The sequence below is a fragment of the Candidatus Hydrogenedentota bacterium genome (assembly GCA_013359265.1).
In the GTDB taxonomy this organism is placed as follows: domain Bacteria; phylum Hydrogenedentota; class Hydrogenedentia; order Hydrogenedentales; family SLHB01; genus JABWCD01.
The window spans coordinates 1-56,130 of sequence record JABWCD010000032.1 but is presented as its reverse complement, the minus strand read 5'-3'; the positions used below and the strand labels follow the sequence as shown (position 1 = coordinate 56,130).

52 protein-coding genes are annotated in these 56,130 nt (G+C 59.8%); 35 read left to right on the top strand and 17 right to left on the bottom strand.

Annotated elements, in window-relative coordinates:
- From pyrH to HUU46_22520, 8 genes are all read left to right on the top strand, one after another.
- Nucleotides 1-536 (top strand): UMP kinase (gene pyrH, locus HUU46_22555; GenBank protein ID NUM56429.1); only part of this gene is annotated, 536 nt, incomplete at its 5' end.
- A gap of 4 nt (nucleotides 537-540) precedes the next feature.
- Entirely contained in the window at nucleotides 541-1,101 is a 561-nt protein-coding gene (frr, locus tag HUU46_22550; GenBank protein ID NUM56428.1) for a ribosome recycling factor, read from the top strand.
- A gap of 272 nt (nucleotides 1,102-1,373) precedes the next feature.
- Complete coding sequence (locus tag HUU46_22545; protein ID NUM56427.1) at nucleotides 1,374-2,114, top strand: isoprenyl transferase; 741 nt, start codon at nucleotides 1,374-1,376, stop codon at nucleotides 2,112-2,114.
- Nucleotides 2,111-2,953 carry a phosphatidate cytidylyltransferase gene (locus HUU46_22540; GenBank protein NUM56426.1) on the top strand — a complete coding sequence of 281 codons (843 nt, stop codon included), beginning with the start codon at nucleotides 2,111-2,113 and terminating at the stop codon, nucleotides 2,951-2,953. The genes HUU46_22545 and HUU46_22540 overlap by 4 nt, the downstream gene beginning before the upstream one ends.
- A 66-nt stretch (nucleotides 2,954-3,019) precedes the next feature.
- The gene (locus HUU46_22535; GenBank protein NUM56425.1) at nucleotides 3,020-4,132 is read left to right on the top strand and encodes a peptide chain release factor 2; all 1,113 of its coding nucleotides are present in this window, start codon (nucleotides 3,020-3,022) and stop codon (nucleotides 4,130-4,132) included.
- A gap of 5 nt (nucleotides 4,133-4,137) precedes the next feature.
- On the top strand, nucleotides 4,138-5,640 hold the full coding sequence (gene lysS, locus HUU46_22530; GenBank protein NUM56424.1) for a lysine--tRNA ligase: 1,503 nt from the start codon (nucleotides 4,138-4,140) through the stop codon (nucleotides 5,638-5,640).
- A 107-nt stretch (nucleotides 5,641-5,747) separates the two neighbouring features.
- A complete protein-coding gene (locus tag HUU46_22525; GenBank protein NUM56423.1) occupies nucleotides 5,748-7,007 on the top strand; it encodes an ABC transporter permease in 1,260 nt (419 codons plus the stop codon).
- A complete protein-coding gene (locus HUU46_22520) occupies nucleotides 7,000-7,689 on the top strand; it encodes an ABC transporter ATP-binding protein (protein NUM56422.1) in 690 nt (229 codons plus the stop codon). The genes HUU46_22525 and HUU46_22520 overlap by 8 nt, the downstream gene beginning before the upstream one ends.
- 267 nt (nucleotides 7,690-7,956) lie before the next feature.
- Here HUU46_22520 and HUU46_22515 read toward each other — a convergent pair whose 3' ends face one another.
- The 3 genes from HUU46_22515 to HUU46_22505 form a co-directional block, all read right to left on the bottom strand.
- Nucleotides 7,957-8,613, bottom strand: a complete 657-nt coding sequence (locus HUU46_22515; protein NUM56421.1) for a response regulator transcription factor — start codon at nucleotides 8,611-8,613, stop codon at nucleotides 7,957-7,959.
- Entirely contained in the window at nucleotides 8,613-10,589 is a 1,977-nt protein-coding gene (locus HUU46_22510) for a PAS domain S-box protein (protein ID NUM56420.1), read from the bottom strand. The genes HUU46_22515 and HUU46_22510 overlap by 1 nt, the downstream gene beginning before the upstream one ends.
- 112 nt (nucleotides 10,590-10,701) lie before the next feature.
- Nucleotides 10,702-11,445 (bottom strand): DUF1295 domain-containing protein, encoded by a 744-nt coding sequence (locus tag HUU46_22505; GenBank protein NUM56419.1) that lies wholly within the window; start codon nucleotides 11,443-11,445, stop codon nucleotides 10,702-10,704.
- A gap of 388 nt (nucleotides 11,446-11,833) precedes the next feature.
- Between HUU46_22505 and HUU46_22500 the strand changes: the two genes are divergently transcribed.
- The 7 genes from HUU46_22500 to HUU46_22470 all read left to right on the top strand — a co-directional run bounded on the left by HUU46_22500 (nucleotide 11,834) and on the right by HUU46_22470 (nucleotide 17,812).
- On the top strand, nucleotides 11,834-12,391 hold the full coding sequence (locus tag HUU46_22500; GenBank protein ID NUM56418.1) for a hypothetical protein: 558 nt from the start codon (nucleotides 11,834-11,836) through the stop codon (nucleotides 12,389-12,391).
- A 173-nt stretch (nucleotides 12,392-12,564) separates the two neighbouring features.
- Nucleotides 12,565-13,932 carry an MBL fold metallo-hydrolase gene (locus HUU46_22495; protein ID NUM56417.1) on the top strand — a complete coding sequence of 456 codons (1,368 nt, stop codon included), beginning with the start codon at nucleotides 12,565-12,567 and terminating at the stop codon, nucleotides 13,930-13,932.
- A 3-nt stretch (nucleotides 13,933-13,935) separates the two neighbouring features.
- The gene (locus HUU46_22490; protein NUM56416.1) at nucleotides 13,936-14,871 is read left to right on the top strand and encodes a lysophospholipid acyltransferase family protein; all 936 of its coding nucleotides are present in this window, start codon (nucleotides 13,936-13,938) and stop codon (nucleotides 14,869-14,871) included.
- A gap of 338 nt (nucleotides 14,872-15,209) precedes the next feature.
- Complete coding sequence (locus HUU46_22485) at nucleotides 15,210-15,611, top strand: hypothetical protein (GenBank protein NUM56415.1); 402 nt, start codon at nucleotides 15,210-15,212, stop codon at nucleotides 15,609-15,611.
- A 259-nt stretch (nucleotides 15,612-15,870) separates the two neighbouring features.
- A complete protein-coding gene (locus HUU46_22480; protein NUM56414.1) occupies nucleotides 15,871-16,449 on the top strand; it encodes a sigma-70 family RNA polymerase sigma factor in 579 nt (192 codons plus the stop codon).
- On the top strand, nucleotides 16,446-17,129 hold the full coding sequence (locus tag HUU46_22475) for a hypothetical protein (GenBank protein ID NUM56413.1): 684 nt from the start codon (nucleotides 16,446-16,448) through the stop codon (nucleotides 17,127-17,129). Before HUU46_22480 ends, HUU46_22475 begins: the two co-directional genes overlap by 4 nt.
- Nucleotides 17,126-17,812, top strand: a complete 687-nt coding sequence (locus HUU46_22470) for a hypothetical protein (protein NUM56412.1) — start codon at nucleotides 17,126-17,128, stop codon at nucleotides 17,810-17,812. Before HUU46_22475 ends, HUU46_22470 begins: the two co-directional genes overlap by 4 nt.
- 4 nt (nucleotides 17,813-17,816) lie before the next feature.
- Here HUU46_22470 and HUU46_22465 read toward each other — a convergent pair whose 3' ends face one another.
- From HUU46_22465 to mfd, 3 genes are all read right to left on the bottom strand, one after another.
- Nucleotides 17,817-18,878: a hypothetical protein gene (locus HUU46_22465; protein NUM56411.1), complete on the bottom strand. Its 1,062-nt coding sequence runs from the start codon at nucleotides 18,876-18,878 to the stop codon at nucleotides 17,817-17,819.
- A 142-nt stretch (nucleotides 18,879-19,020) separates the two neighbouring features.
- The gene (locus HUU46_22460) at nucleotides 19,021-20,793 is read right to left on the bottom strand and encodes an SEL1-like repeat protein (GenBank protein ID NUM56410.1); all 1,773 of its coding nucleotides are present in this window, start codon (nucleotides 20,791-20,793) and stop codon (nucleotides 19,021-19,023) included.
- A 163-nt stretch (nucleotides 20,794-20,956) separates the two neighbouring features.
- Nucleotides 20,957-24,214 (bottom strand): transcription-repair coupling factor, encoded by a 3,258-nt coding sequence (mfd, locus tag HUU46_22455; GenBank protein NUM56409.1) that lies wholly within the window; start codon nucleotides 24,212-24,214, stop codon nucleotides 20,957-20,959.
- Between the two features lie 382 nt (nucleotides 24,215-24,596).
- Here mfd and HUU46_22450 point away from each other — a divergent pair, with 382 nt between their 5' ends.
- Together HUU46_22450 and HUU46_22445 are read left to right on the top strand one after the other, a co-directional pair.
- Entirely contained in the window at nucleotides 24,597-24,797 is a 201-nt protein-coding gene (locus HUU46_22450) for a hypothetical protein (GenBank protein ID NUM56408.1), read from the top strand.
- Between the two features lie 397 nt (nucleotides 24,798-25,194).
- A complete protein-coding gene (locus HUU46_22445) occupies nucleotides 25,195-26,166 on the top strand; it encodes a GDP-mannose 4,6-dehydratase (protein ID NUM56407.1) in 972 nt (323 codons plus the stop codon).
- Between the two features lie 12 nt (nucleotides 26,167-26,178).
- On the opposite strand, the gene HUU46_22440 is transcribed toward HUU46_22445, so the two are convergent.
- The gene (locus HUU46_22440) at nucleotides 26,179-28,035 is read right to left on the bottom strand and encodes a CehA/McbA family metallohydrolase (protein NUM56406.1); all 1,857 of its coding nucleotides are present in this window, start codon (nucleotides 28,033-28,035) and stop codon (nucleotides 26,179-26,181) included.
- 203 nt (nucleotides 28,036-28,238) lie between these two features.
- Here HUU46_22440 and HUU46_22435 point away from each other — a divergent pair, with 203 nt between their 5' ends.
- The 4 genes from HUU46_22435 to HUU46_22420 all read left to right on the top strand — a co-directional run bounded on the left by HUU46_22435 (nucleotide 28,239) and on the right by HUU46_22420 (nucleotide 31,630).
- Complete coding sequence (locus HUU46_22435; protein NUM56405.1) at nucleotides 28,239-28,685, top strand: GntR family transcriptional regulator; 447 nt, start codon at nucleotides 28,239-28,241, stop codon at nucleotides 28,683-28,685.
- A 426-nt stretch (nucleotides 28,686-29,111) separates the two neighbouring features.
- Nucleotides 29,112-29,585: a recombinase family protein gene (locus HUU46_22430; protein NUM56404.1), complete on the top strand. Its 474-nt coding sequence runs from the start codon at nucleotides 29,112-29,114 to the stop codon at nucleotides 29,583-29,585.
- 145 nt (nucleotides 29,586-29,730) lie between these two features.
- Nucleotides 29,731-30,270, top strand: coding sequence for a hydrolase (locus tag HUU46_22425; GenBank protein NUM56403.1), 540 nt, complete (start codon nucleotides 29,731-29,733; stop codon nucleotides 30,268-30,270).
- Nucleotides 30,271-30,406: 136 nt separating this feature from the next.
- Nucleotides 30,407-31,630 (top strand): hypothetical protein, encoded by a 1,224-nt coding sequence (locus HUU46_22420; protein NUM56402.1) that lies wholly within the window; start codon nucleotides 30,407-30,409, stop codon nucleotides 31,628-31,630.
- 62 nt (nucleotides 31,631-31,692) lie between these two features.
- On the opposite strand, the gene HUU46_22415 is transcribed toward HUU46_22420, so the two are convergent.
- The 8 genes from HUU46_22415 to hisI form a co-directional block, all read right to left on the bottom strand.
- Nucleotides 31,693-32,193, bottom strand: a complete 501-nt coding sequence (locus HUU46_22415; GenBank protein ID NUM56401.1) for a twin-arginine translocase TatA/TatE family subunit — start codon at nucleotides 32,191-32,193, stop codon at nucleotides 31,693-31,695.
- 15 nt (nucleotides 32,194-32,208) lie between these two features.
- Entirely contained in the window at nucleotides 32,209-32,958 is a 750-nt protein-coding gene (tatC, locus tag HUU46_22410) for a twin-arginine translocase subunit TatC (GenBank protein NUM56400.1), read from the bottom strand.
- Between the two features lie 160 nt (nucleotides 32,959-33,118).
- Nucleotides 33,119-33,469 (bottom strand): integration host factor subunit beta, encoded by a 351-nt coding sequence (locus HUU46_22405; GenBank protein NUM56399.1) that lies wholly within the window; start codon nucleotides 33,467-33,469, stop codon nucleotides 33,119-33,121.
- 45 nt (nucleotides 33,470-33,514) lie between these two features.
- Nucleotides 33,515-34,093 carry a hypothetical protein gene (locus HUU46_22400; protein NUM56398.1) on the bottom strand — a complete coding sequence of 193 codons (579 nt, stop codon included), beginning with the start codon at nucleotides 34,091-34,093 and terminating at the stop codon, nucleotides 33,515-33,517.
- Nucleotides 34,094-34,280: 187 nt separating this feature from the next.
- Complete coding sequence (locus HUU46_22395; GenBank protein ID NUM56397.1) at nucleotides 34,281-34,850, bottom strand: aminodeoxychorismate/anthranilate synthase component II; 570 nt, start codon at nucleotides 34,848-34,850, stop codon at nucleotides 34,281-34,283.
- The gene (trpE, locus tag HUU46_22390) at nucleotides 34,847-36,325 is read right to left on the bottom strand and encodes an anthranilate synthase component I (GenBank protein ID NUM56396.1); all 1,479 of its coding nucleotides are present in this window, start codon (nucleotides 36,323-36,325) and stop codon (nucleotides 34,847-34,849) included. Before trpE ends, HUU46_22395 begins: the two co-directional genes overlap by 4 nt.
- A 66-nt stretch (nucleotides 36,326-36,391) precedes the next feature.
- Nucleotides 36,392-36,778: a four helix bundle protein gene (locus HUU46_22385; protein ID NUM56395.1), complete on the bottom strand. Its 387-nt coding sequence runs from the start codon at nucleotides 36,776-36,778 to the stop codon at nucleotides 36,392-36,394.
- A gap of 56 nt (nucleotides 36,779-36,834) precedes the next feature.
- Complete coding sequence (gene hisI / locus HUU46_22380) at nucleotides 36,835-37,275, bottom strand: phosphoribosyl-AMP cyclohydrolase (protein NUM56394.1); 441 nt, start codon at nucleotides 37,273-37,275, stop codon at nucleotides 36,835-36,837.
- Nucleotides 37,276-37,719: 444 nt separating this feature from the next.
- Between hisI and HUU46_22375 the strand changes: the two genes are divergently transcribed.
- The 6 genes from HUU46_22375 (at nucleotide 37,720) to HUU46_22350 (ending at nucleotide 42,753) form a co-directional block, all read left to right on the top strand.
- Nucleotides 37,720-39,090: a sigma-54-dependent Fis family transcriptional regulator gene (locus tag HUU46_22375; GenBank protein ID NUM56393.1), complete on the top strand. Its 1,371-nt coding sequence runs from the start codon at nucleotides 37,720-37,722 to the stop codon at nucleotides 39,088-39,090.
- 124 nt (nucleotides 39,091-39,214) lie between these two features.
- Entirely contained in the window at nucleotides 39,215-39,439 is a 225-nt protein-coding gene (locus HUU46_22370; GenBank protein NUM56392.1) for a hypothetical protein, read from the top strand.
- A gap of 123 nt (nucleotides 39,440-39,562) precedes the next feature.
- Nucleotides 39,563-39,748, top strand: coding sequence for a hypothetical protein (locus tag HUU46_22365; protein NUM56391.1), 186 nt, complete (start codon nucleotides 39,563-39,565; stop codon nucleotides 39,746-39,748).
- A gap of 487 nt (nucleotides 39,749-40,235) precedes the next feature.
- A complete protein-coding gene (locus tag HUU46_22360) occupies nucleotides 40,236-41,873 on the top strand; it encodes a hypothetical protein (GenBank protein ID NUM56390.1) in 1,638 nt (545 codons plus the stop codon).
- A gap of 27 nt (nucleotides 41,874-41,900) precedes the next feature.
- Nucleotides 41,901-42,395, top strand: a complete 495-nt coding sequence (locus HUU46_22355; GenBank protein NUM56389.1) for a hypothetical protein — start codon at nucleotides 41,901-41,903, stop codon at nucleotides 42,393-42,395.
- Complete coding sequence (locus tag HUU46_22350; GenBank protein ID NUM56388.1) at nucleotides 42,385-42,753, top strand: hypothetical protein; 369 nt, start codon at nucleotides 42,385-42,387, stop codon at nucleotides 42,751-42,753. Before HUU46_22355 ends, HUU46_22350 begins: the two co-directional genes overlap by 11 nt.
- Nucleotides 42,754-43,505: 752 nt before the next feature.
- On the opposite strand, the gene HUU46_22345 is transcribed toward HUU46_22350, so the two are convergent.
- The gene (locus tag HUU46_22345; protein NUM56387.1) at nucleotides 43,506-44,072 is read right to left on the bottom strand and encodes a hypothetical protein; all 567 of its coding nucleotides are present in this window, start codon (nucleotides 44,070-44,072) and stop codon (nucleotides 43,506-43,508) included.
- A 135-nt stretch (nucleotides 44,073-44,207) separates the two neighbouring features.
- On the opposite strand from HUU46_22345, the gene HUU46_22340 reads away from it, so the two are divergent.
- From HUU46_22340 to HUU46_22320, 5 genes are all read left to right on the top strand, one after another.
- Nucleotides 44,208-45,686, top strand: a complete 1,479-nt coding sequence (locus HUU46_22340) for a glycosyltransferase (protein ID NUM56386.1) — start codon at nucleotides 44,208-44,210, stop codon at nucleotides 45,684-45,686.
- A 271-nt stretch (nucleotides 45,687-45,957) separates the two neighbouring features.
- Complete coding sequence (gene murB / locus HUU46_22335; GenBank protein NUM56385.1) at nucleotides 45,958-46,833, top strand: UDP-N-acetylmuramate dehydrogenase; 876 nt, start codon at nucleotides 45,958-45,960, stop codon at nucleotides 46,831-46,833.
- 129 nt (nucleotides 46,834-46,962) lie between these two features.
- Nucleotides 46,963-48,006 (top strand): type IV pilus twitching motility protein PilT, encoded by a 1,044-nt coding sequence (locus tag HUU46_22330; protein ID NUM56384.1) that lies wholly within the window; start codon nucleotides 46,963-46,965, stop codon nucleotides 48,004-48,006.
- 370 nt (nucleotides 48,007-48,376) lie between these two features.
- Nucleotides 48,377-49,096 (top strand): sigma-70 family RNA polymerase sigma factor, encoded by a 720-nt coding sequence (locus HUU46_22325; protein NUM56383.1) that lies wholly within the window; start codon nucleotides 48,377-48,379, stop codon nucleotides 49,094-49,096.
- Nucleotides 49,097-49,116: 20 nt separating this feature from the next.
- Entirely contained in the window at nucleotides 49,117-49,773 is a 657-nt protein-coding gene (locus tag HUU46_22320; GenBank protein NUM56382.1) for a hypothetical protein, read from the top strand.
- 116 nt (nucleotides 49,774-49,889) lie between these two features.
- On the opposite strand, the gene HUU46_22315 is transcribed toward HUU46_22320, so the two are convergent.
- Nucleotides 49,890-50,066, bottom strand: coding sequence for a hypothetical protein (locus HUU46_22315; protein ID NUM56381.1), 177 nt, complete (start codon nucleotides 50,064-50,066; stop codon nucleotides 49,890-49,892).
- A gap of 33 nt (nucleotides 50,067-50,099) precedes the next feature.
- Here HUU46_22315 and HUU46_22310 point away from each other — a divergent pair, with 33 nt between their 5' ends.
- The 3 genes from HUU46_22310 to HUU46_22300 all read left to right on the top strand — a co-directional run bounded on the left by HUU46_22310 (nucleotide 50,100) and on the right by HUU46_22300 (nucleotide 55,909).
- Entirely contained in the window at nucleotides 50,100-51,995 is a 1,896-nt protein-coding gene (locus tag HUU46_22310) for a DUF4097 family beta strand repeat protein (GenBank protein NUM56380.1), read from the top strand.
- Between the two features lie 441 nt (nucleotides 51,996-52,436).
- The gene (locus HUU46_22305; GenBank protein ID NUM56379.1) at nucleotides 52,437-54,956 is read left to right on the top strand and encodes a glycoside hydrolase family 9 protein; all 2,520 of its coding nucleotides are present in this window, start codon (nucleotides 52,437-52,439) and stop codon (nucleotides 54,954-54,956) included.
- A gap of 68 nt (nucleotides 54,957-55,024) precedes the next feature.
- Complete coding sequence (locus tag HUU46_22300) at nucleotides 55,025-55,909, top strand: SUMF1/EgtB/PvdO family nonheme iron enzyme (GenBank protein NUM56378.1); 885 nt, start codon at nucleotides 55,025-55,027, stop codon at nucleotides 55,907-55,909.
- Nucleotides 55,910-56,130 lie beyond the last annotated feature (221 nt).

Below are 56,130 nucleotides of genomic sequence, written 5' to 3'. Positions count from 1 at the left end.
AGGGGCTCGAGACGGGCCTCGACCAGCCCACGGGCGATTACATGGGCATGCTGGCGACGGTCATCAACGCGCTGGCGCTTCAGGCCATGCTCGAACACAAGGGTGCGGCGACGCGCGTCATTACCGCGATCGAGATGCGGCCCGTCGCCGAGCCATACATTCGCCGGCGTGTGATTCGGCACCTCGAAAAGGGCCGCGTGGTCATTTTCGGCGCAGGCACCGGGAACCCCTTCTTTACGACGGACACCGCGGCGGCGCTGCGCGCCAACGAAATCGGCGCGGATATTCTGTTCAAGGCGACCAAAGTGGACGGAGTCTATGACGTCGACCCCGCGAAGAACTCGAACGCAAAGAAGTACGACGAACTTTCGTACACGACCGCGCTGGCGAAAAACCTGCGTGTCATGGACGCGACGGCGATTTCGATGTGCCGCGAACACAAGCTGCCAATTCTGGTGTTCAATTTGAACCAGCAGGGCAGTATTATGAAGGCCGTGTGCGGCGAGCGGATTGGGACGTTGGTGAAAGGAGACTAGCGTCATGGAGCAACACCCCCTGGTAAAGGATGCGCGCGCCAAGATGGCGAAGGCCGTCGAGGCGCTGGACCACGAGTTGGTCCACATTCGGACCGGGCGCGCATCAACCGGCATGCTGGACGCGCTCGAAGTCGAGGTGTACGGCCAGAAGATGAAGGTCAACCAACTGGGCACGGTCGCCGCGCCGGAAGCGCGGCTGCTGACGATCACGCCGTGGGACAAGTCGCAGATGGGGGCGATCGAAAAGGCGATTAAGACGTCGACGCTCGAACTGAATCCGTCCAACGATGGTAAGACGATCCGTATCCCGATCCCCGCGTTGACCGAACAGCGGCGCAAAGAGTTGGTGAAGCACGTGCACAAGCTGGCGGAAGAGCAGCGCATATCGATCCGCAATATCCGGCGTCATGTGGTGGACGAGATCAAGCATGAACAAAAAGACGGGAAGATTCCCGAGGACGATGCGCACAAGCTGACAAACGACATTCAGAAAAGTACGGACGATTTCATTGCGAAGATCGACGCGAGCTTGAAGAAGAAAGAAGACGAGATCATGGAAGTGTGACGACGGCCCGGCGCCGGCGTCCGGCGCGCGGGTGCTGTCGAGGGTATTTCGGCACCGCGGATTGGCGCCCGATGCGCTGGTCCGCGGTTTCTCTTTATTGCAGGTCTTATTTGCATGCATAAAGGACTACATCCCCCTAAATCCCCCTTCAAAGGGGGACTTAAGACACCGCACACGACGAGCTATCGGAAATCTGGAAGTCTCTCTTTGAAGGGAGATTTAAGGGAATGTACATTGCGGCGCAGAGGACGCGGGCGAGTTCACACCGGATAATGAGTCACGCACTGCCACCAATCGATCGCGATCGACTGCCTCGGCACATTGCCGTCATCATGGACGGGAACGGGCGCTGGGCGGAGCGCGAGGGCGTGTCGCGCGCGGCGGGGCACGAAGCGGGCGCGAAGAGCGTGCGCGCGATTATTGAGGCATGCCGCGAGCTGGAGCGCATCGAGGTGTTGTCGTTGTACGCGTTCTCGACGGAGAACTGGCGGCGCTCGAAACTGGAAGTGGATGCGCTGTTCCGGCTGTTGAGTAAGTACATCGCGATCGAACTTGATGCGATACACAAGGAAAATATTCGCATCTCGATCATGGGCCGGATGGAAGGGCTGCCGGCAAGGGCGGTCCGCGATTTGCAGCACTGCATTGACGTGACGCGAGATAACACGGCGATGACCGTGAATGTTGCGATCAATTACGGCGGGCGCGCGGAGATTGCGGACGCGGCAAAGCGGATCGCGCGTGACGCGATGGCGGGCCGCATCAAACCGGAGGACGTGGACGAATCGCGTGTGGCCCAGTATCTGTACACGCCGCAGTTTCCCGATCCGGATCTGTTAATCCGGACCAGCGGGGAATTGCGATTGAGCAATTTCATGTTATGGCAACTGTCGTACGCGGAAATCGTGGCGATGCCGACGTTGTGGCCAGACTTTCGCAAGCCGCATTTGTACGAGGCGATTGCCGAATACCAGGCGCGGCAGCGGCGTTTTGGCGGGCGCGCAAAGAAATGACGCAGCGTGACGCAGTGTTCGGTGGCGTGCTGTTGCGCCTTGTAACCGGCGTTACGGCGCTGGCGATTTTTCTTTTTGCGATTTGGACGCCGGGAATGAGGCCGTTGTTCACCGGCCTTGTCAGCGTGCTCGTATTTGTAGGGCTTTACGAACTGTTTGCCATTGCGCGCGCACGGCAGATTTCGCCGGAAACGATCGGCGGCATGATCGCCGGTACGGTCGTTGCGGTCAGCGGACACTTTGGAAATACCACGGTCACGAACTTCCTGCTCTACGGCGGCTGCCTGCTCGTCGCGGCGCTACACGTGGTGCGTGGACAGTACGCGGTCGCGGGCCTCGCCGGCACGATTTTCGGAGTCGTGTACGTAGGGTGGTTTGGCGCGCACATGATCATGCTGCACGGTCTCGATCGGAGCGGGCCCGCGCTGGTAACGCTGCTGTTCGCGACGGTCGCGCTGACGGATTCCGGCGCATACTTTGTCGGCCGCGCCGTCGGGCGGCACAAGCTCGCGCCGAAGGCAAGCCCGGGTAAGACGTGGGAAGGCGCGTTTGGCGGGTTTGCGGCGTCGATACTCGGCGCACTCGCGCTGTACTGGGTGTCGCGGAATTATCCTGTGCTGCACTTTCCCGCGTGGGACGTGTGGCGGTACTTGTACGCGGGCGTTGTACTGTCGATCGCGTCGCAAATCGGCGATCTTGCGGAGTCCGTGTTGAAGCGCGATGCGGGACTGAAGGATTCCGGGAACTTTTTCCCGGGGCACGGCGGTGTGCTCGATCGGTGCGACGGCTTCCTGTTCGCGTCGCCGTTTCTTTACTATATTGCGCTGTTTTCGGATTAGGGAACGAATACGATTGTGGGGACGGCCACTGAATCGGTGACAGTCCCCAACACATAGAGCGGATCAATGTACGAAGAAGAGACTATTTTACTCAATGGATTTGCGGACCGGCTTGCCGAGTTGCGTAAGTGCCTCAATGTCGACGCGACGAAAGCCGATATCGCCGCGATCGAACGCGAGATGACCGCGCCCAACTTCTGGGACGATCCCGAGGCCGCGCAGAAAATCATGCAACGCCTGAAAGTGTTGAAGGGTTTCATCGCCGCGCCGGACGAATTGCAGCGGGAGATCGAGGACGGAGCGGTCCTCGTCGAACTCGCGCAGGGCGAGGCGGACGAATCGATGGCGAAAGAATTGGGCGAGCTCGCGAAAACCTTGGGGGAGAAACTGGAGCGGCTCGAAATCACGAGTCTCTTCACCGATCCGCGCGATTCCAAGAGCGCCATCGTGAATATCCACCCCGGGGCCGGCGGGACCGAATCGTGCGATTGGGCGGAGATGCTGTATCGCATGATTACGCGCTGTTGCGAACGCCACGAGTTCTCGGTGGAAGTAGTCGACTATCAGGAGGGCGACGAAGCGGGGCTGAAGAGCGCGACGATTTTTGTCGACGGCCCCTTTGCGTACGGCAACCTGAAGTCCGAGGCGGGTGTGCACCGGCTGGTGCGCATATCCCCGTTTGACGCAAACAAGCGCCGGCACACGTCGTTCGCGGCGATAGAAGTCGTGCCGAAAGTGGATGACGATGTCGACATCGAGGTCAAGGAAGACGACATTGTCATGCAGGTGTTTCGATCGAGCGGGCCGGGCGGACAGAAGGTGAACAAGACGAGTTCCGCGGTACGGCTCACGCACACGCCCACGGGAATCGTGGTTGCGTGCCAGATCGAGCGGTCGCAGAGCCGCAACCGCGCGACAGCCATGCAAATGTTGAAAGCGAAGTTGTACGACATCGAGATGCAGAAGAAGGAAGCGGAGCGGCTTGCGTTGCGCGAAGGCCAGCAGGATGTGGCGTGGGGCAGCCAGATTCGCAGCTACGTGCTGCATCCGTACCAGTTGATTAAGGACCATCGCACCGAGACCGAGACGGGCAACGTAGACCGCGTACTGGACGGCGATCTCGATATGTTTATTGCGAGTTATCTGAAGTGGAACCTGCAGCGAAAGGGGCGCAACTAACCGCCATGTCCGACGAACATCACTCGACCGAAGAGGACCTCAAGCAGCATCGGATGGACAAACTGGAGCGCATCCGCGCGCGGGGCGACGAACCGTTCAAGTACATATTCGGGCGCTCGGCGACAATCGAATCGGCGCGCGCGGCGTTCGAGGAACAGGAGTCCGCAGCGGAGGACAAGGCCACAGCCCAGATTCCCGCGGCGCTTGCGGGCCGCGTGGTCTCCTTTCGCGATCACGGCAAGAGCGCGTTTGCGGACATCCGCGACGAGCGCGCGCGGGTGCAGGTGTACTTCAACCAGAAGAAGATTGGCGAAGGCGCGTTTGCCGCGCTGAGCGATCTCGATCTGGGCGATTTCATCGGCGTGAACGGCGTCGTGCACCGCACGCGCACGGGCGAGATCACCATTTTCGCGGATTCGTACACGCTGCTGACGAAATCGCTCCGGGCATTACCCGAAAAGTACCACGGGCTGACGGACGTCGAGACGCGGTACCGGCAGCGGTATCTCGATCTCGTGGCGAACCCGGAGGTGTTGGACACGTTTCGCAAGCGGATCAAGTTGATCGACACGATGCGGACGTGGCTGACCGCGCGCGGGTTCCTCGAAGTCGAGACACCAATGCTGCACCCGATCCCCGGCGGGGCGAGCGCGCGCCCGTTCATCACGCATCACAACACGTACGACTGCGACCTCTACCTGCGCATTGCGCCGGAGCTGTACCTGAAGCGGCTCATCGTGGGGGGATTCGAGCGCGTGTTCGAGATCAACCGCAACTTTCGTAACGAAGGGGTCGATACGCGGCACAACCCCGAGTTCACGATGATGGAACTTTACGAGGCCTACCAGGATTACCTGGGATTGATGGACGAGACGGAGGAGCTATTCTGCGCCGTCATTAATGGGGTGAACGGCGGACCGGAGTTCGACTACCAAGGGACAACCATCAACGCGACACGGCCATGGAAGCGGCTGCGCCTGTTCGACGCAATCAAGGAATATGCGGGCATTGATCTCGCGGCCACGCGCGATCGCGAAGAAGCCGCGAAACTGGCGAAGAGCGCGGGCGTGAAGGTCGATAACACGATGGGATATGGCAAGATTGTGGACGAAGTGATGAGCGCGTGCGTGAAACCGAAGCTGGTCCAGCCGACGTTCCTGTATGACTACCCCGTCGAGATTTCGCCGCTTGCCAAGAAGCACCGCGACAATCCGGCAATTACGGAGCGCTTTCAAGCGTTCATCGGGACGCTCGAACTGTGCAACGCATTTTCGGAATTGAACGACCCGATCGATCAGCGAGATCGGTTCCTGCAACAGGCGAAGGAGCGCGAGCGCGGGGACGAGGAGGCGCAACATCTGGACGAGGATTTCATCACGGCGCTGGAAATCGGCATGCCGCCGACGGCTGGATTGGGCATCGGGATCGACAGATTGGCGATGCTGCTGACCAACTCCGGTTCCATACGCGACGTGATACTATTCCCGCAACTAAGGCCGACAGAATAGTCCGCAGATTGCGCAGATGAACGCAGTTTCAAATCGAGAAAGTACGGCATGAAGATGCATTTCTTAGCATCTGTATTCATCGGCGTAATCTGCGGACGCGGTTGCCAATGAAGTTCGAGGCATTCGTAGCGCTACGATACTTGCGTGGGAAGCGCAAGAGCCGGTTTGTCGGCTTGATTACAATTATTTCGGTCGCGGGTGTCAGCGTCGGCGTGATGGCGCTCATCGTGGTCATGGGGGTCATGACCGGTTTTGACGAGGAACTCACCGCGGCGATCATGGGCAACAATGCCCACCTGCAAGTGTTCGACAAATTCAACGATCCGATCGAGAACCCGGACACGGTCATTGCGGATTTGCAGAACTCCATCCCGGAGATCACCGCCGCATCGCCGTTCACCGTGGTGAAGGCGGTGCTGCGGCGCGGCGGTGTCAGCGGGCAGGAATACGCCGCGGCGTTTGTCGTTGGAGTGGACGCCGGGCGCGACGTGACCGACCTCAAAGAAAACCTCACCAACGAACGGGGGCGCACATTCGGGGGCGGCGAATTGCCGCGCAAAGGCGAAATTGTCCTTGGCTATATTCTTGCCGACAACATGGGCGCGTTTACCGGCGATGAAGTTGCCGTCATCACGCCGAAGGACAGCCCAAGCCCTCTGTCAACCAAACCGATCCAGCAGAAGTGGCTCACCGTGAGCGGCATTTCGGAAGCGCAGATGCAGGATATCGATTCGCTGTATTCGTTTGTAACGCTGGAGACGGCGGCTCAGCTTAAGGGGCAGAAGGGTGTGGACGGCATCCACTGCATGCTTCAGGACCCGATGAAGGCGGGGGAAATCGCGAAAAAGATTAATGAAGAATTGGGGTACCATGCGATGACGTGGTACGAAAGCCAGCAGTATTTCTTCGAGGCGCTGCAACAGGAAAAAGTTGCGATGTTCATTATTTTGATGTTCATCGTGCTGGTCGCCGCGTTCAACATCACGAGCACGCTAATCATGGTGGTGATGGAAAAGAAACGCGATATCGGGATTCTCCGGACACTTGGAGTCAGCACGCAGGCCATAGTCACGTTGTTCACGCTCGAAGGGTTGTATATCGGTTTGAGTGGAACAATGCTCGGCGTGGTTGGCGGCACCATCTTTGCCCATTACATCAATCCCATCGCGGAGTGGATTGCCTGGATGCTTGGGGTTGACCTGTTCAACAGCGTCATTTACCACTTCGATCATATCCCGGTGTCTATTCATCCCACGGACATCGTAGCGATAACCGTGTCGGCCGTGATCCTGACGTTTATCTCCACGTTGTACCCTGCGTGGAGCGCGTCGCGGCTCGACCCGGTGGATGCGTTGCGCTATGAGTGACGCGGGAATTGTGCTCGAATGCAGGGGCGTCGAGAAGACCTACCACGACGGGACGCGCGAGTTGCGCATCCTGCGCGGCATCGATTTGACGGTTCGCGAGGGCGAGAGCCTGGCAATCAGTGGGCCTTCGGGCGTGGGCAAGAGCACGTTGCTGCACATCATGGGCACGCTCGACCGGCCGACCGCGGGCGACGTGTATTTCCGCGGCGTTGCGTACTCGAAGACAAATCGCGCCACGATCAACCGCATTCGCAACGAGCAGGTCGGGTTCGTATTCCAGTTCTACCACCTTCTGCCCGAATTCACGGCGATCGAGAATGTGATGATGCCATCGATCTGCATGGGGGCGAGCCGGTCGTCGTGCCGCGCGCGCGCGGAGGAGTTGTTGGAGAAGGTGGGGCTCGCGGAGCGCATGACGCACAAGCCCGGTATGCTGAGCGGCGGCGAGCAACAGCGCGTGGCGATCGCGCGCGCGCTGTTCAACAAGCCCAGCGTCGTTATGGCGGACGAGCCAACCGGAAACCTTGACGAGCGGACCGGCTCCGGGATTACCGAGTTGCTGTGGAAGCTGAACGATTCCGAGCGAATGACGCTTGTGATTGTCACGCACGACGACGCGCTCGCGCAGCAGGCGGAACGTTGGATTTACCTGCATGAAGGAAGGGCGCAGTGCAGAAAATAAACCGTCGAATTGAAATCTGGAACATCTACGGGAACTCACGCGGCGGCGGGACGTTCGGTCGAGTATGCGGCCCGTATCGAGTGGACTGCGGCGGCAAGGACCGAACACCGCCATTGTCGCCCGCCAGAGCGTTTCAAGATAGGCTGCACCGCGTGCTCGTGCTCCTGCTCGTCATCGTACTCGATCTTATCGAGGATCGAGTGCGAGTACGATGACGACTCACGAGCAGGAGCACGAAACAGACGGTGTGCTCGAACTTGAAATGCTTTAGCTGCCCTCGCCGTGGACCCACTTGATCGCGCTTTGCACGAGTTCGGTGGCGTCGTTCAGGCCGAGTTTTTCCTTGATGTGCTCGCGATACGTTTCGATCGTTTTCACACTCAGGTTGAGTTTCGACGCGATTTGGCTGGTCTTCAGGCCCTGGCCGATGTGGTTATACACCTCGAGTTCCCGATCGCTGAGCCGCGCGACGGGCGACTCGTCCGCGCCGTCGGCGCCGCTCGCAAACTTGCGCATGATTCGCGCGGAAATCTCGTCGCTGAGGTAAACGTCGCCGGCGAGCACGCGCCGGATGCCGGTGATAACTTTCGTAGGCGCTTCGCGCTTCATGATGTAGCCGTGTGCCCCCGCCCGGAGCGCGCGCTCCGCGTACAGCGCCTCGTCGTGCATCGACAGAATCAGGACGCGCAGGTTCCGCTGGCGCGATTTCAGTCCTTTCACCAGCACCAGTCCGTTCATGTCGTCGAGCGATATGTCCACGAGCGCCAGGTCCGGCTGGGATTTTTCCGTCAATTCGAGCGCCGTCGCGCCGGACTCCGCCTGGCCGCACACGGTCATGTCACTCTCGCGGTTGATCAATTCGGCAAGACCCTGGCGCACGATCGGATGATCGTCGATCAGCAACACTTTGTACGTGCGTTCCACTATACGCTCTCCACGAACTCGCCCGGCGCAGGTACGGTCAGCGAACAGGTGACTATCGTCCCGCCGCGATCGCCGCGCTGAATGCGCAGCGTGCCATCGATCATTCGCGCGCGGTACTGCATTATGTTCAGGCCGAGACCCTGATTGCCATTCGACACCAGATCGATGCCTGTCCCGTCGTCGGCGATGCGCAGTTCGACGTCGTCGCCGTCGCCGTGCAGGACAATCTCGATCGCTTTTGGCTTTCCGTGCCGCACCGCGTTGTTTAGCGCTTCCTGGGCAATGCGGTACAGGTGGGTCGCCACGGACACATCGTAGATCAGGATCGGTTCCTCGCACACGAACTTGCACCGAATGTTGAACAGGGACTGCGTTTGCGCCGCCAACTCGTGCAGGGCGGTCATCAATCCGTCCGCTTCGAGATGGACGGGATACAGCCCGCGCGCCAGCCCGCGCGTTTGGTTGATGGCATCCGAAACCATTTCGACGATGGTCGACGCCGTCGTCGCCTCGGCCACGTGTTTCGCCTGGAGGTCCTCCGCAAGCACCTGGCTTTTGAAGCCGATGCCGGTCAGATGCTGCCCGAGCCGATCGTGCAGGTCTTGTCCGATCCGCATCTGTTCGCGCGCGCTGATCTCGAGCACCTGCCGCTCGAGCTTGCGGCGGTCCGTCACGTCGACGCCGATTCCCCACGACGCCCAGCCCGGAATTGGAAATGTCGCGGAAATGTTGAACCACGACACGGTGCGCACGGTGCCGTCCTTGCAGGCGATGTTCCATTCCTGATCGCGGTAGTCCGCGCCGCGCTCGGCCCATTCGACCACGACCCGCGCGCGGTACGACGGATCGGGGTAGAGAATTCCCATCGCGTGCGGATTACCGACGAGTTCGGGCGAGGCGTATCCGGTGACGCGCTCGGCCTCGCGGTTCCACACGATAATATTGCCGCGTTCGTCGAACGCGCTCATCATGACCGGCATATTCTGCAACACGCTGCGGAGGTGTTCCTCGCTGCGCCGCAACGCTTCCGCGGCCTTGTGGCGCTCGGTGGTGTCGATTGCCGCGACCAGAAAGGAATCCTTCCCGCCGAACTCGATGCGCCGCGCCTGCACTTCGACCCAGCGTTCTTCTCCGGTGCGATCGATGAACCGCGCTTCGGCCCCGCGCGCGAGTTCGTCCGGCGATACGGAATCGAGAATTTGCAGGCCGACTTCGCGGTCTTCCGGGTGCAGGAATGCCGACAAATCGAGGGCCGTGATTTCGTTGCGCGAGTAACCCGACAGCCGCTCGGACGCTTCGTTCACGTACACAAACCGGCCCGAGTTCAGTATTGCGATCGCCGCCGGCAACTGGTCCGCCAGCGTGCGAAATTGCGCTTCCATCCGATGCAACGCCGCTTCCGATTTTTGCCGGCTGATGGCGTTCATGACCATTTGCGCGGCCGTTTCGAGCAGGCGGATGTCCTCTTCCATCCACAGTTTTTTCTCGCGCTCCGTTGTCAGCGCGATAACGCCCTGCAGTTCCTTGCCGATCGACAACGGCACGGCAAGGACCGACTGTACCGACGCCGCGCGCCACATCTCTTGTTCGCGCCAGGCTTCCGCCGGCAGTTCGTCAACGTCCGAAACGTAGACGACCTGAAACTTGCGGTACATCTCGTAGGCCCACGGGAACGTGTCCATGGGCACCGTCGCGTACCGGTATTGCGTGGAGTTGAAATCGGGCGCACACCACTCGTGCGTAAAGTGGACGTTCGTGGAGTCGCCGAGCATCTGGAATACAACGCAGCGGTCCACGTGCGTGAATTCGCCCAACTGGCGCAACGCCCACGTGATCGCCTCATCCAACTCGCGCGCCGACGACTGGATAAACCGCGTCGACAGGCGCGTTACGAGTTGCTCGAACGCCAGGCGATACGCAAGCGCCGCTTCCGTCCTGCGTTTTTCTTCCAGCAGCGCGTTGTCGAGAATAGCCATGCAGCCGCGTCTCCGGGGGCCCGCACCTTGCACCGATGCGCACGCAGACTATCATAAATCACGGGGCGGCGTTCAGTCCCGGCCGTGCCATAACCGCGCTCGCGATGGGACGTTACCGTGCGCGGGGGATGCGAGGCAGGAAATAGGGGACCGTTGCGCAGTACTCGGCGTACCGGTCGCCGTACCACCCGCGGTAACGAGCTTCCTTCAGCTTCGGCCCTATGAGGCAGTACAAGGTCCAGCCCGCCGCGAGCGCTAATCCGTCCAACGTCAGCACCGGAGCAGTCCACATGACCAGCGCGAAGCCGAGGTATACCGGGTGCCGGCACACGCGGAACAGGCCGTGCGTCGGGAATCCGTTGTGTTGCGGTTTCCTGCCGCGCACAACGGAACTCCATCCCATATATCCGGTTTGCAGACCCAGTCCAGCGTCAGTCAGGGCTTTGATGAGGAACAGCCAACTACCGAGATAGAGCGCCAACATGCACCAGTACCACGAACCCTTCGCCTCGAAAATCGTCACGCCGCTCGGCGACCAAAGCCCAAAGGCAGCCAGCAACTGGAGCGCGCCTATAAATGCGAATGTTGTCGTCGCGAGGTCCGCGCCGAGTCCGCCCGGAACGATTTTTGCCAGGATTAGCCGCCCGTTCTTCGACAAGAAGAACGAGTGAAGAATCGGGAACTGCAGGATCAACAATACGTTTGTCAGCAAGGCCAACCATCCGTGAAACGGGCCCAATCCAATCCGCAAGCCGTTGTATAATGCGTCCACCATCACAACGACAGAGACGGCGAACACTGTGTGTGTAACGATTCCAAACGTAAGTGCAATTGCGATTCGACGACGAGGAGACATGCGATGTAATACCTTTTATCTGGCCGGGCCCTGCCAGGCGATTCTAAGACTCTCGGACTTGACGCGTTGCCGAAGACATGTACGTTAGACCAGCAATCGGGCTACGCTGGTGTCATAGACGAATTGAAGTCGATTTCACTTACATATGCTCCGCAAAAGGTGTCGAATTCTGCAACATTTGCATGACGGCCTTGGGCGACGCGCGCCCCGTTCGCAGTTATCAGCATGCCCGAATGCGGAGATGGATTGGGCGTTATCGTGCGAACGAATCGATCATCGCAGAACAGACGAAACAGGCTATAATGAATTGCGTGACCGCTCCTCCCCCAAGCGGCCTAGCCAGACAAACCTAACGTTGCTGGAGGCAAACCTAAGCGGAGGATCGGACATGTTTTCATTCTTGCCCAACTGGAACGGTATCCACCCGCTCATCGTGCACTTTCCGATTGTCATGGTGCTCATCGCGCCGGTATTCGTTGTGTTTGCTGTGATCCTGCGGAGACATGCGCGCGTGCTGGCAGCTTGCGCTTTGGCGCTGATGATTGCCGGAACCATTGGCGCTGTCCTAGCCGTGTTGTCGGGCGAAGCCGGGGCGGAACTCGCCGAGCGGGTACCGGGCGCCGAACCCGTGTTGGAACGACACGAAGAACTTGCTGAAACGACGCGGACGATGCTGATTGGGGTTACCATCGTTTACGCACTCATCGTTGCCGCGCCTTCCGTTTTCAAGAAACTCCTCAATCCTGTCCCTTCAATCACGCTGAATTCCGCGTTCCTTCTGCTCTACCTGGTCGCAGTCGTATTTCTGGTTAATACGGCGCACCAGGGCGGCGTGTTGGTCCACACGTACGGCGCACACGCGATGCTTGGTCCGGGTGCGCAGCAAGGGCAGGCCGCCGGGTACGAAGCCGGCGAGGAGCATGAAGAAGACGAAGATCGCGAATAGCGGAGGAATCGCCCTCGCTTACTTTCTCCGCGGCGAGTGATCGTCGCCGATAAGCGCCAGCGCTTCACGCGCGTTCGAACGCTCGGCCCGCAAAAGGCCCACTGGCCTGCGCCTGCCGCTGCCTTTGACAAAATTTCCTGCCTTTCCTAGAATATCTCGATTCGGAGAGCGTCTTGAGCACCATCACTTTTAGGGCCATAGGAGGGGGCGCGGAAATTGGGGCCAACTCCTACGTGATTGGCGCCGATGGCCACGACATCCTCCTCGACTGCGGTTTACACCCCAAAAAAGAGGGGAGAGTAGCCCTACCCGAATTCGATCTCCTCGTCCAGGCGCCCGAGGCCGTCCTGGTATCGCACGGGCACATCGACCACTGTGGGGCGGTGCCGTTCGCAATGCGCGAATTCCCCGCGGCAGCCTGCTACGCGACGCACCCGACCGTCAATATTATGGACCGCATGTTGCACAACAGCGTGTCCGTGATGGGCACGCTGGCGATCGAGCGCGGCATCAAGGATTACCCGCTGTACACGCACAGCGACGTGGACGGCGCGCTGCGCCGGTGCCACGGGTTGCATTACGAACGTGAATTCTCGCCGACGTGGGACAGCCCATTCCGCGCGAGTTTTCACCACAGCGGCCACGTGCTCGGCAGCGCCAGCGTGTTGCTGCGGACCGAGGGCCACACGCTCCTGTACAGCGGCGACGTGTGCATGACGCACCAGGAACTCATGGCGGGGCTGACGCTGCTCGACAAGGAAGTCGCCGTCGACACGCTCATTATCGAGAGCACGCGCGGCACCCACGAGAACGGGCACACGATCACCTTCGAGGGCGAAGTGGAGCGATTCTCCGACGAGGTTGCGAAAGTGTTGAACAAGGGCGGCTGCGTGCTGGTGCCGTCGTTCGCGCTCGGCCGCACACAGGAGTTGCTCAACGTCATCAGCCGCATGCAGGCGAACGACCGCATCCCCGACGTGCCCGTCTACGCGTCCGGACTCGGCCGCGCGATCTACGAGATTTACAACAAGTTCACCGACTTCCTTCGTCCGGAGTCGAAGCTGCGTCCGCTCGCGGAGTTCAACCGCATTGGCGACGTGTGGGACGGTGCTATCCGGCGCGACCTGCTGCGCAAGCCCTGCATCATCGTCGCGACTTCGGGGATGATGGTCGAGAACACGCCTTCCGCGCTGATCGCTATGGAGATGGTGCGTGACCCGCGCCACGGCATCTTCTTTGTCGGCTATCTCGATCCCGATACGCTCGGCTACAAACTGTTGCGCGCGCAGATCGGCGAGGCGCTACCGTTCGAACTCGACGGTCCGCCGATCAAGGTCCGCCTGGAGAACCGGCAGGCGTTCAACTTCAGCGCCCACGCAACGCGGGAAGATCTCTGCAAACTCATCGACCACATCGCACCGAGGAATATCGTCTTCGTTCACGGCGATCCTGACGCCACGGCGTGGATGAGCCAGAACACCAGCGCGGTGTACAAGAAATTCATCCCTTCCATCGGCGAAACCATCGCGCTCGAATCGTAGCCGATGGGGCGCCGCCGCAACGTATTCGTTCAGAGTATCGCCGCGTACGCTTCCATCGCGTTTTGCCGCGTAATGGCGCTGTTGCCGCTTCCGGTTTGCCGTTTCGTTGGCCGAGCGGTCGGCGTTCTCGCCTACGCGCTCGTTCCGCGCGTGCGCCGCGTCGCGCTCGAGAATCTGCGCAACGCTTACGGCGATACGCTGACCGAACGCGAGGTCCGGGCGATTGCCTGTGGCGCGGCGATGAACGTCGGCATCGTCGCCGCGGAGTTCGCGCACATTCCTCGGCTGACGCCGGAGAATATCGCGCGGTGGGTCACCGTTGAAGGCGCCGAACACCTTAACCGCGACCGCCCGGGCTTCATGCTCGCCGCGCACCTCGGCAATTGGGAGTGGATGGCGTCAGTGCTGAAAAACCTTGGCTTTAACGTCGCGGAAGTTGTCCGCCCTCTCGACGCGCCCGCACTGAACGCCTACGTCGATCGCATTCGCACGAGCCGCGGCGTGCGCACGATCGACAAGACCGGCGGCGGCCAGCAAATGCTGAAGCTGCTCAAAGACGGTTGGGTGGTCGGCGTGCTCGCCGATCAAAGCCCGCGCGAGAGCGCCGTGCCCGTCACGTTTTTCGGGCGGCCCTGCTGGGCAACGGCCGCCCCCGCGATGGTCGCGTTGCGCCAGAAAATGCCGATGGTCGTCGTCACCATGACGCGCGACGCAAGGGGTCATTACACGCTCCGCTTTTCATCGCCGGTTGCGCTCGAACGCACCGGCGACTTCCGTGCCGACCTCGTCGCCATCACACAACGCTGCCAGGACCTTATCGAGGAACAGGTCCGCGCGCACCCCGAGCAATGGCTCTGGCTCCACCGCCGGTGGAAGGCGCGCCCGCGCCTGGAAGAAGAGTGGAGCAGGAAAAGTGGCGGCACCGTTTCGATGGAGTGATTCTGGTCAGCCGGGGCGTGCGCTTACTCGAATCCGAAATCGCGTCCTGTGTTGTTTTCAGCCTTCTTTCCCACCGTCGCATCACGCCGCCTCACGTTTGCGAATTCGAAATATGGTAGCGAGAAATCAAGCTGCACTCGCGATTACTGCCAATAGATAATGTTCGGTCAACCCAATTTGGCTTAATTCGCGGCGCGGGGAAGTGCAACACCCTGGGCCTGGATTTGGAGCGTATTGCTCGACGGGTGCAGGTCCAGAATGGTTGTGCGCGCTGCGTTGTGCTTTGCCCCGCTCACGGCTATATTGATTGCCACGAGGCAAGGGTGAAGGGCGGTAGCATGCGAACGACACGGGTGCAGTCGAGCCGGGAGACGGAAGCGGCGGAGTTGGAATCGAAGTCGTTTGGGTTTGGCGTGGGGATGTTGGGTTTGGCGCAGTTCTTGAAGGGCAAGTTGCCGGACCCGGTCGTGAACGCGTTGGCGGAGCATGGGACGCATGTGGGGGCGCACGTGCTCGATGCGCACTCGTCGGCGTCGGGGCAGCTTTCGAGTTACGCGTCGGCTCGGCAGGCGGTGCGTCAGGCGACGTATTGGTTGCGGCTGGTGCACGCGTCGGACCCGACCTTTGGCGCGAAGCTGGACCCGCTGATCAGGGACGCCGCGGACCTCGCGAGCGCGTTGAAGGCGGCAGCCACGCGGGCGCGGCAGGCCGTGGCCGCGGCGAAAGTCAAGGGTGCGTAAGCGTAACCCCGTGCGCGTTTCCGGTGTACAACCGAACATCCGGAGGAATTGGCCGTGCCGCATGAACCGCCGTTTCTTGTGACGTTGAGCCACTTGGATGGCGACCGGTACACGGCATCTCTCGTGCGTTGTAAAGTCAGCGAATTCAATATGTTATGATATATACACCATCCAGTGGGACAGCCTTTCTGTCCTACTACCCGCGGAACATCCCCGCCCGCTTCGTGTTATATCCGATGTGCTTGAGGTACCGGCGCGCATGAGCGACGTCTCCGATTGGGATCTCGTCGCGCGGGCGCGCGATGGGGACATGGACGCCTTTGCGGCGCTGGTTCGCCGTTATGAAGCGCCCGTGATCCACTTTTGCGCGCGCATGATCGGTTCCGTCGAGGATGCGCAGGACGTTGCGCAAGACAGTTTCATTCGGGTCTATCGCTACCTTGACCGGCTCCGGCCGGATGCGAAGTTTTCGACCGTGCTCTTTGGTATCGCGCGCAACCTGACATTGAACTTCTTACGGGATTCGTCGCGACGCGGCCGCGGCAACACGGTGTCGCTGACGCGGGACGACGAAACGGAGCAGCACATCGTCGATGACGCGGCGCGGCCCGACGAGACGGCCCGGCTCGGCGAGATCGAGCGGACAATTGAAAAGGCCCTCGACCAGATTTCCGCGGAGCACCGTGAAGTGTTGGTGTTGCGCGAGATTCAGGGCATGGATTACGAAACGATTGGCGAGGTCATCAACTGCCCGGCGGGCACGGTGAAGAGCCGGATTGCCCGCGCGCGCGAACAGTTGCGGCTTCGCATCATCGAACTAGGCGGCGAACTGCTATGAACGAGAAAGAGAAACAGAAGTTGTACGAGACAATCTCCGCGTACATCGACGGCGAGTCGGAGGCGCGTGGAGACGTCGAGTGTCTGATCAAAGAAGACGCGAACGCCGCGCGCCTGTACGCCGAGCTATCGCGGCTGTCGGTGGGAATGAAGGCGTTGCCCGCGCCGGACGTGCATCCCGCGTTTGTGACGCGCGTCATGGCGCACGTGCGCGACGTGCGGGAGGCAGAACTCGCCACGCCCGCGTGGCGCCGCGTCATTCCGACGATTCTTGGCGCCGTTACCGCCGCCGCGATGATTGCGATTGCGGTGTGGCCGTTCTGGCCGGACAAGGGAATCACCGCGCCGACCGAGCGCGATCCGCTTGTCGCGCAGGTGCTGCATTTGCGCAACCAGCCGGACCAGGTGCTGGCGGAGGATTTTGGGGCGCTGATCACGGAACCGATTGGCGGCGACGTGTCGACCGAAACCGCCGACATTGGGATCGCGTTGGTGGCGGACCCGGCATTTGGCGCGGACTATACCGAAGTGGTTGTAAAGGTCGCCGCGTTGATCGGCGAGAATGGATACGATGACGATGCGGACGTGTTCGCGTCGCTGGATTCGCTGAGCGAGACGGAGGCGGAAGCCCTTCGTGCGATGCTGGCCGACTCGATTGAAGGGGGCAACGAATTGCTATGAGAACGAAAGCAGTATTAGCCATGCTGGTGGCGGTGCTTGCGCTGCCCGCATTCGCCGAACCGCAAGCGGGTGACCCCGCCAAAAAGGCGGAGCAGTCCGCCCCGCCGCGTGGCGGTCATCCGGGTGGATTTCCGGACGAAGACCTGCGCGACATGGTGAGCACGATCATGATGGTGCGCGTATCGCGCAGCCTCGAACTCACCGACGAACAGACCGTAATAATGGTCAAACACATGCAGGAAATGCGGGATTCCTTGTCGAAGCTGTACGACGAGCGCGACAAGACGATGAATGCGTTGCGCGAGGTCACGGCGAAGGAAGGCGCGACGGACGACGAGATTAACGCGCAACTGCAGGCGCTGATTTCCATCGACGATAAACGTCTACAGGCGAAGAAGGACGCGTTCGACAAGATTTCGTCCGGTTTTACCGCAAAGCAGAAGGCGACACTCTACATCACGCTGCAGGAGTTCGAGGGGCAGATGCGGAAGATGATGTCGCGCGCCAAGGAAATGGGCGAGGACGTCATTCGCGAGAAGTTCCAGCAGTGGAACCGCGAAGGCGGCCCGCATGGCCCTATGATGGATAGGCCGATGGTGCGTCAGTACATGAAGGAGCGGCGGCCCGGCCCACCCGCGCGGGAAGGTGAAACGCCACCGCCGCCCGCGCCGAAACCGGAGTAACGCCTTACTTTGCGCGTGCGCCGCGCATAGGGAACGGAAGCGCGTTGAACGTCGTTGCGCCGGGCTTGCCGCGAAAGTGGAGGTCGGCGAAATCGAGCAGCGCCGCGTAGTCCGCGGGAAGCTGATCGTGGTCTCCTTCCCGAAAGTGCAGCGCGTTGTGATCCCCCGCGGCGAGTAAATCGAAGACGGGTTGCGCCGCCAGAAACGTCGCCTGCGTGCCCAGCGGATTGGCCCACAGATCGCCGAGGGCGTCTGTACTCAACAGCAGCCGCGGCGCCACCAGGGCCTTCACAAAATGCTGATCGAATGGAAGGCGGTCTTCTTCATCGGCGAATTGACCAAAGTCATCCTGAAACCAACTTTTGAAGCGTTTCGGCGACGTGATGAGTTTCAGCGTTTCGCTGTTGGGCCCTTGGATGCGATAGCACCCCGCGCCGCCGCAGCCTGAACCGTTCGGCACAACCATCGCAAAGCGTTCGTCCAGCGCGCCGGCCAGCAGGGCGGTCTTCCCGCCGCGCGAGTGGCCCGTCACGATCACTTGGTCTTTGTTTACGCCGGGTTCGGTCACAAGGTAGTCCAGTGCGCGCGAGGCGCCCCACGCCCACACGGCAATACTGCCCCAATCGTAGCCGGGATAGGCCGCCTGGGCCGGGCCAACAACGTCCTTGCCGTCTCCGGGATCGGGATCGAGCGCGTGCTGGTCGTAACACGCGTACGCGTAGCCCCGTTCGTTGATCTGACGGCTGGGTCCGGCGTCGAGTCCGACGCGCAGTACCGTCGGCAATGGTCTGGTTGCGTCCCGCGGCAAGTACAAATCCACGTTCATTCGCAGCGACTGTTTCGGCCCAAAGGACAACGTGACTTGCCGGTGCGTTGTAATGCCGCCATTCACAGTCTCCGGGGGCGATTCCGAATCGACAGCGACGTTTCCCGGCGAGGGCGGCATGCGCCCGTACTCGATTCGCGTCACCATGTCGACGATCTGACTACGGCGCGTGGTCCACGACTCCGCCGCCTTCACGCGCTTTCCGCCGTTGAATCGGAGCGGATCCGGTAATTTGCTCAAAGAATCAGACGCTATTGAAGGGCCGGTTTTGTGCGAAGCGCAGGATGAAAGTAGTGGTAAAAGAATCGTTATTATGCACACCAAATTGTTGAACGTCCGCAACAGGTACTTCATTGCCCATCCCAATTGAATACGAATTAAATCATTCGGCACTGGCCACGGATTTATAGTTTGGATGGCGATCTTCCGCCTGCATACTTGGTTTCCACTCGCGGGTGAGTTTTTCAGCTTCGGCTATCTGCTCAGGAGTCATCTCGGCAGCAATTCTATCTCTGTATTTTCGCGCCACTTGATGCTTCTGGTCGATGGCGAGGCTGTACCACATGTAAGCGAGAACAAAGTCCTTTGTCACTCCTTCGCCTGAAACGTATTTGGATGCCAGATTATACTGACCGCGTGCATTCCCTTGTTCGGCAGCCTTGCGATACCACTTTACGCACTCTGCATGATCGAGCGGTACGCCTCTACCTTTGTCATAAGCCAGGCCGAGACTGTTCTGTGAGTCGGCATCTCCCATTTCTGCGGCCTTGCGATACCACTTCACGGATTCGGCCTGATCTTCCGGCACGATTTTGCCCAGCCGATAGACCGCGCCCAGACTATTCATCGCGCCTGCGTGCCCTTGATCGGCGGCCTTGCGCCACCACTTTACTGCTTCGGACCCGTTCTTAGGTACGCCTTCACCGTAATAATAATTGGTGCCTAAGTTATGTTGAGCGCGCTTATATTCTTGCTCCGCAGCCTTGCGATACCACTTCACGGCCTCGGCGGGATCGAGAGGCACGCCTTTACCCTCATCGTACGCCACGCCAAGACTATTCTGAGCGACCGCATGTCCCATTTCGGCGGCCTTGCGATACCACTTTACCGATTCGACCTGATCTTCCGGCACACCTTTACCTTGGCCGTAACACGCGCCAAGCGCGATTTGAGCGTTCGCGTTCCCTTGTTCCGCGGCCTTGCGCCACCACTTCACAGCCTCGGCGTAATCCTTGGAAACACCACGACCGCCGAAATACAGATGGCCGAGATTGTACTGGGCACTTTCATGCCCCTGGTCGGCAGCTTTGAGATACCATCGCGCAGCCTGAGCTGCGTCTTTGGGAACACCTTCGCCTTTGGAATAGATTAAGCCAAGCTTAAACTGCGACTTTGCATGCCCTTTTTCGGCGGCCTTGCGGTACCATTTTATTGCCTCGCCTTTGTCCTGAGGGACGGCTCTGCCAGTATCGTACGCGACGCCAAGCTTGAATAGACCGTCCGGATCCCCCTGATTGGCCGCCATGCGGTACCACTTAAACGCCTGGTCGCGGTCCTCTTCAATGCCCTTCCCGTAGTCATAAGCGATGCCTACCCAATATTGAGCATCGGAATGCCCCTGCTGCGCAGCCTTGCGATACCAGGTCAATGCTTCCGCTTCGTCCTGTTGCACGCCCTCGCCTTTGGAATAGGCCCGGCCAAGATAATACTGAGCACTCGCGTTCCCTTTTTCGACGGCCATCCGGTACCACTTTAATGCCTCGACATAGTCTTTGGGAACGTCTTTACCTTTGGAATAGGCGATTCCAATCTTACATTGGGAGAGCGGCTCACCTTGTGCCGCGGCCAACCGGTACCATTTCAACGCCTCGGCATGGTTCTCTGGCACACCTTTTCCTTCCTCATACATTAAGCCCACACCGAACTGGCCGAGCGCCAACCCTTGGTCAGCGGCACGGCGGAACCACCTCGATGCCTCAGCGTAGTCTTGGGGAAACTCGTCGCCTTCGACATATGCCATGCCAAGCCTGGCCTGAGCCAATGCGTCGCCTTGTTCAGCTCTTGCCTTTATTGCCTGGAGGTCCTGTTGGGCTTCGGATTGGAGTGAAATCACCAGTGCGCTAATCAACACAAACGTTAAACATTTTGCAGTCATGTTCACCCCCTGCATTGCGCTTGGGCGGACGCGCGCTTCCCGAAGGGAATACTCGCTGATTTTACTAGGTGGGTCAACTGCACTTACCGGTAACTGCTACGTTGCGGAGCGCGCCCCATAGCGTGTTCGACTTCCGTTCGCCTCCGGCAGGTCATCTGTCCGTTTAGGCAGCGTCTTCCACGAGAGCCTTCAGCAGCTTTTGCGCCGCTGTTATCACCGCATTCTCGTCCGCCTGCTCCTCCAGCTTGAGCGAGATCGACGGCGTCTCTTTCCACTCGAACACAAGCCGGTTTCCAAACGCGTGCGACAACGACTCCCTTCGCCCACGCTCCAATTGCCGGCCAGTTTCCAGTTCGACCGTCACCCCATTCTTCCCGCCGACGATCCTTCGCGCGCCGGCATCGGCGCCGAGCGCGCGCACGCGCATGACGTCGAGCAGCCGCCGCACCGGCACGGGCGGTTCGCCGAAGCGGTCCTTCAATTCCGCGAGCATTTCGCCGACCTCCTCTTCGCTTTGGAGGCCGGCGATGCGTTTGTAGAGCGTGATCTTTTGCGATTCCGACGTAACGTATTGTTCCGGGATATAGGCTTCGGCGGCGATCTCGAACAGCGGCAGGCGCCGTAATCGTATGGGTTCGCCTTTGATTTCCGCGACCGCTTCCGCGACGAGTTGCGTATAGGTGTCAAAACCGACAGTGGCGATGTGCCCGTGTTGTTCTCCGCCGAGGAGGCTGCCGGCGCCGCGAATCTCGAGATCGCGCATGGCGATGCGGAACCCCGCGCCGAGCGTCGAAAATTCTTCGAGCGCCTTCAATCGTTTCTGCGCGTCTTCGCTGAGCGCGCGGTTTCCGGGAATCAGCAGATATGCGAACGCGCGGTGCTTGTAGCGCCCGACGCGCCCGCGCAGTTGATAGAGTTCGGCGAGCCCGAAGTGATCGGCCTGATCGATAATGATCGTGTTTGCATTCGGGATATCGATGCCGGAGCCGATGATCGTCGTGCAGACGAGCACATCGTATTCCTTGTGAATAAAGCCCGACATTACGCGCTCGAGTTCCTTTTCGGGCATCTGGCCGTGCCCGATCGCAATGCGCGCCGTGGGGACCAATCGTTGGACAAGGTTCGCTGCACGCTCGATAGTCTGAACGCGGTTGTGCACGTAGAAGACCTGGCCTTCGCGCGCAAGTTCGCGCGCGATCGCCTCTTGGATGAGTGGTTCGTCGAAATCCGCGATGCACGTGTGAATGGGAAGACGATCGTTTGGCGCCGTGTTGATGACGCTCATGTCGCGTACGCCCATGAGGGACATGTTCAGCGTGCGCGGGATGGGCGTGGCGCTGAGCGTGAGTACGTCTACCGTGGTGCGCAGTTGTTTCAGCCGTTCCTTGTGCGTTACGCCGAAACGTTGTTCCTCGTCGATCACAACCAGGCCGAGGTTTTTGAACTCGACATCCTTCGACACGATTCGGTGGGTCCCGATCACAACGTCCACTTCCCCGGACCTTAATCGTTCCACGACCGACCTAATCTCCTTCGGACTGCGGAAGCGGCTGAGCATTTCGACCTTAATCGGATAATCCGCGAATCGCTCGGCGAAGTTCAGGTAATGCTGTTCCGCGAGGACGGTGGTCGGCACCAACACGGCAACCTGCCGGCTGTCCATCACCGCCTTGAAGGCGGCGCGCATCGCCACTTCGGTCTTGCCGTAGCCCACATCGCCGCAGATAAGGCGGTCCATCGGCCTCGGCGTTTCCATGTCGCGCTTGACGTCGACAATGGCGCGCATCTGGTCCGGCGTTTCGTCGTACTCGAACGCGTCTTCGAACTCGATCTGCCAATGCGTGTCGGGCGGAAACGTATGCCCTTCGCGGGTTTCGCGCGCGGCGTAGAGCTTGAGCAACTCCTCCGTCATGTCGCGCACGGCTTTCTTGACGCGAGACTTCGTGCGCGCCCACGTTGAGCCTCCGAGTCTATCCACCTTTGGCACGGCGCCGTCGCCGCCGGTAAACTTCTGGATCATGTCGATGTGCGTGACGGGAACGTACAGCTTGTCGCCGCCGGTGTATTGAAGCGCAAGGAAATCGCCCGCCTTGCCTTCGAAGCGCCTGAGGCCGAGGTAGCGGCCGATGCCGTGTTGCTCGTGGACGATGTAGTCGCCGGATTTAAGGTCGCTGAACGCGGTGAGCGCGGTGCCCGCTTCGAAGCGGCGGCGCGTGCGGCGCACGTAGTGCCGTCCAAACATCTCGTGTTCGCTCAGAACGGCGAGTTTGTCGGCGGGCACGACGAACCCGCCACGAAGGCGTCCGATATCGACCCGCAGATCGAAAGCGTCTTGTCCGGGCCGGTAGCCCCTCTCTTCCAGCAGTTCGTACAGGCGCTTGCGCTCGCCCGTGGTCGCGCAAAGCAGGACGACGGTGTAGCCTTCGTGGTCCCACAGATCGATCTGTTTCCAGAAGGCGTCGTTTTGTCCCTGCCAACCCGTGATAGCGCCCATGTGGAGTTGCATGCGCGGGACATTTTCCCCGGCGGTGAACGGCACCTGCGCAATACGCATGCGCGAGAACTTCTCGAGCTCGCGCTCAACGGAGTCCCACGACATGATGTATGGGTTGTCGCCCAATTGCGCCGCGAGTTTCGTCACTTCGTCGCGGATGGCCATCGGTTCATCGAGCACAATGAGCGCATCGTCCGGGAAATACTGTGTGAGCGGGGCAAGCGCGTCGCGCGCCGCAATTTGGGTCTTCTCGGACCGCGGCGGGATGGTGACGGATTTCTCGTGACCGATGCTGCGTTGGGTTTCCGGCTCGAAGCGGCGGATCGATTCAATTTCGTCGCCGAAGAACTCGATGCGGTAAGGCAGTTCGCCCGAGATGGGGAAGACGTCGAGAATGCCGCCTCGCACGCTTGTTTGTCCGCGCTGCTCGACCATGAGTTCTCGGTCGTAACCCATTTCCGACAGCCGCGCGACGAGGTCCTCGAGGTCGTGTTCCTCGCCGACGGCTAACGTAACGGTTTGCGCGGAGAGGGCGTCGCGTTTGACGACGTACTGGAGCAGGGAACGCGCCGGCGCGACCATGCGAATGGGTTCGTTCATGCTACGAGCGGCTTGTAGCCGCATGAGCGCGTTCATACGCTCGGCAACGATATCGTCCGCCGGCGCCATTGCGTCGGTGGGCAAGACTTCCCAGGCGGGGAAATGCACGCACCGCTCCGGCAGATCGAAGGTGAGCAGGTCCTCGAAGACGGCTTCGGCCTCGACGCGCCCGTGCGTGATAATCAGGAGCGACCGGCCGCCCGCGGCCTGCAACGCGGTCAACGCCTTGCCACTGCCCCACGGGCCGATCACGTCCAAGCACGCGCGCGGCCTCAGTTGCAGCGTGCCGATGCCCGATAGCTTTGGAAGTTGTTTGGTAAGCGCCATTGCTTTACTTCGTCAGGAGGGGGAGGCATCATTCTGGCCGTTACCATGCGCCGCCGCCTCACGCGATGTCACTTTCAGCGCAGCGGGGTACGGAGCCTCCACATCGCGCGCACTAGAATATGATGTTCTTGTCCGTACCGCAAACAGGCAGCGATGCGAACAGACCGCGGTCACTTGCCAGCGGGGCGTGCCTGCGTTAGACAAAGGGCCTCTAACATTAATGCCGAAACCCCTTCAGGGTACATTCCCTAATGCGGGTGGTTGGTACCCAGGGTAGCCCCGCCTACGTCGAGGCGACTTCGGCGGGCCAACCCTGGGCTGCGCGCCGAAACCCCTTCGGGGTAAACGCAAAGACGTTATTATTGTTAGAGCCTCTAAGTATATGAGCCTGACAGAGATAAAGACAGCCATTGAGGCACTCTCGGAAAGAGAGCGATGCGAACTCAATGCGTGGCTTCAAAACTTCGCTTCAGACGACTGGGATCGCCAAATGGAATCAGATGCGAAGGCCGGCCGGATGGACGCGCTGGTGCGCGAAGCTGAGCAAGCATATCGCGACGATGATTGCCTTCCGTTTCCGTGAAGAGCGTCGCATCCCCGAGATTCTGGCGCATGTACCATTACTTGCCCGCCGAGATTCGACGCCTCGCCGATAAGGATTACCGGTTATGGCGGGGAAACCCGCGACACCCGTCGCCGCGATTCAAACCAATCTCAAGCGACCTGTGATCCGTCCGCATTGGCTCACGTTACCGCGCTGTTGGCAAATTTGTGACGGACGATACGTTCCTGCGGGTCTGGATTGGGACACACGAAGATTACGACAAGCTTTGATTTCACCACAGTCTTGGCGTCCAGCCGGGTAGCGCATTGACGGAACGTGAGTTCGACGGGAAGCCAAGGATGGCACTTTGCCCTTTGATTGCCTTTTGTCCGCCCCATATACTCACGGCTGCATTGGGCATGAGCGGGAGTGCGGTATGAAGGCGTTGGTTACGGGCGGCGCGGGATTCATTGGGTCGCATCTGTGCGAGGAGCTGTTGCGGCGCGGGCAACAAGTTTTTGTGCTGGACGATCTGAGCACGGGCCGTTTTGAGAATATCGAACATCTTGATGGCAAGTTGACCTGTGTCATTGATACCACGCTTAACCAGGAGATCGTCCGCGATCTCGTTCGGGAAGTCGATGTCGTCTACCACCTCGCCGCGACCTTGGGCGTGCAGCTTGTTGTTGACGAGCCCATTCGCACGATTACGAACAACATCCGCGGCACGGAGACGGTGCTCGAAGAAGTGTGCCGGTATAGGCGGCGGGTGCTCGTAGCGTCGACCAGCGAGGTTTACGGCAAGAGCGACAAGGAAGTGTTCCGCGAGGACGACGACCGGATCATGGGGTCAACGCACCTGAGCCGGTGGAGCTATGCGGACTCGAAGGCGATCGACGAGTTTCTCACCCTCGCGTATTGGCGCACGAAGCGGATGCCTTGCGTGGTGGTGCGGCTGTTCAATACCGTTGGCCCGCGCCAGACGGGCCGTTACGGCATGGTGATCCCGCGCTTTGTGCGCGCCGCGCTCCTCGATGAGCCGATTCCCGTTTTTGGCGACGGCAAGCAGACGCGGTGTTTTGCATACGTGGGCGACGTGGTCCCCGCGCTGTTTGGGCTGATGGACAACCGGGGCATCAATGGCGAGATATTTAACATCGGCAGCACCCAACGGATCACGATCGAGGACCTGGCGAAGCGGGTCATTGCGCTAACGGGAAGCAAATCGGAACTGCATTGCGTTCCGTACGATCAAGCGTACGGTCCGGGCTATGAAGACATGCGCCACCGCGCGCCGTCGCTTGACAAAATCCGCAAGGCGATTGGGTACGAGCCGAAAACAGCGCTCGATCAGATACTCCAGTCGGTGATCGAAGATATGAAGAAGAACCCCAACCGGGCATTCTGACGTCGTACGCGGTCAGTTCAGCCGTCTCGGTTTGATTTCCTTCACCTTTGCGTCGGGCGGAATCGCGAGTGAGTCGTTCGCCGCCGCCGTCTGCCCGGGCGCGCCGGGTTCGAGGCGCACGCGCGTACGGCCGTCTTCTTCTACGCGCTCGCTTACGTTTACGGGCGAGAGACCTTTATCGTTGATACGAATCCACACGTCGTACGGGTTTTCCTTCGTCGGATCGATGGGGATAATGTCCTGCGCGTAAATCGGTGACGTCATGGTTACGATATCGAGTGGTCCAAGTCCCTTTCGTGTAGGAGTCCTGACCAGCCGTGCGCGGTATACCGCGTAGGAAGTAGGCGTGTCCGATATCCGGAAGAGTTCGACTTTATCCGATTCGACAGGCTTCGACAGTATGGACCAGCCGTTGCGGAGCACTTCGATCTTCATTCCCTTGGCGTTCTTGACCTGCACCGTGAAATCGACCAACAAACCGAGCGGCACGATTCCACCGATTCCGATGTCAGGCTGGCCCACGGTGGCGGTCTGTTTGGGCAAATCGTTGGTGGTCAAGTCCACGTTAAGAGACCGGGGCTTCGTTTGTGCGTCGGCGACGAATTCGATAAACGGCGCTTCGGGGCCCGCGGCGACGACTGTGCGTCCGATGCGCAGCCCTTCCAACAGTCCCCGCACGGATTTTTCGCGCGCGTAGATGTAGGTGAGAGGTTGGCCCATCGGGACTTTGGGGCTGGACGACAGGCTGCCGGCAATGCAAACGGCCTTAAGGCCGCGGGTCAGTTCGTAGTCCCAGAACATGGCGGCCTGCGCGTTGGCGCTCAATTCCGACTTGCTTGCGGCCAACGAAAGCGAATGGATCAGGTTTCCGTCTTCGCGCCGCTTATATTCGTCCATCAATTGGTCCAGCCTCGCCCCCGGGACGCCGCGGAAATCGCGGCACCAGACCTCTATCGCGTTGACGTAGCGCAATCCGCGCTGCCACGGCGCGTTCGGGAAGCACGGATGCGCAACCGCAAAAATCCCTCCCTGCGCCTGCACCAACTGGCAGACGCCCTGGTCGCCGATAAGGTTCGAGGGCGGAGCGGGCCGCGTGCTGGGCCCGTAGATTAGGGCGACGCCCCGTTTCTCATCGCCCCACTCCATCGCCGGAATGAGCACCACCTTGTCCGACTTGAAGTCGGCGTCGAAACACGCCTTGAGCGTGTTTCTATCGGTAATCGCGATGAAATCGAGGCCGGACTTCTCCGCGCGCCTGACCAAGTCCGCGACGGATTCGGCACCGCCGCCGTGGATCGACCGTACGTGCAAGTCGCCCTTGTACCAGCCCGGCTTCTTGTCTAGCACCGGCGAATCGAATGGCAAAGGTTCTGCGTTGGGGAAGCTAATCGGGCTGCTTGGGTCCGTGTTCGCCTTCATCTCGACCTCGTCAAGCACGAGGTCGTAGTCCTGATCGAAGCTGCGCAGCGGCCTCGTGACCGGCATGCCCTCCTTGGTGACGCCCTGGGTCAGCACGTACGAAACCATGCCTGTGCCGCCCGGTGGCACCGTCACGTCCTGGATATCGCAGAGCAGGGGGAGGTCCCAGTCGTAGATGTATACGTATGCGCGGTAGTTGCCTGGGGGGACCGGGCGCCGCTGCTTGCCGTTTTCCAGGTCGAGCCGGATAGGCTTCGCCCCGGCCTCATCGGTACGGACCGCCACGACGTGGCCAGGCAGGGTTTGTTGAAGAATATCGGTCACTTCGACGAACAGGTGCGTTCCTTCCGCGGCAGGATTGGCCGATTGCCCGGCGCCGGCCTGAGCATGTGTTTCACCTGCATAACAAACTGTCGCTATGGTTAGAACGGTCAGCCAACGAGCATACATCGCGGCGCCTCCAGTGTGCCGATTGAACCGGCAAGTAAATTTGACTCTCGTACTAGGATGAGTATAGAATATACACACTAAGCCCGTGCACCAGTCGATAGTGTGGTCGCTGGCGCATACGAGCTCACTCAACAACCTACATTCTGGCGGTAGGGCGGATGGTGCATGTGGGAAGCGTGCGCCAAGGCGGAGGATCTTGTCAAATGCTTTCAAGTATCGACATCAACAGCAGCGTTGCGGTGTACGTGCAGATCGAGAACCATGTCCAGTTTGCGATTGCGTCCGGTCGTCTCAAAGCGGGAGATCAGTTGCCGTCTGTGCGAGAGCTGTCGGAGAGGCTCAATGTGAACCCGAACACGGTTGCCAAGGCGTACCGTGATCTCGAGGTCATGGGGCTGCTCTATACGCGACGGGGCATGGGCGTGTTCGTGAACAAGGGTGTCGAAGGCAAGTGCCGCGACGAATGCCGGAAGCGCATCATCGGCCGGCTTCACGAGGTGGTTGCCGAAGCAAAGGCAGCAGGTATGACGGCGCGGGAAGTCTCCGAGGTTACGGACAAGAGCTACCAGATGGAAAGCGGTCCGTACAGTGCGACGCCGAACTCCCTGACGGCGCTGGCGAAGGGTGGCGCGAAGAAGAAGTCGAAGTAGTACGGTTAACAGGGCTTGTAAACGGAGAACTGGCAGCCTGACTGATAGGCTCCCAGTTCTTTGTTATTTTGTAACTCGTTATAATCAGGTAACTTATGTAATATTGTGCGAAAACCGAATCAGCGCAGGGTGTGGAACACTTGGAACACATTAGGCGTTTTTGGGTCGAACTGCGAAAAAAGCTATAAAAAACAATTGACATTCGTGCCGCTCTGTTCTACACTTAGTAGTGACGACTTGGGAAATGGCGTTGAGGCCGCATCGGACTTCCCCAGACCGGCCATGGCGAACGCGGGCTGGGGACGGGCAACCTGCGGCTGCACAGTTACAGATTGGGCACATGGTGCAATGGAACCAACTGACGAACGGTCAAGCGAACCACAAGGGCCACACGCTGGGGTAGCGAATGTGGGCGAGTCCCGGGGCATGCCGCTAGTTCAGGATCGGCCCCCTGCGGTTGAACACTACGAGTCCACCGCACGCCTGTCGCACGGCGCCAAGGTCAAGCGCGGGCAGTTGACGGCGGTCCAGCAGGGCCGGTATGGCACGGGACCTGCTCCATACGGGTACCGCCGCGGCAACGAAGGAGAGAAGCCGCTTGTCGTAGACGATCGCGAAGCGGAAGTGGTGCGCATAGTCTTCCGCGAGTATCTTGCCACGCGCAGTACGGGCAAAGTCGTGTCGTATCTGCACTCCAAAGGTATCATGACGCGCAAGGGCAACAAATGGTCGCGTCAGGCCATCGCGATTATACTTTCGAACCGAACGTATCGAGGGCGCGTCAGTTACGGCGACGTGGAGACGCAGGGCGTACACGACCCGATCATTGATCCCGCGCTTTTCTATAAGGCGAATGCAATTCGCGAACGGCGCAAGCGCCGGCGCGATTCGAACGACTGATTCTACCGGGCCTGGCGCGGTCCGGGGCGCAATGCGCGCTCCGGGCCGTTTTTCTTTTCTCGATTGAAGGGCCGCGACCCGAGCGATTACGATGCCCGCGGACACGGGAAATTGCGCACACCAATCGACAATGAAAGGCATCACCATGCTTGACCGGAACGCGGCCGCCCTAATCGTGATCGATTATCAGGAAAAGCTGTTGCCCAAGATACTCAATGCCGAGGCCGTTTCCGCGCAGGCGATTAAGCTCATCCGCTTCGCGCGGGAGCTTGATGTACCGATTCTGTGGACCGAGCAGTATCCAAAGGGCCTGGGTCATACGGTCGAACCGGTGGCCACCGAACTCGAGGGGATGACACCAATCGAAAAGACGGCTTTTGGCTGCCTCGGCGATCCGAATTTTGCCACTGCGCTCGATGCCAGCGGCAGGCGGCAATTGTTGCTCACCGGTATCGAGGCGCACATCTGCGTCATGCAAACGGCGCTTTTGGCGATCGAGAAGGGATACAAGGTATTCATCCCGCGCGATGCCGTGGGATCACGCATTGAAAGCGAGTACGATGCGGGACTCGACCGGCTCGAACGTGCGGGCGCGGAACTCGTCACCACGGAAATGGCGATCTTCGAGATGCTGCGCGAAGCCGGTACACCGGAGTTCAAGAAAGCGTTGCCACTGATCAAGTAGGGTGACGAAGTACGGGAAGCAGGGACGAAAACGACCCAGAGGACGGAAGGGACAAATGACGGCTGGAAGTGGGATGGGAGAAGGAGCGTGGGCGCGGCTGGTGCGTAGAGAGGGGATGTGTCGCGCGTATGGCCACATGGCAGCCGCCGCCATTGGCGTGCTGCTGTGTACGGTTGCGTCGCCGAGCGCGTTGGCGTGGGCGACGGCGTACGACACGGACGGCGCGATCACGGTGGATGGCAAGCGGACGTTTATTGTGGGCACGTACATGGTTGGTAACAAGTACACGGCGCCGCAACCGACGCCCGAGCTTTATAAGGAACTGGCGGACGCAGGCTTTAATCTCGTACAAGCGGCGCCGGAGAACTTGGACACGGCGCACGCGGCGGGGCTGATGACGTGGTTGGGCGCCGGCGTAGTCGACCCGAAGGATTTCGAATCAAGCGCGAAGGCGCTGACCGAACGGGTGAATGCCGTAAAGGGCCATCCGTCGTTGGCGTTTCTCGAAACGTCAGACGAGCCTGCGTGGACGTGGATGAAAGCGGAGGCGCGGATCAGCGCCGAGGCATTTGCGAAATCGTATCCAATCGTGAAGGCCGCCGATTCGAACCATCTGCTCTATACGAACCACGCGCCTACCAATTTGATCAGCACACTCGTCGCGTACAACGCGGGCACCGACATCGTTGCAGTCGATATCTATCCCGTGAATCCCGGTAATCTCACGCCGCAATACGCGTTGTTCGAGGACGGCTTGCAGGGCGATTTGAACAATACGCACATCAGCCAGGTGGGCGAGTATTGCGATAAAATGCGCACGGTGGCGGGGCCAAGCAGGCCGGTGTTCATGGTGTTGCAGGCGTTTGCGTGGGAGATGCTAAGGGACGAGAAGGAGCGCGATCCCGCGAAGGTGCTGTACCCGAGGTATGAGCAGTCGCGCTTTATGGCATGGCAATCGATCGTTCACGGCGCGAACGGCATTGTCTATTGGGGAAGCTATTACACGCCGCAACCGTCCGAGTGTTGGGACGGCATCAAGCGTGTGACGCGCGAAATCGCGGACTTGCGGGACGTGATCGCGCAGCGGACCGCGAGTATTGCACTGGAATTGACGTATCACGAACTTGGACGGTCGGTTGATGATGGCGTGCAGTGGCTCGCAAAGGAGCACGGCGGAAAGCTGTATCTGTTCACGTGCAACGCCGATAAGAGTCCCTGCCGTGTGACGTTCAATGGGCTCGGCGGCTGGACGAAGTGCACGGTCATAAGCGAAGACCGAATAGCGGCAGTCAGCGATGGCGCGCTGACGGAGGATTGGGCGCCGTTCGGCGTACGCTTGTACGAATTCTCGCGCGAATGATTGCGTTCAACGGGCCAATTACGAGCGCGGGCCCGGAGCGCTGCATTCAGCCCTGAGATGTGCTAATCGCTACCGTCTTTCGGCCGGATGTCGTAAGCGGCCTGCGCGGATCGGTACTCGTCTTCTTCAGTAGTTGCCGCCTGTGCCTGCTGCGCGTCGTCCTTTCGCTCCCACTGCGTGTCTTCCGAACGGCCGTTGCCGGGTTCGGCTGGCGCTGACTCGAATTCGACGGGCGCCTCGTTTGCGCCGGTTGCCGGTACGCTTTCGGACGGATTGGAATCGGTGGGTTCGGGCTGTTTCGCCGGTTCGTCCGTCTTGGACTGGTCCTCGCCCGTTAACTTGTCCAGAAGTTCTTCCGGCTTAAACTTCCGCAGTTCGCGGAATTCCTTCTTCACTGGGTTGAGTTCACTCATAATGTCGCGCTTGGCGTCGTCCCAATGCTCGCGGAAGTCTCGAACCAAACGGAGAAAGACCTTGGCCTGTGTTGGGAATTTTTCGGGTCCCAAGAAGATCAAAGCGATGGCCGCGATCACGAGCAGCTCTGGCATGCCGATGTTCAACATACGAGTGCTCCGAACCTATGCGGGCTTCTTGCGATCGATAACATAGGCAATCCACACGCACGCCTCGTACATCAGGACGAGGGGGACCCACATGGCGGCAAAGCTAAACGGGTCTGTCGTCGGTGTGAGCGCGGCCGCTGCGACCGCCAACAGGACAAACGCATACCGCCGATACGCGCGCAATGTCTGCTGTGAGACGATGCCGAGATACACGAGTATGAGTACAACCATCGGAAACTGAAACGCGACCGCGAAGGCGAGCAGCAGAAATATCTCGAATGCAATCGTTGGAGACATCTGCAACTGCTGTTTGACGCCTTCCGGTGTCCACTGGTTCATCAGGCCGATCAACTGCGGGGAAACGAGGAAATACGCGACTGCGGCGCCTGCAACCGCCAGAACGCTACACCCCACGATCAGAGTGAGCGCGAGCTTCCTTTCGTTCGGCTTGAGACCGGGAAAGACGAACGCGCAAATTTCGTAGAGAATGTGCGGCGCGCAAATAATCGCGGCGAAAGTCCCTGCGAGGCGAACGGCGACGTTCATGGATTCGAGGGGGTTGTTTGTGATCCACGGGATTTCCATTCCCCGCGTCTGAAGCGGGTAACTGAGCACCTTGTACAGTTGCTCCCAGAAGATAAAACACAGGACGAACGCGATACCGATCCCTACAATACTTCGGATCAGGCGTATCCGCAGTTCGCCGAGGTGCTCGGTAAACGTCATGCGCTTGTCGTCGTTGTCCATGAGTCCCATCGTCGCCATAGCAACCGTTTCCGTTGGCGATCAAGCCGATCGGTTGAATCCAGGTATATGCCACGGAAGATCGTACAAGCGGCGCGCTTAACATGCAAACATTGGCGCGCCGGCAAAAAAGGTGAAGGGCGGCCACCCGGCCGCCCTTGTAAGAATTCTCCGCGCCAATTCAGGGATTCGCCGTGGCGCCCGTGCCGACGCTTTGCTCGATCGGATCGCTAAAGGACGGCGGCGGAAGTTTGCCGGGGTCTTGGACGTATTCCTTGAGCGCTTTGCCGGGCTTGAAGGTGGCGACCTTTTTCTCCGCGATGGGGACTTCTTCGCCCGTGCGCGGGTTCCGGCCGATGCGCGCGTCGCGCGACTTCACCTCGAAGACGCCGAAGTTTCGAATTTCGAGGCGTTGGCCTTCGGAAAGGCTTGCCACGATGGCATCCAGCGTTCCCTGGATGACTGCCGATACTTCGTTCTGTGTATACCCCAATCGTTCCGCCACGTCGATGACTAGTTCGCGTTTGGTCAAGCAACACCCCCTAATCCGCCGCTCCGCTCGAGAAAGCCCAACTAATTACTGTGGAAGCGAGCCCCGGTTGCCCGTAGCCGCATTGAAATACATCTCACCCAAACCGGTGAAGTACAGAATTGCCGCGATGACGATAACGATCGCGAGGAAGATCAGGCCGTTTTTGGTGCCCTTGGACATACTTTGCTTTGGGGGCGCCGCCATCATATTGCCGACCATTACGTGCTCGCCCGATTCCGCTCGCACCTTCTTGTCCTCTAGAGCGCCGAGCGTCTCGTTAATCGAGATGAAGGCGCGGTGCCATTCGTTCTGCAGCTTTTTGATGGCCACTTCGGACTGCGAGTAGATGGACTCCAGATTGGTTGCGCCGGAAACGATGTTCATCGTGTTCGCGTCGAACTTGTAGTCGGCGCCGAGGCTTTCTTTCAGCACCTGGTGCTCGCGCGCCAGCTTGCTTTTGATCTTCAGGAATTGGTTCTCGAGCTGGGCCTTGTTCACTCCCGGGCTCGGGTACGCGCTCAGAATCTGGTTGAAGAGCAGCCAATCGTTCATGAACTCGCGCGTAAGCTGGATGCTGCGATCCAGCAGCTCGATTATCTTCAGAAGTTTCTTGTTCGGGGCCATGGGGCACCGCCTCCGCTGTAGTTTGGACTCCCCAGAGAATCTCGTGACTTTAGCATATGGGGGAGTCGAAGTCAAAACCCTAAGTGAAGCATGGGCAGAGGCTTATGGAAATGGAGCGGACGGCGCCGCCCTTTTTGCAGGGCTGATGCCCGCGAATAAACACTTCACACGAATGTGCCGCGGATGCTTACCGTGCTGCCATAAAGTTCTTGATCATCTGTTTGCCCGATTCGGTGAGGATGCTCTCGGGGTGGAATTGCACGCCCCAGACGGGGTGCTCCCGATGCGCGACCGCCATGATTTCGCCCTGGTCGGTCGTCTCCGCGATGATCTCGAGGCAGTCCGGACAGGTCTCGCGTTTGATAACGAGACTGTGGTATCGCGTGGCGTTGAAAGGCGAGGGCACGTCCGCGAACAGCCGGTTGCCATTGTGCCGAATAGCGCTGATTTTACCGTGCATGATCCGGTCGGCCCGGACCACGTCTCCACCGTACGCAGCGCCGATGCTCTGGTGGCCGAGGCAGACGCCGAGAATCGGGAATTCTTTGCCCAATTCCTTGATCGTGTCGATCGAGATACCCGCCTCGTAGGGCGTGCAGGGTCCCGGCGAGATCACGATTCGGTCCGGCTTCATCTCACGGATGGCGCCGACTTCGATCGCGTCGTTGCGGAACACACGGACGTCCGGTTCGAGTTCGCCGAAGTACTGTACAAGGTTGTAGGTAAACGAATCGTAGTTATCGATGAGCACGATCATGCTTCGAGTCCTTTCTCCGCGAATTCCACGGCGCGGAACAGCGCCTTGGCCTTGTTTACGGTTTCGTCGAATTCCCGTTCGGGCACGCTGTCGTACACGATACCGGCCCCGGCCTGGACGTAGGCGACACCGTCCTTGATGACCATTGTGCGAATGACGATGCAGGTGTCCATCTCGCCGTTGAAACTGATGTAGCCCGCGCCGCCGGAGTAGATGCCGCGCCGGACCGGCTCGAGTTCGTCGATGATTTCCATGGCGCGGATTTTGGGCGCGCCGCTCACGGTGCCCATAGGGAATGTTGCGCGCAAGGCATCGTAGGCGTCCGCGTTCGCGAGCATGTCGCCCTCGACCTGGCTGACGATATGCATGACGTGCGAGTAGCGCTCGATGACCATGCGCTTTGTCGGCGCGACCGTTCCCGGCTTGCTGATACGCCCCACGTCGTTGCGCCCGAGATCGAGGAGCATGACATGTTCGGCGATTTCTTTCACGTCGGCGAGCAACTCCTTCTCGAGCGCGAGGTCTTCTTCGACGGTTGCGCCGCGTGGGCGCGTTCCTGCGATGGGCCGCACCATGCATCGGCCGTTGCGCACCTGGGTCATGACCTCGGGGCTGGAACCGACGAGCGTCACGTCGGGGTACTGGAGAAGGATCATGTATGGCGACGGGTTGATGCAGCGCAGCGCGCGGTACAGGTTGATGGGGCTGGTCGAAACTTCGCGCTCGAACCGTTGCGACAGGACCACTTGAAAGATGTCGCCCGCGCAGATGTACTCCTTGGCTTTGCGGACGGCGTCGCAGAAGCTTTCTTTCGTAAAACTCGAGCGGATTTCCCTGTTATTTGCGGGAACGGATTTTGTATCGGGGATGGATAATGGTCGCTTCATTGCCGCGCTGATCGCGTCGATTTTCCGCACCGCCTCGTTGTACGCGGCGTCGGCGTCGTCCCCTACGTGGGCGTTCGATACGATCTTCAACAGGTTATTGACGTGGTCGAAGATCAAAATCGTGTCGGTGATCATGTAATACAGGTCGGGAAGGTCGAGCGTGTCGGGGTTGTTGTCCGGCAGTTTCTCGAAGAAGCGGACTTGGTCGTAGGACATGTAGCCAACCGCGCCGCCGTGAAATTCCGGTACGCCGTCGACCGGTACCGGCGTGAACTGCGCCATCAACTGCTTCAACTCGCCGAGGGGATCTTCTGATTGGAGCGTAGTTACTTTCCCGTTGCGGGTAATGGTTACCTGCTTGCCCTTCGATTTGAACACGATAGATGGATTTGCGCCGATGAATGAGTAGCGGCCTATCGTGTCCGCCTTCTCCACGCTTTCCAGCAGGAAGGAATACTCTTGCCCTGCCGCCAACTTGATATACGCCGAAACCGGCGTTTCCAGGTCGGCCACTATATCGCGATGCACGGGCACCAAAGATCCCGGCTTTGCGATTCGTCTGAAATCATCTAAGCTTGGATGAATCATTTTATTATCCTTAGCGTGCTCGCATGTTGATATTCATTTTGGCGTCTAGCGTCTAGCGTCTAGCGTTTAGCGTCTTCCCTTTTTGACTGTTTCCTGGCGATGCATCGTTTGAATCATCGAGCGCAGCATCTTGCCAACCTCTTGGGCAATCTCCCAGACGTACAGCGCGTCTTCCCGTTTCGCGAAACCTAACCGCACAGCTATTGCGACGTGTGTTTCAAGTTCCGCGAGCGAACCTCGGGAAATAGAAAGATGATGGATGTAGTCTCCTCGATGCAGCCGTCCATAACCTTCCGCGATATTGGCCGGTACCGACACGGCAGCTCGTTGGAGCTGACTGGTAAGTCCAAACTTCTCTCTCTCTGGGAATTGCTCGGACAGCCTGTACACCGCTTCTACAAGGTCCATGGCCCTTTGCCAAATCAACAAATCCCGGTATGTCTTCGTGCTCATTGTCCGTCCTCGATTTACCATGCCTCCAGACGCTACACGCTAGACGCTACACGCTCCTATTCTTTTGCCACCCCATCCCCATCCAACACCAACCTCCCATCCTCCTCGACGCGCCGGTAAAAGCAGCTCGTTTCATTGGTGTGACACGTGGGGCCAACCGGGTCGCAGCGCAACAAAACGGCATCGTTATCGCAATCGGTACGAATCTCAACGACGTTCAACACGTTCCCGGAGCTCTCGCCCTTGCGCCAAAGTTTCTGCCGGGATCGCGACCAGAAGCATGCTTGCCGTTCGCGTAGCGTGATCTCGAGCGCTTCGCGGTTCATGTATCCGACCATGAGCACCTGGCCGGTTGCGTAATGTTGTACGACCGCGGCGACAAGGCCGTTCGCGTCGAGCTTGAGCACGTCAAAGATCGAATTCGGCTTTACGGTTTCGGCGCTCACGACGATTCTCTCCCGCACCTGCAACTCCCCTCCCGAGGTCCACAGGCGCATTTAACGTTCAATACAAAAAGGAAATAAAAGAAACAGGAGGAACTAGGCGTGGATATGGTGACGCCATCGACGCGGGGCGATCGAATGGGACGGCATCACGTTTCCTCCGGTGCGGCGTTGGCCGCGTTAGTGCGGTATTTCTAGCACAGGCTTGGTGCAGCTTTCAACCACTGCACCGCATCGGCCTCGAAAGGTCGCAGCCGCATGCGCATGCAGCAAAGAGTGACTTCTGGAATTACTGGGTCGTCGGCTGGGCGACTAACCAGACGAACAATCGAGTGGGGTAGCGATTCAGGGACGGCCCGGTAAGGCGCTCGTGGTTTGTGCTCCAATTTGCTAACAATAAATCTGCCAATATGTTGTGTGAGTCGAATGGCCTGCGGACGGCGTCGCGTATTGTCGACCGCTTTATTTTGGTACAATGGCGTTGAAGGCAAGGTCCGTATGCTGAAAAACCAGCTCCACCAACCGAATCAAACGCTAATCGCAAGCCCCGAATTGGGTTTTGCCACCGCGTTGGCTCGAGCGCTGACGACAGGTTCGCACAGGCCCGACATTTGCCACGACGCCAAGGGTGTGCTCCGTGTTGCGGGGCGGACGGAATTCGACATCGTTGTGCTCGATCTGGAGCTTGGAGAACAGGCGGGCATGGACTTGGTGTCGTATATTCGCCGGCGCAGCCCGCGCACGCGGATCATTTTGTTGTTCGAGATCGCGAAACTCGAGCGCGCGTTGGACGGGATTCGGCAGGGTGCGTACTTCTACCTGCCGCGCACGTGCATGCCGTCGGACGTGGCGCTCGTCGTGCACAAAGCGATAAAGAGCATCGCCCACGAGTCCGCGGCGCACTCGTACGAGCATTCGGTCTTCGAGGAAATGGCGGGCGGTTCGCCGGCTATGAAGCGTGTCATCGAAGTGATCTCGAAGGTCGCGCCGACGGACAGCACGGTGCTGCTGCTCGGCGAAAGCGGGACCGGAAAGGAACTGCTCGCGAACACCATTCATCGCCTCAGTCCGCGGCGGGACATGCCGTTCATCGCGATTAACTGCGCCGCGCTGCCGGAGCAATTGCTCGAGAGCGAAATGTTCGGCCACGTGAAGGGCTCGTTTACGGGCGCGGATTCGGACAAGCGCGGGCTATTCGAGGAAGCCGACGGCGGCACGATCTTTCTCGACGAAATCGGCGACATGGCGCTGGTCACGCAGGCGAAATTGTTGCGCGTGTTGCAGAACGGCGAGATTCGCGCAGTCGGGTCCGCGAAACCGAAACGCGTGGACGTACGCGTGATTGCGGCGACGAACCGCGATCTCGAACGCGCGGTGGAGAACCTGTCGTTTCGCGAGGACCTGTATTTCCGCCTCAACGTGATTCAAGTGCGCATCCCGCCGCTGCGCGAACGGCTCGAAACGCTGCCGGGTCTTGTCGACCATTTCGTCAATCGCGCAAACACGCAATTCAACAAGAACATCGTCGGCCTCGACGAACGCGCGCAGGCGTTGTTGCGCAACTACACGTATCCCGGCAACGTGCGCGAACTCGAAAGCATCGTCGCGCACGCGGTCATCATGGCCGACGCGAACGTCATCCGCGCCGAAGACCTGCCGGACACGGTCCGCAACGGCGTGCGTCCGCGCCTCGCGCTGCCGAACCTGTCTGCCGAGAGCATCTCTTCAATCAACGAAATGGAAGCGCAGGCTATCCGCGCGGCGCTCGACCGGCTCAATGGCAATCAGACCGAGGCGGCCAAACGACTCGGCGTCTCGCGCTCGACGCTGTGGCGGAAGATGAAGGAGTATGGGATTCCGGCGGGGTGAACGCGCGATGAAACCGACAATCTATCTCGAAACAACCGTCATCAGCTAGTTTGTCGCGCGGCCTTCCGCAGACGTAATTATCCGTGGGCACCAGGAGACTACGCACCAATGGTGGAACAAGCAATTGCCTCGATACGAAGTCTTCGTCTCGGAGCTTGTAATTGACGAGATGAGGCAAGGCGATCCAGATGCGGCAGATCGTCGTATCGAATCGGCACGTGAGTTTAAGGTGTTGCGGGTCACAAACGAAGCCAGAGAGCTGGCCAGAACTTACTTGGGAGAACTTCCGTTGTTTCGGGATGCCGAAGCCGATGCTGTACATCTGTCGTTGGCGGTGTTGGCGGTGTAGACTATATGGTGACGTGGAACTGTAGACGTATTGCCCGAGCTTCCGTAATAGCTGCGCTACCATTGATTAACCGTCGTCGTGGCCTCGATTCGCCGGTTATATGCACGCCCGAGGAGTTACTTTATGAAGACGAAAGAGACATGGTCTGATCCGATTGTCGATGAGATCCACGAAATTCGGAAGCGACTCGTGCGTGAAGCCGGGGGCACGCTGGATGCACTCGTGGACAAATTGATGAAATCTCAGGAGCGCCACGGAGAGAGGCTTGTATCGCGCCAGCGTCCTCAGGATGGCGCGAAAGCAGGCTAGAGCGCGATGGGTCTTCGCTCGATTCATGTTTTGCCGGACAGTCTCAATCAAGTCACGGAATAAACATCGCATCGAGACCAAACACGAGGACAGCGAATCCGGCGTGGTTGACTTTTGGCCTGTCGTCGCGCGCGGCTTGGACCGCAACATCGCATCACTCTCGAGCGCACACATTTCCGCCCGAGCACAAATCGGCGAGCATGGGCGTTTCGTCGAATGGCCGGGAAACATCGATTTTTGCGCGGATACGTTGCGAAAACGTCTCATAAGCATCACGGCAAGTTCGCCACGCGCAAGAGCTCGCCCGTAGGTTCCCAAATCGCTTGATTGAATTAGACTCCAATTCACTCCATTTCTCAGCCCATCGTGTTGCACTTGCCTAAGCCAAAATCCAACATCTAGAATCCGAAATCGGAGTGTACCCAGGCTGACCCCAAACCCCGGCCGGATGCCGCGCTTCGCGGTCCGGCGCGCGAAAGGACGATCCATGTCACACGGCGGCAAGTTGGCGGCGCGCGCGCTGAAGAACGCGGGTGTCGAGTGCATTTTCACGTTGAGCGGCGGGCATATCATGCCGATTTACGACGGGTGCCTGGACGAGGGCATCCGCATCGTGGACGTGCGGCACGAGCAGGCGGCGACGCATGCGGCGGATGCGTGGTCGCGCGTGAACCCGGGGACGATCGGTGTCGCTGTGGTGACAGCCGGGCCGGGCGTGACGGACGCGGTGACTGGCGTGGCCAACGCGTGGCGGGCGAATTCGCCGATACTCTGCATCGGCGGGCAGGGGCCGTTCGCCAACCTCGGGCGCGGGTCGTTGCAGGAGATGGACCACGTCAGCCTGATGCGGCCGATCACGAAGTTTTCCGCGGCCTGTTACGACACCGAGCGCATCCCCGAGTACATCGAACGGGCAATTCGCGCGGCCATCTCGGGCATTCCGGGGCCGGCGTTCCTCGAGATACCCATGGACGTGCTGATGAACGAGGCGAGCCTCGAGCGCGCGACGTTTCCGCCAATCTCGACTGCGCCGCCGCTCGTGGGTCCGCAGGGCGAAGAGGTCGTGAAGGCCCTGCGCATCCTCGCGGAGGCGAAGCGACCGATGCTGATGGCGGGTACGAGCGTGAAGTGGTCGAACGCGCAACCGCAGCTTAACGCGTTCCTTGCGAAGACGAACCTGCCCGCCTACGCGAACGGCATGGGCCGCGGGACTATTCCGCGCGATTCGAAGCACCTCTTCAACCGCACACGGCGCGAAGCGCTCGAGGCGGCCGACGTGGTCATCCTCGCGGGAACGATTCTCGATTTCCGCATGGCGTTCGGTCAGAACATTCCGGAATCCGCGAAGATCGTCCAACTCGATATGGACAACATGCTGATCAGTCACAACCGCGCGTCGCACGCGGCGCTCGTCGGCAACCTCGCAGTATCGTTCGACGCACTGATGCGCGCCATGGACAGCGAAAAAATTGCGCTCGATTTCTCCGCCTACAGCGCAGAGCTCCGCGCGAAAGAGGATGCGTACAAGGCGAAAGAACAGGCGAAGCAGGCGAGCGACGCCGTCCCGATCGAGGCGGACCGCATGTGCCGCGAGGTCGCAAACTTCGTCGAGCAGAACGACAACATGATCGTCATCGGCGACGGCGGCGACATCGTCGCCTCCGCGGCGAAGGTCGTACCGATTCCGAAGAACGGGTTCTGGATGGACCCAGGCCCGCTCGGCACGCTGGGCGTCGGTATGCCGTTCGCCATCGCCGCGCAAATCGCGCACCCGGACAAGCGCGTCCTCATCATCTACGGCGACGGCTCGTTCGGTCTCAACGGCTTCGAGTACGACACCGCCGTGCGGTTCAACCTGCCCATCGTTGGCATTGTCGGCAACGACGCCGCGTGGGGCCAGATGATGCGCCCGCAGATCGCCATCTACCAGCGGCTTTGCGCCACACAACTCAACTACACCCGCTACGATAAAGTCGTCGAGGCCCTGGGCGGCCACGGCGAATACGTCGAGCAGCCCGGCGACATCCGCCCCGCCCTCGAGCGCGCCTTTGCCAGCGGAAAGCCCGCCTGCGTCAACGTAAAGTTGAAGCAGGACCAGAGCTACCGCGGCGGCGGGTACGTGTAGCGTCTCGCGGGCGGACGACTCCACATAATGAAATCGCTTCGTATCTACCTCGATACATCGATCCTCAACTTCCTCTTTGCGGAAGACGTGCCGCATTACTGTACGGCGACACGCGAGTTCTTCGACGGCTATGTTTCTAGGCGCGTTCACACTGCGCATGTTTCGAGCGTCGTTCTGGAAGAAATCGCGGCAACCCCGAACGTGTTCAGGCGCGACGCGTTAGTGCGGGCGATAGTCGAGTATGGAGTCGACGTGTTGCACACCGCGGACAGCCAGGACGAAATTGCGCGACTCGCGCAGGTATACTTGACGAAGAAGGTTTTGCCGAAAGGAGAAGTTCGCGACGCGTTGCACATCGCCGTAGCGACGGTTTTCGGGATGGACGTATTGCTCAGTTGGAATTTCCGACATCTCGCGAATGTGAATAGAGAAACGAAAGTCAACGCGACGAATCTCGCCGAGGGTTACAATAAGCCGTTGCGCATCTGCACTCCGCTGGAGGTATTGTCCGATGAAAGTTAAGGACCCCAAAGTACTTATCGACGTGCGGCGCGTGAAAGCGAGGCTCAACAAAAAAGTAGCGCACCTGCCTGCGGGGAAGGCCGTGCGAAAAGCGCTCCGCGATTCTATCGATGCAGCGACGGCAATCGACTTAGCGGGCATGAAGTCGTCCGTGTCTTCCGCTGCGGGCGGCCAAATACGCGCAGAGCGACTCAATGAACCCAAAGCGATGCGTATAGTCCGAGCGTGGAAGTCCGCCGCCGGTAAGAAACGCGCGCAGCTTCCGTTGCGCAAAGTGCTCAAGAAACGAATTCACGATTCCTCCAAAACCGCCGGACGCGGGGGATTCGGATCCGGCAATCGCAACTCCGCAAAATAGGAGGCGTGAGGGTTGGCGATTCGCGATGTCGTTCTAGCATCTCATCCACGGCGCGGATGAAACGCACGGATATCGAGCGCGCGAAGTCGGCCCCGCTCAGCTTTCCGCCTGCCTGATTGTTGTCTACTTCTTAGCCCACCGCGTTGCATCCTCCGTTGTCAAGGCTATGGATGATAGGCCGAACCAGTCCGTTGTTACGTGACTTCGCAATACGAAACGGTACCGGTACGACCTGCTTTACACCAGTTGAGTCCTTCTTGCGTGAAGGTAGTTCGAGCCCGGATCGTGCGTAGCGGCGTTTGTGGTCACGGGTAGCGCTGTCGTCAACCAAGGTCCTACCCCCCATACCTTTTTTGACGATTCAAGGGGGAGGGGGTGTACGAATTCAGGCGTATAGACGAGTCAGCGCTCTGAAAGAAGAGTAGGCTTCGCCACGGATTCTCACCCATACACAGCGTTGCCAGACGAGGAGCGCGTGGGGGCCACGCACGTACGCAACTGGGCGTACGGCGTGCTCGCCATTTCGCGAGACGCTATCTCGCTCTCTTCTTAGCCCACGGCGTTGCACTCGTCCGACTGCGGACCACGTGGACGATACGGAAGAATGGGCTGCGAAACGACCCCTGTTTGCGTGACAGATAATGCGATGGATGCAGGTTATGAGCGAAGTGGGTATGAAGGTGTGAACGTGAGGAGTTGCGAAGGGAATCGAATTGCGTGGCGGACACGGGTGGTCTTGAGATTGGCAATTCTCAGTTGGCGATGTTGCGCGTGACGGACGTTGGGGGTCCCGATGTCTCGCGGAGTTGTTGGCCGCTTACTGGCAGGGTAAATGGGGCGCCGCCGTTGACGGAGATTTGGAAGGCGCCAGTGCGGATGTTGGTTCGGAGGTTGGGAGTTGGGACGGGTTCGGGGGCGCGACTGGTCGGGACGATGGAAAGCCAGGTGAGTCGGTCGTTCTCGAACCGGTATTGGAGGACGTTGCCGGCGGTGTCCCAAAGCCCGCCTTCGTCCCTGGTTCCGCCAAGTTTTTGAAAGGTGTCGGGCGTGAGGGTATCGACGGGGTAGGGCGTGCCGTCAATGTATAGGGACATGTGGGGCAGCGGGTCGGCGTAGCCGGGAGGTTTCCAGACGAACAGGCGAACGTAGCGGACATCGACGCCGTCGGCACTACCGACAAAGGTGAGGCCGCCGTTGTACGTGGCGCGGTATTGCAGCGCGTTGCGAACGGCAAGCCATGCAACGATTGCGAGCGCGAGCATGGTCGCGCTTACGATTGCGACGGTGGTGAGCGATGCGCGGCCAGATGAGCGAGGCATAGTGATTCCCGCGGCCATCGTGTCACAACGATGACGGTGGAGCAAGATGATTCACGCGGTGCCATCTCGGGCGGGACGCCCGCGCACCTTTATGCGAAGTCGGGTCGGTGTTGCCGGGTTTGCTAGAATCCGCGCATGAAGATTGTTTGTGTGGTGAGCGCGTTGGACGTGCAGTTGAATTATGGGTGTACTCCGGCGTGGTGGCAGTTTTTGAAGGGGTTGCACGAGCTGGGGCATGAGGTCGTGGCGATTCCGTACGCGGGGGCGGCGTTTGGTACGCCGTGGTGGCGGTGTTATGCGAACCCGTGTCAGGCGGAGGGGCGGGCTTTTGGGGCGCTGAAGAAACTGTTCGGGGGTGGGGCGGCTGACCTGCGGCGTTGGGCGGAAAGAGACCTAAGAGACCGAACGGACCTAAGGGACGAAAGGGAGCTATGGGACGAAGAAGACCTGGACGGCGATCCGCGCGCTATGGACGTATTGGACAGGATGGACGAGAGGGCTGGGGCAAGCGATAGGAGCGGGGGCGCGAGCGGGAGACGACTTACAGTCAGGGTTGCGGGAAAGAGCGGGAAGGCAGGTGCGGGTGCGGGAAAGAGTGCGATAGCCGTTGGGGCTTCGGGATTTGGCGGGCAGATCGCCGGCGGCATCAAGGGGCCGGGACGATCGAAGGTTGGGCGTGGTGGCGGGTCGTCGATACGCGGGGGCGTGAGTGGCGCGATCAATAGAAGACTGATCGAGTCGTGGGTGCGGCCGCGGTGGGAGGCGCATCTGGCGAAGATACTCGAAGCGGAGCGCGACGTGGATGCGGTGATCGTGTTTTCGGTCCCGCTAAACCATTTTACGGGGCTGCCGGCGCGGCTGGGGAAGAAGTGCGGCGTGCCGTTTTACTTTTTCGATGGGGACGTGCCGGCGAGTCTGCCGCGGTACGGCGGGTTTGCGTCGGGGTTTCGCGGGTATGACGGCGCGGACCTTTCCGAGTACGACGGGTTCATGTGCAACTCGACGGCAGGCGCGGAGGAGTTGGCAGCGATGGGCGCGCGGCGGGTCGAGACGGTGCATTGGGGCGTGGACCCGGAGTTGTACGCGCCGATGACGGCGAAGGAGGAGTTTGACGTTTTCTTTTATGGCTACGGCGTGGAGTATCGCGAGGAGTGGTTCGAGGACATGCTGGTGACGCCGTGCCAGGAGATGGAGGACAAGGTGTTTGCGCTGGGCGGGAAGGGGTTTCCGCCGACGCCGGTGGCATTGCGATACGTGGGCAATGTACCGTTCAATGGGCTTCGTCAAGCCTGCGCGCGCGCAAAGATTAACCTGAATATTTCGAGGACGGCGCACGCAAGCGTATATGGATCTTCAACGCTACGCCTGTTTGAACTCGCCGCGATGGGATGCTGCGTTGTGTCGAATCCGCATGAAGGGATCGAGGAATGGTTTGAGGTGGGGAAGGAGATTGTCATCGTGGAATCGGCCGATGATGCGACGCGGACGTATCGTAAGCTGCTGCAAAACGCGCGGAAGCGGAAAGCGATGGGGCGCGCGGCGCGCAAACGGGTATTGAGCGAGCATACGCATTTACAGCGCGCGGAACAGATTGTGGGATTTGTGAGGGGATAGGGGTGGGGCATCGGGTACCGGGTACCGGGTTCCGGGTTCCGCAGAGAAGCGGGGATCGGTTCTGCCGGGTCTATCGGGTCTGCCGGGTCTATCGGGAATGGAGTTCAGCGGGGGCCGACTCGGGTTCCGCGGGGACATGACGATCCGGGTGGTCGGGACTACTGGTTTTTGGCTGCTCCCTGCAACCGCCTCACTTCGTCGCTGAGTTGTCCACCGATCTGCCCAGAGTGGAAAGTGGTAAGCGCACGTCGAGCTTTGTATTCTCTCGCGCATGAGTAACGATCTTCCTTTTGAATTTGCGGTGGAGAATTATCCGCTGGCGCCGTTGACGATATATGGGGTTGGGGGGCCGGCGCGGTTGGCGTTGATTCCGCGGACGGTTGATGAGGCGGTGCAGGCGTACGAGTGGGTCGCTCGGCAACCGGGGAAGAAGACGGTGCTGGGCGGCGGCTCGAACGTATTGATTGACGACGCCGGGTACGACGGCATTGTCATCGTGATGAGCGAGCTGAACGGGCTCGAATCGTTGGGGGATGACCGGTACCGGATCGAGTCGGGGGTCGATCTGAATCATGTTGTGCGCGAGATCATGCTGGCGAACAACTACGATCTCGTCGGCGGGTTGACGGGGATTCCGGGGACGGTCGGCGGGGCGATCTATATGAACGCGGGGACGGTGAACGGGTCGACGTGCATGTTGATGGAATCCGTCGACGTGATTGGGCCGGAGGGGCGCAAGCGCATCCCGATGAACGAGTCGCTGTACAGCTACCGGGGGCAGACGTTTTGTCCGCGCGGTTCGCTGATCTTGCAGGGGCACTTCAAGTTTGCGAGGACGGACGAGCCACAGCGCCCGATTTACGATCATTACATTGAGCGGCGACTGCGGACGCAACCGCAGGGGAAGTGCTGCGGGAGCGTGTTCAAGAACCCGCCAGGGAAGCATTCGGGCAAGCTGATTCAGGAGGCAGGACTGATGGGGGCGCGCCGGGGCGGGGCGGTCATCAGCGACAAACACGCGAACTTTATTATGAATGAGGACAACGCGACGAGCGCGGACATTTTGGATTTGATTGCGTTGGCGAAGGCGGCCGTGCTCGAGCGTTTCGGGATCGAGCTGGAAGAAGAGGTTGTCTACATTAAGTAGTCGTTCAGCCATAATATGGCGATAATCAACACAGATTTAATTGATTATTTACATTGCATAAGCCGCAGATGTGGGTTATGATAGACGAGTGAATTAAGAATACGGGCATCAATTGTCAAGGGATAACCCATGGAATTCAAAGACCTCTTCGAGTTGGTCCAAAAAGAAGGCGCGTCAGACCTCATCATCAGCGCTGGGGCGCCGCCGGCGTTGCGCGTGAATGGTCGGCTGTACCGCACGCGGTACGACGCGCTGACGCCCGAGGCGGCGAAGAAGTTGATTTATTCCGTGTTGACGGCCGATCAGAAGAAGACGTTCGAGACCGAGAAGGAACTCGATTTTTCGCTCGCGGTGGGGCGCAAGCACCGTTACCGCGTGAATGTGTATTTGCAGAAGCAGGCGATTGCGGCGGCGCTGCGTCCGATTCCGGATGAGATTCCGGACTTGGATACGTTGGGGTTGCCGGACGCGGTGGACAAGTTTCCAGACGCGAAGCAGGGGCTGCTACTGGTGACGGGCCCGACCGGCCACGGGAAGACGACCACGCAGGCGGCAATCATTGACCGCATCAACGACACCCGCGAGTGCCACGTGATTACCATTGAAGACCCGATAGAATTTGTGCATTCGCACAAGAAGTCGATAGTGGACCAGCGCGAGGTGGGCGACGACACGCACGGGTTCATCCACGCGCTGCGGTACATCCTGCGGCAGAACCCGGACGTGATACAGATTGGCGAAATGCGCGATTTGGAGACGATTCAGGCGTGTCTGCGCGCGGCGGAGACAGGCCACCTGGTGATGGCGACGTTGCACACAAACGACGCGATCCAGTCGGTGGACCGTATGATTGACGTGTTCCCGGCGGAGCAGCAGCAGCAAATCCGGTTCATGTTGTCGATGACGTTGCTGGGGATCATTTCGCAGCGGCTGTTGCCGAAGAAGGACGGGAAGGGGCGCGTGCTGGCGGCGGAGTTGCTGATCAACAACACAGCGGTGGCGAACCTGATCCGCGAGGGGAAGACGCATCAGGTGTACAGCATCATGGAAACGAATACTAAGGAAGGCATGGTGACCATGGACAAGGCGATCAAGAAGCTGTACATGGAGGGGGTCGTTTCGTACGACGAGGCAGTGGCGCACGTGCGGAGTCCGAAGGCGTTTACGAAGTAGGCGGGACACGGGTATCGGGTATCGGGTATCGCTGGTCCCAACCGACTGGGTCAAAGGAGTTCAGGGCTCAGGATTCAACACATCGGAAATCGGGATTCGTATCTCGGGCTTCGCATCAGACGGAAGTCTGGTCTGCCGAGTATATCGTGAACAGCTTGCTCTATAAAGGTTTACGTCAAGAATCTTTTGAGTTTTTTGGTTTCGGGTACGCGGTTCCGCAGGGACGTCTTTGCGCTGATATCCTGAACGCGGTAGTTCTGGAAGGCCGGTGGTGGTATACTGGTGGTTTGGAGTGTGGGTCGGGCCGCCCATTGTGTTCGGGTAAGTCGAGCAACGGATGCAACTTTGGCGTGGTGGTGAGGATAGATAGATGCATACTGACGAGGTGACGCGTCAGGGTGGAGGGAATATGGTGGAAGGGCAGGGGATAGTCCAATTCCACAGCGCGCAGGCAGCCCGGCTTCGGGTGCTTGGCCGCGAAGGGTTGCCGCTCAAAGAGCGTTCGGACGAGGCGTTGATGATCGATCACGCCGAGGGGTCCGAGGAGGCCTTCGCCGAACTCTGCCGGCGTCACAACAAGAACGTGTTGAACTACATCTTTCGCATGGTGCAGAACCGTCAGATTGCGGAGGAGTTGACTCAGGAAGTGTTCATGGCGCTGGTGCGCAACGCACAGCGTTACGAGCCGCGCGCGAAGTTTACGACGTATTTGTACACGATTGCGTCGAACATCGTGTCGAAGGAATGGGTGCGGCGGAAGCGGCGCCCGCGGTTCTTGAGTTTGTCGGCGGCCTGGAGTTGGCGCAAGGGGCCGGAGGACGAATACGACCCGATGGAGCATGTCGGCGACGAGAACGCGGACGTGTTGGCGGCGTTTCAGCGCGGCGAGATTTCCGAGGCGGTGAACACGGCGTTGCGGGAGTTGCCGGAGCACCAGCGCGAGGCGTTCGTGTTGCGGCGGTTCCAGGACCTGTCGTACGAGGAGATTGCGATCATTACCGACTCGCCGGTGGGCACGGTGAAGTCGCGGGTAGTCCGGGCGGAGCGCGCGCTGCGGCCGCTGTTGGCCCGGTTTAGGGACTACGTTTAATCGCTTCTGGGAGACATGGCATGTTGGGCCATCCATCAAAGCCTGAACTGCTGGCCTATGCGGAAGGGTTGGTAGACGGGCGCGGAATCAGCGCGGCGACGGCGCGGCACATCACTTCGTGTCCTGTGTGCGCGCGGGAAGTTGCGGCGATTCGCAGTTCGATCGAGTTTGCGAAGTCGGCGAACACGCTCGATCCGACGGAGGATTCCGTTTCTCGGATATTGATTGCGGCGCGCACGGAGCGCAAAGCGACGCGGCGCGCGCGGGGTGGCACGCCGATGTTGGTGTTGAAGGGACTCGCGTACGCGGCGGGGGTCGCTGTGGTGTCAGCGGTTGTGTTTCAGGCGGGATTGAGTTCGTCCGGCGTGAGCGGGCTTTCGCGGGCGGCGTCGGCGTCGCGCACGATACCGTCGACGACGTCGCCGGAGGACATGCGTCGTACGAGCGCGCAGATCGAGACGTTTGCGGCGGCGGTTGGTTCGCGGACGGACGCGCGGCCGACGTACAAGACGTGGCACCAGGCGCGCGAGGTGCTGGCGATTGACGCGGCATTGACGGCGGCGCGGGCGGAATTGAAAGTGAACCCCGCGAACGAGCGCGCGAACCGCGTAATCGATTCCAATCTGAAGCGTCAGGCGACCGCGCTGAAATCGCTCTACGTGGAGCGCAGCCTGTAGGGCGCGTGCGGCTGTTGGTTACGAAAGCCGAAGCGGTATTCGGCCCTGCTTTGCACGCCCTGTTTTCCCCTCTTATCCATTTCCTGCAATTCCATCGCGATCGGAATCGTTGTCCATCATTCGGAATACGAATGCATACTGACGACGCTGCAAAGTATTCGGGACGACGTCATTTCGGAGATGATCTGAAGGTCAATCGACAGATCGATTACGATTACGAGCACGAGCACGAGCACGAGCGTGAGCACGAAGCGGAACGTGCGGGGAGCAGCGGTAGGTTCTTTCGCGGTCATTATTCGCTGTTCGTTGTCGCTGGCGTCTTGAACGTGATGTTATCTTCAGGCGCATTCGCACAATCATCGCCGAAGGAGTCCGCGCCCTCCACCGTTTTCGATACGGTCACGCGCTGGCTGACGGTCCTAGGCGAAAAGACGGAGGACCTGCTCGCTCCACGGTTTGGGCATATCGGCGACGCGGGTAAATCGCCGTGGGACGGGTTGACGCCGTACACGCGCGAGTTCGAAGAGAGTTATCCTGTGCGGCCGACGTGCACCGTATCCATTACGCGCGACGTGGGCGAGGGGCTTGTGCGCGTCATGACGTGGGACAATCCGGTCGTGCGGGTTCACATCACCGCGACCGTGGGGGCGGAAAAAGCGGAGACGGCGCAGCAACTTGCCGACGATCTAAAGATTAGTATCTCCCCTTCGCCGGAGTTGGTCGGTATCGCGGTGGAGCAGCCCGGTCCGAGCGACGCGGGAAAGACGGCAATCAAGCTCGACTACGAGATCACGGTGCCGGCGGGCGCGAGCGTGATGTGCAAGAACGAATGGGGCGACACGGAAATCGATGGCGTGACGGGCGCGGTGGACATCGATTCGCAGTTTGGCGCGGTGGATTTGCGCAATATCGGCGGCGCGGTGCGCGCGCGCGCGTGGGGCGAGTTTCCGTTGCGGGCGTATCAATTGCGGCAGGGCGGCGCGTTCGAGTTACAGGGCACGCAGAGCGAATTTGCGGGGGTGTCGGGCGCGCTGAAGATCAGTAATTTCATGGGCAACGTGATGGTGCGCGAGTTGCCGGCGGAAACGGAACTCGATGTGACGTGCGAGAGCGGGCCGATCGAAGTGTTCGTGCCGGAAAACGCGGCGCCGGAGATATCGGCGAGCGTGGCGTACGGCGCGGTCAATTCCGAGATACAACTCACGCAGACCAAACGCGGCGACTTGGTGATTGCGCGCGGCGGGACAGTCGGTTCGAAACAGCGCGTGTCGCTGCACGCGAGCTTCAATGCCATCACGATTCACCAGGAAGGCGTCAAGCCGCAGGCGCCGTCGCCCGCGCGGGAAGGCGGCGAGCTTGTGGTAACGAACACGGAGCAATCGATCGAAATCCCGGCCGGGGCTGAAGTGTCGGTAAACGCGGTGGTTGGTGACGTGCGCGTTACGCCGACGGAATCGGCCCAGCTTACCGTACGCGCACGGCTCGTTGTGCAGATGCAGTCGAACGCGAATGCGAAGGCGGCCATCGAGGCGCTGAACGTGCGGTGCGAACTCATCGATGGCCGCGCGATGCTGACGACGGCGGTGCGCGACAACATGGCGGCGCTGGGGTGCACGCGGTACCGAATCGATCTTGATGTGCAGTGCCCGCGCGCGTCGCCTGTGCGGTTGAGTTCGGACAGCGGGTACACGTCGATTACGGACATGAGCGGCCCAATCGTCGTCGAACAGGGCAAAGGCAGCGTCACGCTCGAGCAGTGTAATCGGGAGGCCGGCGACGTATTGGTGACGATTCAGGAAGGCGACATCGTCGTGAAAGAATGTGCGGGGCCGTTGACGGCGACGACGCAGCAGGGTTCGGTGGAGACGACGAGCGTGTCGGGCAAGCAGGTGATCAAGGCGGTGCAGGGGCGCGCGACCGTGGACTTGCCGAAAGGTGAACTGGACGTGGCGTGTACGGGCGGGGACGCGATTGTGTTGGCGAATGAAGGCGTGTTGGGCGATTACAAAGTAAATGTCGAGCAGGGCAACATCCGGTTGCTGGTGCCGGACACGGCGGATGCGACGTTGTTCGTCACTGCGACGAACGGGCAGGTGAACAGCAATAAGGTGCGGTTGAGCGGGTCGGTGTTGGGAGATAAGCGGGAGTTCAGCGGTCCGATTGGCGCGGGGAGGTTTCGTGTGGATTTGCGTGTGACCGGGGGCAGTGTGAATATCGATTGAGGCGCTGCGGGGATACGCGGGAGAGCATATGGGACCGAGGGGACGCACGCGGGTGGTATGGGGTCTGTGCTGCGGTGGACGGTTTTGCGGCGAGTAGCTGTCATGCGTTCGCCGGGGTGTTTGATGACGGCGAAGAGCCAAAGCAGAGCTTTTCAAGAGTGCGTTACGAAGTGGAAACTTCGTAACGAGTTGAACTTCGTAACGAGTAGATCGATTACGATTACGATTACGAGCACGAGCACGAGTAGGAGCACGAGTAGGAGCACGATCCTCCTTCGCCTAATCGGTTTCGGAGGGCAAGTCACGAGCACGGGCGTCAGAGGAGGGAATGCGGCGCCGTGAGCGGGCGAATTGTGTAATCGATCTTCTGCCGCTTTTGTTATACTGCGCGGCGCGTAGGGGCCAATTGGGGTTGCGGATGCTGCAAGGGTAACGCTACGTATGCGATGTATCCTGTGTGTTGCTTTCCTTTTCGTGTGCGCTATCGCGGCGATGGCCGCGGACGATCCGCTGTCGTGCCGGACGTTCGACGCGGATTGGTCCATCGATCCCGGCAAGGGGGCGGCGGAGTGGGCCCAGGAAGCGGGCGCGATCGATCCGACGCGGGCGTATATCGTCGAATGCAAAACGAGCACGAAGCGCGGACGGGTGTGGCTGAAAGCGATCGAGATTGACGCATCGGGTGCGGTGGTCCAGGAAGCGAGCACCGAACCGCTCCTGTTCGGGTCGGATGCCCGCTGGCTCGTCTTGCAGTTTCAGCCGCATCCGCGCACGGCGGCGCTGCGGATCGTGGGCGGCGGCGATGTTGCGGCAACATTCTCGTCACTCCGCGTGCTGCCGTTTTCTCCGCGCGTGTTGGGCAACGCGGACTTCACCCTGCCGCTCGATCGCAAGAACCGCATTTCGTTGTGGAACCAGGAGACCGCGAATGTGCTGCCTGCGCCAGCCGTAGGAAAGGCCGCGCTCGATCCATCGTCCGGACACGCGAAGCCGGGGAGCATTCTTTCGATTGCGGCGGGGGGCGCGTGCGCGCTGAGTTCGATCGACTATCCCGTGCCGGCGTGGACGGATCAGTTCCGTGCGGAGGCGTTTGTGAAATCCGAAGGGGGAGGATCGGCGCAGGTTGCGTTAATTTGGTCGACCGATTCGGCGCAAGAGGTGATACACGTCGACTACGGGCCGAAGGAGGCCGCGGCGGATTGGCAGCGCATCACGATGCCGCCCGCGTCGCCGCCGCCCTCCGCGAAGACCGTGCGTGTCGCGCTGATTGCGTACGACGGCACGGTGCGATTCGACGATGCGGACCTCGTGAGCGAACCGCCGAAGGCGCCCGTGGTGCGCGTGTTGACGAATCAAGCGGGGTATGGCGATGACGATCCGAAGTGTTGCGTCGTGATGACGAACGCTGTGCCGCGGTCCGGCGTGGCGAACGCGTTTGCGGTGAATGACGCGAAGGGCCAGGCGGCGCACCAAGGTTGGCTGAATTACGAAGGGCGCATGATAGGGGGCGGCGGCGCGGACTGGGGCTGGTACTTCTGGCGCGCGGATTTCAGCGATCTGAAGCAGGCCGGCGCGTACACGGTTCAGGCTACGTTGGGAGAGTTGACGGGCCACTCGCACCCGTTCGACGTCGCGTATAGCCGGCTCTTCTATGCGACGGCAAAACCGTGCGTGGATTTCTTCTTCGTTCAGCGTTGCGGCGGCGACGTGCCGGGGTGGCACAAGCCGTGCCACATGGACGATGCGAAATTACCGGACGGCACGCACCGCGATTTGACAGGTGGTTGGCACAGCGCGGGAGACTACAACAAGCTTTCGTGGGAGTATGGCGACGGCGGGGTCACGTATGCGCTCGCGACGCTGGTGGAATCGGACCCCGAGTATTGTTCGCGGTTCAATCGCGATGAAGCGAATTACGAAGATGCGATGGAAGAGGCGCAGTGGGGCGCGGCGTATCTCGCAAAACTGCAGCGGGACGACGGTGGGTTTTTGAAGGATGTTCAACAGGGGCCGGACCGCGCGACGTGGATGAATTGGGCGGCCCCGGACGCGCACACGGACAACGTGCGCGGGACGGCGGACGATCCGATTGTGTTGGAGGGCGAAGGACATTCGCCGCTGGCGATCGGGGCGTGGGCAAAGTTGAGCGCGCTGTTGAAGGAACGGCAAACCGAGAACGATTATCTCGAGCGCGCATTCAAGGCGTGGGAGTATGCGGCTGCAAAGGCGGACGGCGACCCGCTGCTGTTGATCAGCACAGTGGATTTGTTCGTTGTTACGAAGGACGGACATTTCCGCGACCACGCGCGCAAGAGCGTCGAGACGATTCTTGCGAATGCGCCCGCGGAGGGGTTGCTTGGCGGGGGGTATGCGGGAAGTGGGGACGTTCCGGCGGCGGCGCTGGCGCACTTCGTGATCAAGATGCCCGGCGATTCGTTGAAGTCGGCAATCAAGACGCGGCTGAAGATCCATATCGATGCCGTTGTTGCCGAACCGAACAATGCGTTTGGTATTTCGCGGCAGAAGTTTGGCAGCGATGGATTCTATTTCGAGCCATCGTCGTCGTACGGGCACAATTTCGAGTACTTGTGCCGGGCGTGGTCGGCTGCAAAGGTGCATACCGCGATTAAGGACCGGCGGGCGCTGGCGTATGCGCTCGATCAGATCAATTTCGTGCTTGGCGCGAACCCTTATGGCCTTTGCATGATGGAAGGCGTGGGCACGGTGAACCCGCCGCGGTATCACCATCGCTATATCAAGATTCCGGGACGGGAACTGGGCAAGGTGCCCGGCACGATTCCGAACGGGTTTGTGCGCGACATGATAGGCAGCGACCGCCCGGGATTCGATCTGTCTCTGGGCGGCCGCGAGTATCCGTCGTACCGGACCAGCGAGCCGTGGCTGGTCCATAATATGTTCTATCTGCTGGCGGTCACCGCGCTCCACGAGGCGCGGATATAACGGCGCATCGATTATCTATGAAAAGTTCGATTCTAAATGGTGCCCTATTGGGAATCACGGGGTGTGTCTTGGCTGCCGCCGCCACCGGCGCGGAACTGGATGCGCTCGAGGTGGAAACCGTGCTAATCCGCGGCGGCACGTTTACGATGGGAACGCCAATTAAGAATAAACGCCATGACGAGTACCACGAAGATGAAGCACCCTTAGAAATACAATTGCGCGACTTCCGAATAGGGAAGTACCCAATCACCGCGAAACAAATGTGTCTTTTCCTGAATTCAGCGGACGCGAAGTCATATAAACCCGACGATCTATACCGTTTCCACAACTATACTCAGAGCGGAATTGACGAAGTTCTCAATTCGACAATCACTGTCGAAAATGGCAAGTGCGCGCCACGACCTGGCGCGGAGAATTCCCCGGCCAACTGTGTTACCTGGAAAGGTGCGGTCCTGTATTGCGGTTGGTTGGCCAAGGAGACTGGGCGACATTTTCGATTGCCAACCGAAGCGGAATGGGAATTCGCAGCGCGCGGAACAGAAGAGCGATTGTGGCCGTGGGGCGCAATGAAGCCAAGTGCAAAACATGGCCAACGGTATACGGCTGAATACTGGGAAACCCCCGCCGTGGGAAGCCATCCGGCAAATGCAACACCGGACGGCGTTTGCGACATGCTTGCTTACATGATTGGGGAGTGGTGCTGCAATAAGATGGTCAAGACACGGACCGTGGCAAACGTCATGGATACCACTACCGATTTGACAGACTTGATGACTTTTCGCGCGTCGCGCGGTTACTTTCAGCGAGAGCTCAATAAGAAGATGACGTTGTTTCGATGGTATTTCATGTCGGTAGAATACCACCAGGGCAAATCTTGGACCTGTGTATACGATCAGCCGATCGGACATACCGAGATGAACGGTTTTAGGGTTCTGGAAGAGATTCACGAGTGACGCCGGCGCTAGGGCGATTCAAGAGCTTACGTACCTACAGGCGCGGATATTACTCGGTCGCGAAGCCAATTGCTCGATTACGATTAAGATCGCGGCGGCCACGTACTTGGTGTTTGCCGTAGTCTAACCCAACTTCCGCAGTTTGGAAAGCGATCATGATGATTTTTTAGGCATGAAGGGTTTGGGAGCGTTGTAAGTTCAGTGGTGTGAGTGCCTGGTTT

Coding starts and splice junctions, on each gene's coding strand:
- HUU46_22440 (NUM56406.1), bottom strand. CDS start 28,035: ATGTATGCTCGTTGGCTGACCGTTCTAACCATAGCGACAGTTTGTTAT.
- frr (NUM56428.1), top strand. CDS start 541: ATGGAGCAACACCCCCTGGTAAAGGATGCGCGCGCCAAGATGGCGAAG.
- HUU46_22395 (NUM56397.1), bottom strand. CDS start 34,850: ATGATCGTGCTCATCGATAACTACGATTCGTTTACCTACAACCTTGTA.
- HUU46_22520 (NUM56422.1), top strand. CDS start 7,000: ATGAGTGACGCGGGAATTGTGCTCGAATGCAGGGGCGTCGAGAAGACC.
- HUU46_22360 (NUM56390.1), top strand. CDS start 40,236: ATGTCACACGGCGGCAAGTTGGCGGCGCGCGCGCTGAAGAACGCGGGT.
- HUU46_22535 (NUM56425.1), top strand. CDS start 3,020: ATGTACGAAGAAGAGACTATTTTACTCAATGGATTTGCGGACCGGCTT.
- HUU46_22355 (NUM56389.1), top strand. CDS start 41,901: ATGAAATCGCTTCGTATCTACCTCGATACATCGATCCTCAACTTCCTC.
- HUU46_22435 (NUM56405.1), top strand. CDS start 28,239: ATGCTTTCAAGTATCGACATCAACAGCAGCGTTGCGGTGTACGTGCAG.
- HUU46_22340 (NUM56386.1), top strand. CDS start 44,208: ATGAAGATTGTTTGTGTGGTGAGCGCGTTGGACGTGCAGTTGAATTAT.
- HUU46_22540 (NUM56426.1), top strand. CDS start 2,111: ATGACGCAGCGTGACGCAGTGTTCGGTGGCGTGCTGTTGCGCCTTGTA.
- HUU46_22420 (NUM56402.1), top strand. CDS start 30,407: ATGGCAGCCGCCGCCATTGGCGTGCTGCTGTGTACGGTTGCGTCGCCG.
- HUU46_22430 (NUM56404.1), top strand. CDS start 29,112: ATGCCGCTAGTTCAGGATCGGCCCCCTGCGGTTGAACACTACGAGTCC.
- HUU46_22330 (NUM56384.1), top strand. CDS start 46,963: ATGGAATTCAAAGACCTCTTCGAGTTGGTCCAAAAAGAAGGCGCGTCA.
- HUU46_22345 (NUM56387.1), bottom strand. CDS start 44,072: ATGCCTCGCTCATCTGGCCGCGCATCGCTCACCACCGTCGCAATCGTA.
- HUU46_22385 (NUM56395.1), bottom strand. CDS start 36,778: ATGAGCACGAAGACATACCGGGATTTGTTGATTTGGCAAAGGGCCATG.
- HUU46_22375 (NUM56393.1), top strand. CDS start 37,720: ATGCTGAAAAACCAGCTCCACCAACCGAATCAAACGCTAATCGCAAGC.
- HUU46_22400 (NUM56398.1), bottom strand. CDS start 34,093: ATGGCCCCGAACAAGAAACTTCTGAAGATAATCGAGCTGCTGGATCGC.
- HUU46_22305 (NUM56379.1), top strand. CDS start 52,437: ATGCGATGTATCCTGTGTGTTGCTTTCCTTTTCGTGTGCGCTATCGCG.
- HUU46_22505 (NUM56419.1), bottom strand. CDS start 11,445: ATGTCTCCTCGTCGTCGAATCGCAATTGCACTTACGTTTGGAATCGTT.
- HUU46_22325 (NUM56383.1), top strand. CDS start 48,377: ATGCATACTGACGAGGTGACGCGTCAGGGTGGAGGGAATATGGTGGAA.
- HUU46_22500 (NUM56418.1), top strand. CDS start 11,834: ATGTTTTCATTCTTGCCCAACTGGAACGGTATCCACCCGCTCATCGTG.
- HUU46_22415 (NUM56401.1), bottom strand. CDS start 32,193: ATGTTGAACATCGGCATGCCAGAGCTGCTCGTGATCGCGGCCATCGCT.
- HUU46_22425 (NUM56403.1), top strand. CDS start 29,731: ATGCTTGACCGGAACGCGGCCGCCCTAATCGTGATCGATTATCAGGAA.
- HUU46_22365 (NUM56391.1), top strand. CDS start 39,563: ATGAAGACGAAAGAGACATGGTCTGATCCGATTGTCGATGAGATCCAC.
- HUU46_22510 (NUM56420.1), bottom strand. CDS start 10,589: ATGGCTATTCTCGACAACGCGCTGCTGGAAGAAAAACGCAGGACGGAA.
- hisI (NUM56394.1), bottom strand. CDS start 37,275: ATGCGCCTGTGGACCTCGGGAGGGGAGTTGCAGGTGCGGGAGAGAATC.
- mfd (NUM56409.1), bottom strand. CDS start 24,214: ATGGCGCTTACCAAACAACTTCCAAAGCTATCGGGCATCGGCACGCTG.
- HUU46_22320 (NUM56382.1), top strand. CDS start 49,117: ATGTTGGGCCATCCATCAAAGCCTGAACTGCTGGCCTATGCGGAAGGG.
- HUU46_22450 (NUM56408.1), top strand. CDS start 24,597: ATGAGCCTGACAGAGATAAAGACAGCCATTGAGGCACTCTCGGAAAGA.
- HUU46_22525 (NUM56423.1), top strand. CDS start 5,748: ATGAAGTTCGAGGCATTCGTAGCGCTACGATACTTGCGTGGGAAGCGC.
- HUU46_22545 (NUM56427.1), top strand. CDS start 1,374: ATGAGTCACGCACTGCCACCAATCGATCGCGATCGACTGCCTCGGCAC.
- HUU46_22350 (NUM56388.1), top strand. CDS start 42,385: ATGAAAGTTAAGGACCCCAAAGTACTTATCGACGTGCGGCGCGTGAAA.
- HUU46_22480 (NUM56414.1), top strand. CDS start 15,871: ATGAGCGACGTCTCCGATTGGGATCTCGTCGCGCGGGCGCGCGATGGG.
- HUU46_22445 (NUM56407.1), top strand. CDS start 25,195: ATGAAGGCGTTGGTTACGGGCGGCGCGGGATTCATTGGGTCGCATCTG.
- HUU46_22460 (NUM56410.1), bottom strand. CDS start 20,793: ATGACTGCAAAATGTTTAACGTTTGTGTTGATTAGCGCACTGGTGATT.
- tatC (NUM56400.1), bottom strand. CDS start 32,958: ATGGCGACGATGGGACTCATGGACAACGACGACAAGCGCATGACGTTT.
- HUU46_22490 (NUM56416.1), top strand. CDS start 13,936: ATGGGGCGCCGCCGCAACGTATTCGTTCAGAGTATCGCCGCGTACGCT.
- murB (NUM56385.1), top strand. CDS start 45,958: ATGAGTAACGATCTTCCTTTTGAATTTGCGGTGGAGAATTATCCGCTG.
- HUU46_22470 (NUM56412.1), top strand. CDS start 17,126: ATGAGAACGAAAGCAGTATTAGCCATGCTGGTGGCGGTGCTTGCGCTG.
- HUU46_22475 (NUM56413.1), top strand. CDS start 16,446: ATGAACGAGAAAGAGAAACAGAAGTTGTACGAGACAATCTCCGCGTAC.
- HUU46_22485 (NUM56415.1), top strand. CDS start 15,210: ATGCGAACGACACGGGTGCAGTCGAGCCGGGAGACGGAAGCGGCGGAG.
- HUU46_22315 (NUM56381.1), bottom strand. CDS start 50,066: ATGACCGCGAAAGAACCTACCGCTGCTCCCCGCACGTTCCGCTTCGTG.
- lysS (NUM56424.1), top strand. CDS start 4,138: ATGTCCGACGAACATCACTCGACCGAAGAGGACCTCAAGCAGCATCGG.
- trpE (NUM56396.1), bottom strand. CDS start 36,325: ATGATTCATCCAAGCTTAGATGATTTCAGACGAATCGCAAAGCCGGGA.